This is a genomic window from Bhargavaea sp. GQ12, assembly GCF_059758705.1.
This window is the reverse complement of sequence record NZ_JCAXEU010000021.1, coordinates 1-47,280: the sequence shown is the minus strand read 5'-3', so window position 1 is coordinate 47,280 and position 47,280 is coordinate 1. Positions and strand designations below refer to the sequence as shown.

Here is a 47,280-nt window from a genome sequence, read left to right as displayed (position 1 = left end):
CCAAAAACGGCGATGCGTTTCTGCATCACCGTTTTTGCTTTCTTCTTCTTTTTATGTGAACCTACCTTCTACTCCACGTCTTCCTCGTAATCCTTAGGCTCCAGATCGTCAGGGTTCGGGTCGTACGGGTCTGGCGGCTGAGTATCATGCGGATCCTCGATGTAAGTACTCGGCCCGCCTGTCGGGTTGGCTACCTCATCCGGTGTGGTGCAGTCAGGGCAGCGGTCAGGTTCCGCAGACTGTCCGGGATCAAACTCTTTGCCGCATTCGATACAAACCGGAAGCGGTTTAGTCATGGCTGCTCGCCTCCATCAAAGTCGTTGGGCTTATTATGCGGATTCTGGACGCATTTAAACCGGCAGTTCACAAGAAAGCGGCACTCTGATGAGTACCGCCCGCCACTTGCATTTATACACTTTAAAAAGTTTCCGTCGTCATCCCGGCTTTTCTCCGGTATTTATCGGCGTACATACAACAATCCGCAGATCCGAGCATCTCGTCATAAGTCCTGCCGTCTTCAGGAAATTGTGCTGTGCCGACTGATGCACTGACTCGCAGACCTTTGATTTCCAGGTTTTCAGCTTGTTCGAATTCGGTCAAGACCCGCTCCCGGACAGTATGAAGTTGTTCAGCAGCAGTTACAATCAGTGCGAATTCATCTCCACCAAGCCGATACACCTGCGCAAGCGATCCGGCTGCACGATTAAGAGCGCCTGCCACTTCCCTGAGGAGCCGGTCCCCGGCAAGATGTCCGAAGGTGTCATTCACTTCCTTGAATTGGTCCAGGTCCAGATAGATGAGGCCATATGCATCGTCCTCCCCCAGCAGTTTTCCCATTCCTTCCCTGAATGCCCGGTAATTCATCAGGCCAGTCAGTTCATCTTTATAAACGAGCGTCCGAAGCCGTTTGAGCTCCTTTTCCTGCCGGATCAGCCGTTGTCCGCAAAACTCGCTTAAACCCTGTGTTCTCATTTCCATTCCCCACGTCCCCTTTTCGCTCTCCATTTCTTCTCTCTATATGCGCACCAGGGCAGAAAAAAAGACCGTTATGAAACGATCATTGTAATGCGCTGATTGCACGCTCCAGCAAGTCAATATCCTCGGAGATCTGCATTTTCATTTCAGCGTCCCGGCATTGTTCCAAATCTATATATAATCGTGAAAGCTCGTTGGAGAACATCTGATATTCGATAGAATGTTCCAAACTTGGCGTTACCTCCAAAGTGGTGCTTAATAACCATTCTATTCCCATGTTGGGAAGCGGCAAAACCAGATTTTTTATCGTCCTGCACATGCATTACCCGGATTTCGGGTATGCAGGATCATTCCGCAAAACAATACGTGCGCCTGAAAGGAGGCATGCCCTCCGAAGCTATAACCGGTTCAGCCGTCACAGACGTTTTACAGCGTCTCCGTTCCGCGATCACGCGGGCATATTCATTCGCGTTTTCACTTTCAAGCAGCGAACGCTTCACGCCTCCCAAGACTACGATAAAAAGTCCATCTGCTCTCCAACCCGTTTCGATGATTTTAAGCCCTTCCCACATTCCGGCATCTCTCCTGTACGACAAAGAAGAATATAAAACTATTAATATTCAATATAATGTAAATTTAATAAGTCTATTCTACCCCCATAACTAATACTAAACAATGATTTCTTTTAGACAAATTGCGACAATACTCACTGCCGGCAAAGCACGATAACGCTCAAAAACAAGATTTCAAAAATACCAGGAAACAACGGTGAACCGAGTCAGTGCCCCCGCCGGATGAATTGGCAAGAAACTGTTTATCCCTCATTAGGATTCCGGCCCGATTTGTAATGATCCCTAACGGCTCGGTAATCATTCACACATAAAAAGCAGGCAGGGATTTCGATTCCCCTGCCTGCTTTTTATCTTCTTAATACAACAAGTACCGCTTCCTTACGTCTTTGAATGCCTTCAGTTCCTCTTCCCATTCCGCTTTCATTTCTTCAACGCTCATGCCGTTTTCGATGCCTTCGCGAATCCAGCCGTTTCCGATCAGGTTGTCGAAGAAGCTGGTGAGCGTGACGTCTTCCGGATACAGGTCGTGGATCGTCTTGACTATGTGGAGTCCGGTTTCGACCGGCTTGTAGTCGTCACGGTCCGTGATGTGGACCTGGATGCCGTGGGACAGTGTGTCAGCATGCTTGGAGAACATCGGCGTGAACGACGCTGCGCGGAAGCTGACGCCCGGGAGTTCCAGTGCGTTCAGTTCGGCCGCAAGTTCGGTGCTGTTGATGAACGGTGCGCCGATGAGTTCGAACGGTTTGGTCGTGCCTCTCCCTTCGGAAACGTTCGTCCCTTCAATCAGTGCGGTGCCCGGATAGGCGAGGGCCGTTTCCAGTGTCGGCATGTTCGGGGACGGCAGGACGAATGGAAGTCCTGTTTCGTCAAAGTACGATTTGCGTTTCCATTTCTTCATTTCTACGACGGTCAGTTCCGCACCGATGCCGAATTCTGCATTAAACAGTTTGGCGAGTTCACCGACGGTCATTCCGTGGCGGAGCGGAATGGCGTACTGTCCGACAAAGGACGCGAATTCCGGATCAAGGACCGGCCCTTCAACTTTCTCCCCGCCGAGCGGGTTCGGACGGTCAAGCACGATAAAAGGTATGTCCTGTTCTTCAGCCGCTTCCATCGCGAGCGCCATCGTGTAGATGTACGTGTAGAAGCGGGTGCCGACGTCCTGGATGTCAAAGACGAGCACGTCGACATTCTCGAGCATTTCCGGTGTCGGCTTGCGTGTCTGGCCGTACAGGCTGTACACCGGGAGGCCCGTCACTTCATCGATGTAGTACTCAACATACTGTCCTGCCTGCGCGTCGCCGCGCACACCGTGCTCAGGGCCATACAGCGCCGTCAGTTCAACGTCCGGATCATTGTGGAGCAGGTCGACGATGCTGTTCAGGCCCTTATCGACGCCGGTCGGGTTCGTGATGAGTCCGACGCGCTTACCTTCAATCAGATGCTTTTGTTCGTCCAGCAGCACGTCCACTCCAAGTGAGATTTCGTGCCCTTTGCGGTGCTTGTTGTGATCCTGCGATTTCCCGTTGCCCTTGTCATGGTCGGCGAATGCGACCGTCAGTGTGGACAGAACGAGCATGGCAGTCAGCAGAGCAATCAGTCGTTTTTTCAATGAAACTCTCCCCCTCAGTAAGTCAATCCATGTCCGAATCCGTAAAGGACCCCTCCGTCAGCACCAGGAATAGTGATCGGCAGCGTTCCTGACGGCGCAACCTCGCCGAACAGGATGGAAGCGGTCGCCTTGAAGCTTGCTGTACGGAAGCCGTACTGCGCGAGATAAGCATTCGCATTCGGGTAAGCCATGATGTCGTACGGATTCCGGATGCCGACGCCGATCACCGGTGTGTCGGTTTCCGTAATCAGCTGGTTGACCATCCGCATCTGCGCGCTGGTTGCGGAGCGCTGGGAAACGGTGGATGTGACCGTTCCGGCGATGACTGCCTTCGCTTCCCTTACCTGTGCAAGCTGTTCGTCCGTCAGCGGTGCGCTGGCCTTGATCAGCACCGTGTTGTCATGTTTCGCCTTTACTGCATTGTACAGATCATCGATATACGTGTTGCCGACGATGATAATCCGGTCATCCGCATTTGGGGCGAGAGGTAGAACGCCTTCGTTTTTCACGAGTGTTACAGACTGTTCCGCTACTGCACGTTCCACAGCCTTATGTTCTTCAGATCCGACTACCTCAAGTGCGTTCGCAATCTTTTCTTCAACGGGCTTCGGGTTTTCTTCCTTGAGGATACCGCGTTCAAGCTTCAGCTTCAGGATCCGCCCGACGGATGCTTCGATGCGTTCTTCGGAAATGTCTCCGTCGCGGACCGCGTCATATACGCCGTTCGCGACGGTTTCAAGGCCAACCGGCATCAGTACGATATCGGTGCCCGCCTGGATTGCCTTGATGACAGCGTCAACCGGGCCGAAGTGGTCGGCGATCGCCTGCATGTTCAGCGCATCCGTGATGATAAGCCCGTCATAGCCCATTTCCTCTCTCATGAGCCCGGTCAGCACTTTGTGGGAAAGCGTGGCCGGAACATGGATCTCCTGCCCGTCTTTTTTCGAAATCACTTTCGTATCATCGATTTTCGGGAAGGTAACGTGAGCCGTCATGATGGCGTCGATGCCTTCATCCATCGCCCGCTGGAACGGGTACAGCTCGACTTCCATCAGCCGCTCCTTGTCATGCGGCACTTCAGGCAGACCGAGGTGGGAGTCGACCGCCGTGTCCCCGTGCCCCGGGAAGTGCTTGGCCGTCGCCGCCGTGCCGGTATCCTGGAGCCCCTTTACATAAGCGGTCCCGAGGTCCGCGACCAGTTCAGGATCTTCCCCGAACGAGCGGACGCCGATCACCGGATTGTCCGGGTTGTTGTTGATGTCGAGCACCGGTGCCAGGTCGAAGTTGATGCCGAGGGAAGCCAGTTCCTCGCCGATCACCCGTCCGGTGTCATAGGCCAGTTCCTCGGAACGGGTTGCACCAAGTGCCATGTTGCCCGGCATGTCAGTCCCCGACTGCAGTCGCGTCACGATGCCGCCTTCCTGGTCAATCGTCAGGAACATCCCGTACTTTTCGGAGGCTGCCTGGTAGGCGTGCGCCAGGCGGGTCGTCTGCTCGGTCGTCACGACGTTCTCGCGGAAGAGGATAACGCCACCGAGGTGGTAGTCCTTCACGAGTCGCTCGATCTCAGGGAGCATTTCCGTCACGTTTTCCCCGTTCCAGTTGCGGAAGTCCGGCATAAGCATCTGCCCGACTTTTTCCTCCATCGTCATCTGGCGGATCGCGTTGTCCACGATATTGTAGCGCTCGCCGGTTTCCTTGACGATCGTCACCTTTCCAGGCGGCTTGCCCTTGCCCGCTCTCGCTTTCGGATCCGGCTTTGCATGGATTGCGATCCGGTCGGAATTGGTTCCGTCCGTCACACTGATCCATGTTCTCCCCGGCTTTCCGGTTGCCGTTACCTTCCCTGCCGCATCCACTGATGCGACGTTTTGATTGGAAGAAGACCAAACTTGGCCGTCCGTTTTCTTGAAATGTCCGTCCTGGTACACATGGAGAGCTGTCAGCTGCAGCTCCCCGTTGTCCGCTTCATGACCGATCTCCGGCACGTTCTGGAGAATCACCACGTCTTTAATCTTCGGCTCTTCCGCAGCACCCGCAGTGCCCGCGCCCGTCATTATCGGTGTCGCGACCAGCACCGCGACCAAAAACGGCAGCAGCAACACCTTTCGCATCTTCGTCATGCTTCATTCCCCCTTAATGATCTCTTAAAGCCCAACCCTCGGTATGTCCGGCAGGCTCCAAGATTTCCCCATCCGCCATCACGTTCCCGACATACCAGCCCCGGCCGTTAACGGATGCGTCGGTGTCGTAGCGGAAGCGGACAAACTCGGTGCCTTCAGGCAGTTCTGCCGTCACCCGCTCCATATCCCCGCCGTTTCCGGTCAATGACGCGAGTTCCGTCCAGCTCACCCCGTCAGCCGAGACTTCCACCCGGCCAAAGTCAGATCCGTCTTCAAGGCGGTGCCAGGAATCAAATGAAAGCTCGGCTGCTTCATCGTTCAACTGGAACCCAAGCGTCCGGTCCAGCTGGTCCCCGTAGCCCGAGAACCACATATCATCATGCTTCGGGAGCGGCGCCGGAATGGCATCCGCCACATGACGGGCAACCGTCCGCCGGATCGTATTGAGTGAAATCGTATTTCGCGACGGATGCACCCGGTTCGTCAATAAGATGGCGATCGTCTGGTTTTTCTTGCTCACGGCGATGCTTGTCCCGGTATAGCCCGTATGTCCTGCCGTACCCGAATCAGCCAGTGCATCCATGTACCAGCCCTGGTTCAGTTCCCAGCCAAGACCGTGATCATTGCCAGGGAATCCCGGAATCTGGTTTTCTTCAAGAAGGCGGACCGTCTCCGGCTTCAGGATCCGCTTGCCGCCGTACCGGCCGTCATTCAGGAACATATGCGCGAACTTGGCAAGGTCCGTCGCCGTCGAGAACACACCGGCGTGCCCCGCCACTCCATCCAGCGACCAGGCGTTTTCATCATGGACACTTCCCCAGACGATGCCCCTGCCGAGTGCAGGCTGGTATTCGGTTGCTGCAATCCTGTGCTGCAGCTCTGCAGGCGGATTGTACATCGTATCCTTCATCCCGAGCGGCCCCGTGATTTCATCTTTGATGAACTCGTCCAGACGCTTTCCGGAAAGTCGCTCCACAAGGGAACCAAGTGTGATCATATTCAGGTCGCTGTACGTGTACTTCGTCCCAGGAGAATTGGCGAGCGGATAGCGGTGGGCGATGTCCAACCGGTCCTCCCGGGTATCACCCTGGCTATAAAGCGGCACCCACGCAGTAAATCCGGATGTATGGGTCATCAGTTGGCGGATCGTCACGTCCTCCTTGCCGTTGTCGGCAAACTCCGGGATGTACGCGGCGACCGGATCATCCAGCGAGAAAAGCCCCTGCTCATAAAGTTTCATTGCAGCGGTCGTCGTGAAGATCTTGCTGATGGAGGCCAGATCGAAAATCGTTTCCTCCGTCATGGCAACCGGCTCGTCCATCTCCGTAAACTGATCATCGGTATACAGCGCCGAATGTCCGTATGCCTCATGCTTTACGACATGGCCGTTCCTCGCCACGAACACCACCGCTCCCGGGAATGTCCTGTCCGCAATGCTTTGCCCGATTGCCCCGTCAATCGAATCCAGCGGTGCCTGGACCATTCCGGCACCTTTAACGGAACCCGGATGCAGGACCGGCGACATCGGGCCCGGCCGGTCCCAATGCTTGTTCACCGCTCCCCCTCCTGCTGTCACCGGCATTGCAAAGACGGTACCGAGTGCCATTGTGCCCGTCAATACGGCGGCAACCCTCGCTTTCTTCGTAACTTTCAGCATGCTTTCCCCTACTCCCCTTCTAAATTGACAGTACTTTCCCACAGTTTATCGAACTTAAGAAACGCCGCCTATCATACAGAAGTCGCCATTATGAAAGCGGTTACCGGGAATTTGATCCGTCCGCCCGATCCGATTGATACATTTGTCAGATTGAAGATGGTGCTATCTGATTATGAAGAAATGGCATCCATCCGGGATTGTAAATAAGTCCCTGTAACACAAAAAAAGATGGACAGCCATTGGGCTATCCATCGCTACTTCTGAAACCCATTCAAAAAACCACTGCAATCATCTCAATCTTCTCGTCATACGGGTTTTCGATGCCATGTCCCTGCCCCTGCCGAATCACACAGAACATGCCGAAGTGGATCGGGTCGATGCCGTACTGCATGGCGATCGGCATGAAGATCGGGCCAAGCAGGATGATCAGCGACGTCACTTCCGTCAGCATGCCGAGAATCAGCAGGATGACCGAGACGACCAGCAGGAACTGGAGCGGTGTGGAAGCGAACCCGAGGAAGAAGTCGGAGATCACTTCAGGCAGCCGGTTCACCGTCAGCACATAAGTGAAGACACTCGCAAAGGAAATAATGATTAGGCTAATGGCCGACGTCACAGCAGAATTCGCCATGATGTTCTTGAACTTCTTGACGTTCAGCTCCCCGTAGAACATCGCCAAAATGAATCCGTAGACGACCGCAATGCTCGCAGCCTCTGTCGCCGTGACCAGTCCGCTGAAAATCCCTCCAAGGATAAAGACCGGGGACAGCAGCGGAAGCAACGCCGACCTGACGATTGACCAGAATTCCTTCCCGCTCACATGTGCATTCTCAACGACGCCAAAGCCTTTTTTCTTCGACATCCACGACACATAGATGCAAAGTGCGACGGTCAGGATAATTCCTGGGATAAAGCCGGCAATAAACAGCTTGCCGATGGAAATGTTCGTGGTCACGCCGAGGATGACCATCGTGATGCTGGGCGGTATGATCAGGCCAAGAACCCCTGCAGGCCCGATGATGCTGGCGATAAACGAATTGCTGTATTTCTGCTCTTTCATCCGTGGGACAATCACCGATCCCACAGCGTATGTAGTGGCGACAGTCGACCCGGACACGGTGCCGAAGAACGCACTCGTGACGACTGCAGTCATCCCGAGGCCTCCGGAAAACCGTCCCACGATGGCATCGGCCAATGCCATCAGCCTCTTGGTCAGGCCGCCTTCACCCATGATATTCCCGGCAAGGATAAACAGCGGAATCGCCAGATAAGAAAAGTTGTTCACGCCTGCGAACAACCGCTGAATCACGACTTCAAGCGGAACACCGCTGACCACCAATACACCGATCGACACAAAGCCGATCGTAAATGCAATCGGCATCCCGAGGAACAGGAGGGCGAAGAAGGCAAGCAGGATCGAGACAATCATAAGCTCGCCTCCTTTTGTTCAGCCTGATTCGGATTCAAGATGTGCACAACGATGAAGTAAAGTGCGAACAGAGAACTGACCGGAATGGCCAGGTAGAAAACCGCCATCGGCAGCCGCATGGTCGCGGATGCTGTCGTCAGCGCAGTCATCGACAGACTGAAGCCGTAGAAGACCAGGACGGCCAGCAGCACGGCGACCAGAACATAAATCAATGTATCGATAATGCGCTGGTACCGCTCACTTGCCAGATTCACAAAATACCGGACATCCAAATGCATTTTTTCATGGATGGCCAAGGCTGATCCCAAAAACGTCAGCCACACAATCAGCAGCCTTGCCAGTTCTTCAGTGGCAGGAAGCGAGACATCGAAAAATCTCGAGACAACCTGGATCAACACGATGGCCGACAGTAAAGCCAATGCGATGATGCATAAGTAAGATAAGATCTTTGCCAAAATCGTAGCCAGCTTTTCCAAAAGTGTTCCTCCTATTGTTCCTGATGCAAAAAGCCATCGGTGCGGGATGCCGCCGGTCAGGCGGCCTGTTTATTCACCAGCCGGAAGCGGCACGGTACACGTCCATCAGTTCGCTTCCGAAATGTTCCTTCTCCCATTTGTCATAGACCGGCAGCATGGCTTCACGGAACGCTTCCGTATCGACATTGTCGTTGATTTCCATGCCCCGTTCCTCGAGCGTATCGAGGTATTCCTGTTCCATCCCGTCATTCCGCTCACGGATTTCATTCGAGATCCTGTCCGTCTCGGCCAAAATGATTTCCTGGTCTTCAGGGGAGATTGCTGCCCATGTCTCGTCATTCACGAAAAGCATGACCGTGTTATAAAAATGGCCGGTCAAAGACAGGTAGTCCTGCACCTCATCAAACTTTGGGGCGACGATATTCGCCAGCGGATTTTCCTGCGCATCCAGAACCCCCTGCTGGAGCGCCCACCAACGGGGCGAGCGAAGGAATCGACTCGACACTCCGCACTTTATTAAATGAAGGCGATGAGGTGATCCTTCCTGCCCCGATCTATTCCGGATATGAGCCGGTGATTCGTTTGGCCGGGGCAACACCTGTTTACCTGGATACATCCGAAACCGGTTTCCAACCGGATGCCGAGGCTTTGGAGGCGCTGATCACCTTCCGCACAAAAGCGGTGATCTTTAACTATCCTTCCAACCCGACAGGCGTCACCCTTACTCGCAAAGCGATGGATGGGCTGATCAGGGTCCTCAGCAAACACAAATTGTGGGTCGTCTCCGACGAAATCTACAGTGAAAACACCTACGGAGACGGCCATATTTCCTTTGCCTCCTACCCGGAGATCCGGGACAGGCTTATCCTGATCCACGGCCTGTCCAAATCACATGCCATGACCGGGTGGCGGATCGGATTTACGCTGGGATCTCGGGAGATCATGGAGCAGATCCTGAAAGTCCACCTTTCCAGCACAATCTGCGCTTCCCTGCCGGGCCAGTATGCCGCGATTGAAGCGCTCGATCACTGCAGGGATGCTCCGGGAGAGATGAACAAACAATATATCGAACGCAGAAACTATGTCATGGGCAGTCTCCGGCAGATGGGGCTCGAAACGGAACAACCCGACGGGGCTTTCTATCTGTTCCCATCGATTAAAGACACCGGCCTGACTTCATATGAATTCGCCGAACAGCTGCTGGACCGTCAACATGTCGCGGTCGTACCGGGCAGCTCGTTCACATCTTACGGCGAAGGCCATATCCGGATCTCCTATGCCAACTCCATGGAGAACCTGGTAAAAGCCATGGACCGGATGGAAGCTTTTGTCCGGGAACACTCGTTGTCCCCATTACATCATTCCGGGATGTAATTTCGTCATTCGTGACCGCAGTTTCGTCATTCAGACTCCCGGTTTCGTCATTCAGACTCCCAGTTTCGTCATTCGGCCTTTCCCCGGAAACGAATGACGAAATCAACCTCTCTTTTTTTAAATCAGAAAGCGGCACCGGATGGATTTCCGGTGCCGCTCTTCTGTCTCCATAATTGGCAGCGATTGTCACAACAAATGATTGAAAGCGCCTCCATTAAACACCACATGAAAGAACAGTTTTTTACAATAAAAAATCCGACATCTCTCCTAACCTCATGAACAGCAAGGTCTTTCATTACACTCAATAAATACAAATATACAAAATCCGATATATTTCTAAAAATTCTATTGACTATCCTTCCTTATTTTCTGTAGAATCAGTTCATTGAATAAGCCAACCCGGTTGGCGCAATGAATTTAGTTTGGAAAGAAGGACTCGTCATGTCAGAAATCATACATTCTCCACTAGTTGCCACTGTACTCGTTTTTGCACTGATCGCTTTCGGTGAGTGGCTCTCAATCGTATCGCGTGCCCGCGTTCCGATGCTGCTGACCGCCATGGTCGGCTTCATGATCCTTACCTGGACGGGCATCTTCCCGGAAAACATTCTGGAAAGCTCCCAGTTCGCAACGCTCGGTGCCATTCTGATCGGGCCGGCCATTGTTCATATGGGGACACTCATCCCGATGAAGGTCCTCAGGGAGCAATACCGTGCGGTCGTGATCTCGTTGGCCGGGGTTGTCGTTGCAGCCATCCTGATTTTCACAATCATTCCGTTTGTCTTTAACTTCGAGACAGCGGTAGCGGGCATGGGACCGATCAGCGGCGGCGTGGTGGCGATGATCATCACGACCGAAAAACTGCAGCAATTGGATCTTGGAACGGTTGCCCTGATCCCCGCACTGATCGTCGCATTCCAGGGCCTGATCGGCATGCCGCTTGCCCTGAACTTCATGCGTTCCTATGCTAAACGGCTGATCGGCAAGATTGACGATGGCACCTTTACGCCGATGAACGCCCAACTTGTAGAAGAACTGGAGGAAACCAAGAAACTCGGGCCGGTGCGCTCCAGTATGACAATCCGGCTGTTCCTCGTCTTCGTTGTCGGTGCGCTCGGCGTTGTCCTCGGTTCTATCACACCGATCAACTATAGTATCTGGTGCCTCGTGTTCGGTATCATCGGTGCAAAGATCGGCTTCCTCGAGCAGGAGTCCCTCGTGAAGGCAAACTCGTTCACACTGACATTGGTCGGCATCATGTTCGTCGTCATCGGTTCCATGGCAGGTGTCTCCCCTCAGGATGTCATGACACAGCTTCCGGCAGTTGCCGCGATCATCATCCTCGGAACGGCCGGAATCGCGCTCGGCGGATATGTAGGCGCGAAACTCGTCAAATGGGATCCGCTAAAAGGAATGCCGGTTGCACTCACCGCACTGTTCGGTTTCCCTGGGGATTACCTGCTGTGTGAAGAAGTCGCACGAAGCACGGCCCGGACAAAGGATGAGGAAAAGCTCATCTTCAACGAATTGCTGACCCCGATGCTGATTGGCGGATTTACGACGGTCACCGTTGCCTCGGTCTTCATCGCCGGCATACTCGTTTCATTCTTATAATTGGAGGAATTCTTAATGACTACGACCATCATCGAAAACGGACAAATCATCGACGGTACCGGAAGCGAGCCGCGCCAGGGAATCGTTGTCGTAAAAGACAACAAAATCGACTACATCGGGGACGCTTCGGGCTATACGAAAACCGGTGACGAGACAGTGGTCGATGCGGGAGGCAACACCGTCCTTCCCGGATTCATCGACACACACGTCCATATGATGTTTGAATATGCACCGCTCCAGCAGCGGCTGACGACGCCATTCAGCTACATGTTCTATCAGGCGATGGCGTACATGAAGAAGACACTCGATGCGGGCGTGACTTCTGTCCGTGATGCGCTCGGGACTGATCTCGGTGTAAAGCGCGCCATTGAAGACGGGCTGATCCAAGGACCGCGCGTCCAGGTCAGCATCAATGCCCTCACCATCACAGGCGGCCACGGCGACGGTATGCAGCTGAACGGCGATGTGTTCGACATCTCCCCTTCCGGCTACCGCGGCATGCCGAATGGAATCGCTGATGGCGTCGATGAAGTCCGCAAGAAAACACGTGAAATGCTGCGCGCCGGAGCGGAAGTCATCAAAGTGCACGCTACGGGCGGCGTCCTGAGCCCGACCGACCATCCCGAGTTCACTCAGTACTCGTTCGAAGAACTCTCGGCAATCGTCGAAGAAGCCCGTTTCCGCAATGGCGTCAAAGTGATGGCCCACGCCCAGGGCGCGGAAGGCATCAAGAACGCAGTCCGTGCGGGCGTCCACTCCATTGAACACGGCATCTATCTGGATGACGAAGCGATCGAACTGATGAAAGAAAACGGGACATATCTCGTACCGACCTTGCTGGCTCCGGTCGCCGTTCTGGAAACAGCGGAAGAAGTCGGCATGCCTCAGTCGGCAGTTGAACAATCCGCTGAAGTCATCGAACACCACAAAGCAAGCTTTGCAAAGGCCTACCAGGCAGGCGTGAACATCGCAATGGGCACCGATGCCGGCGTATTCAGGCACGGCACCAATCTGCGCGAACTCGGCCTCATGGTCGACTGCGGCATGACCCCGATGGACGCCATCGTCACCTCCACCAAGTCTGCTGCAGAATGCATGGGCTGGGAGGACAAAGTGGGTACGCTCGAAGAAGGCAAACTTGCAGACATCGTCATTGCAAAAGGCAACCCGCTGGAAGATATCAATTCCCTATCCAATCCCGACAACATCCTGACTGTCCTGAAAGACGGGGAATTGGTGAAGGGACAGTAAATTTTCGAATAGAAATACGCGCACCTCTCGGGAGATGCGCGTCCGGCTGCAGACAAGGCGAAGAAATTCGCTTTTTCTGCAGTTTTTTATTTAGTGTCCCACTTACAACCACGCGTTGCCCTCCCACTTCTTATCTTCCACTTCCCGGATTAATGTTATTTTCCCTTTGCCACAGTAATACTTCGACCAGATATAGACCTCCTGGTCGATGTGGCGATAGGCAAACTCATGGACGTGATCGGCATCCGGATCGCGCTCCCAGGAAATGATGAATTCGTGGCCGTCTTCCCGTTGATAGATGTTGAGATAACAGATTCTGTACAGCCACTTGGACTTGTCGCTGTCGATCCAGACCCAGTCTTCTTCCCAGTCATCTCCCTGGTTGACCCACTCGCCCATTTCACCACGCGGGTGCTGGCGGTAACTTCGGGAAAATTGTTCGATCACCTGTCCGATTTGCATCAGGAAACGGAAAATCGGATTGCGCCTCATGACCGGTCAACGTCTATATTCAACGAGGGGCGTATCGGACCGCAGTAATAGCGGGTGCTTGGGCATTCCGCTTTTCGTTGTCCCCAGGCAGTAGGAAGTTTTTCCGGCTTCCTGAATCATATCGAGGATCACCTGATCCCTGCCTTCCCTTCTGCCATACTGCCCCCACGCAACAATGACTAGCCGGGCGTTTCCGATCGCATCCGCCAAGTGCTGGTCATTCGGGGGATGATGGCGGTCACCCGTGCCAAAAAGCACTTGAGGACTTTTCGTCCTAATTGAATAGAGATTGACGACCTCAAGGGACCCGAAGCCGTGGTGCCTGGCAATGTTCATGCACTGATTCAGCGTCGCATCAGGCTTTCCCGCGTCTGCGGTGCTCGGATTCAGCATCACGAACAGGCACTCGGGCTTGCCTGTCTCCCAAGTCACACTTAGCCGGTATCGGTGTCTTCCCGTATGGTCAACCATTACAAGGACATTTTCATCTTTAGGCCAAACCCCCGACTCGATCCGCACATCCTCTTCTGTCCAGACGACCATCTCCATTCCCCTTTCCCCTATCAAAAAGAAGCAGCCATAGCAGCTGCTTCTCTAAGGTATATGATGTACTTTCTAATTTAATGAGAACGCATTCTTTCACTCTACGAAATGCTGATAGGCTATTTCGGCAATGCGGGCAATCATCGCTTCCCCGCTTTGGGTTGTCTCGTTTCCCGCTGAGAAAATGCTGATGATGAGCGGCCCTTTCCCGCCGGGCAGCTCGATCATGCCGGAATCATTCACAGCGGAAGCGATCGTGCCGGTTTTATGGGCGACACGCGTTCCTGAAGGAAGTCTGGCAGGGATTCTGTCATTCAGCTGCTGTCGGTAGAGAATGTCGAGGACCGCCTCAGAAACCGCTGGATTGATAAACGCCCCCTCTGCCAGTTTCACCAGCAAGCCCGTCATGGCATCGGGTGTGCACACGTTATTTTCCCGGTCCTTCCTCATCACCCAATTTTCCTGACCGGGATCCTCATCCACATCCATCTCCAACCGCTCCTTTAGCTTCTTCCAAGATTCCTCGCTGTAGGGAGCCGGCTCCATTCCGACCGCAAGGCTCAGCAGTTCCCAGCAAGAGTGCACGATCGAGATGTTTTCAGCATCCAGCCTTCTCATTGTATCCTGGACAGCATCCTTTCCGAGCATCCCAAGAAGGACATCGGTCGCCATGTTATCACTCACGATCGTCATGAGGGTCGCCAGGTCTTTGATCGTTACCGGCAGGCCGGGGTCGAGCTCCTGCAATATGCCCGAACCCGGCACCCGGTCCTCCTCTGTAAGTGCGATTCGCGTCGTTAGGTCGATCTGGCCTTCATGCACCTGCTCGAACAGCGCAAGCAGGATCGGCACTTTGAACACGCTCGCCATCTGGAACGGTTCATCCGCACGGATTCGCACTTCTTTCCCTGATTGTAGATGCTTGAGTGATACGCCGAAGGTGGCGTCTGTTCCTTCCAATATTCTCTCGACTTTCTCCTGCAGTTGCATGGTGCCTCTCCCCTTTTCAGAACAAAGGGCGCCCACCTGGACGCCCCTCTTTATCAGATTTTCACCAGCAGCTTCGCGAAAATCGCAGCGCGCTTCGGAATCTCACTGATGACAATATGTTCGTTCCGGGCATGGATGCCGACTCCGACTGCCCCGAGGCCGTCGATTGTTGGGATGCCCATCGCCGCAGTGAGGTTACCGTCGCTCACGCCGCCGACGGATGTTTCTTCGAGCGGCACGCCAATTTCCGCTCCGGCTTCCCTTGCCAGCCGGAACAGTTCCGCCGTCCCTTCCGTCCGCTCCATTGGCGGACGGGAAATACCACCGCCGGCCTCAAGTTTCGTCCTATCCATGAAAGGCTCAAGTCCATTGATGATTCCGTCGATGCGCTCCTGTTCCGCAATCGTCGATGCCCGTACGTCCACGCCAATTTCCGCCTGGTCGGAGACTACGTTCAGCTTGCCGCCTCCACGGATCATCCCGACGTTCAGTGTCGTTCCTTTATCGTAATCAGTCAGCGACTCCAAGTATTCCGTTGCCCGGGCCGCCGCGCGGATCGCGCTCGCCCCTTCATGATGGTTGTTCCCCGAATGTGCCGACTGTCCGGTAAAGCGGATCGTATAACGGGCCGATCCTTTCCGGGCCGTCTTCAGCGCGCCGCTCCCGACTTCCGGCGGTTCGGTGACGAGTACCGCACTGCTTCCTTCGGCTACGCGCCGGATCACATGACGGGACACCGGACTGCTGAGTTCCTCTTCGCTCGTGAACAGATGGACGACCTTTTTATTAAGAGGAAGGCCAAGCTCCTTCACCGCTTTCAGCGCCCACATCGCCTGGACGAGGCCGCCCTTCATATCAAGGATTCCGGGTCCATATGCAAGATCGTCCTCTACCCGGTATTCAAGCTCACCCGGATCCCACACCGTATCAAAGTGCGACAAGATGAGAATCGTCTCTTCCCCGTCCCCGTACTCGAACTTCAGATGATCTCCGTAATCTGGCTCCGGAATCACTTCCGCCCGCTTTCCGAAGTGTCTCTCCAGAAGCTCCTGAATCCTCTCCCCGCACCGGTCGCTCCGTTCCTTATCCAATGAAGGGGAATCCGCCTCCACCAGGTAACGGATGTCCTCCAGGATGTCTTCCCGGTGGTCTTCCATGAACTTCAGCACATCATCCATTCCGATCACTCCTTTTAAAATCGAACAGGGAGAACGAAGACCGTCCTCCCCAACTCCCTTATTGATAGCCCGTCATGACGGCAACTGCGACCATAATAATTCCGACGACCGTCCACATGAGAACGAGCGGCAGGACAAACTTGAACCATTTCGAATAGGGGACCTTACCGACGGCAAGGACCGCCATCAGGACACCCGAGGTCGGCGCGATGATGTTCGTCGTCCCGTCACCGAGTTTAAATGCGAGCACAGCCGTCTGGCGCGTAATATCGAGCATGTCCGCAAGCGGCACCATGAACGGCATGACGATTGCCGCCTGGCCGGTGCCGGATGTAATGATCAGGTTGAACAGCAGGTTGAAGATGAACATCGCTTCCGCAGCCAGGAACATCGGCAGCTGCGCCATCGGCTGGAAAGCCGCGTTGACGATCGTGTCGAGCACCTTCCCGTTTTCGAGGACCACGACCACCGCACGGGCAAGACCGATAACAAGCGCACCGTAGACAATGCCCTGGGCTCCCTTGATGAACACCTGAACATATTCATTCATGCGGATACCGCCGACAAGAGCAGCCGCTATTGACATCATGATGAAAATACCGGCGAGCTCATTCGTGCTCCATTCAAACTGGAACACCCCAAAGATGAAGGTTGCCATAAAGGCGAGCGCTGTCAGCAGGACGAGTTTATGCCGCCCCGTAAACGGCCCGAACTTCTCCTCGGATTCCTTCACCGGCTCCCCGGTCTCCTCAAACGACAACAGGCTCTTTGAGCGGTCCTTGTTGATGCGCTTCACATAAAGCAGGATGTAGGTCATCGTGACCGCCAGGAGAATAAAGAACGCGATCAGGCGGAGGTGCCAGCCGGAAAACAGCTCGAGCTCTGCAATCGACTGCGCAAGGCCGGTGATAACCGGGTCGAATGTACCTGTCGCCACACCGACATACTGTCCGAGGTACACCATCGCCACACCGACGATCGGATCGAGGTTAAGCGCACGCGCCAGCACGATGCCGATCGGGATAAATGCAATGATCGCATTGCCGCTGATGCCGACAAAGTCCAGTACGGCAAATATGGCGATAAACGCGGCGACGAGCAGATACTGCTGATTCTTTGTCCGGCTGATCAGGGCGTTGACTCCAGAATTGATCGCGCCGGTGTGCTCGATCACTCCGACCGCACCACCAATGATCAGAACCATGAAGATGATCGGAGCAGAATCAATCAGCCCCTGCTGGATCGAGGTAAATGTAGAAAGCAGAGAAGCAGGCTCATTCTCGATCTTTTCGTATGTACCTTCAATGACCACATTGCGGCCGTCCACTTCTTCCCGCTGAAATTCTCCCGCCGGCAAAATATACGTCATCAGCACTGCCAATACGAGAATCCCAAAGATGATGACAAAAGCATCCGGCATCTCAAAACGACGTTTCTTGTCTGTCGACACACTCTTTCCCCCATTCATATGTTGCAAGCTTTAAAGCGTACTAATGCTATTAAATCCCAATAGTTATCATGATTTTACCGACAAAATCCGACACAGGTCAACCGAATTTTCCGATACTGACTATTCTTATATGAAGTCAGATGTCAGATTCATGGAAAAAGAGACTTGGCAGGTTAGGCCAAGTCTCTTCTTCGTTCATTTTAATCATAAGTTAATACTCAAGGTTCTCAATGATCATGGAGACCCCTTGCCCGCCGCCGCAGCAAAGGCTCGCCAGTCCGTAGCGCTTTCCTTGCTCCCTCAGTTCGTACGCAAGAGTGAGCAGCAGTCTGGCACCGCTGGCCCCCACAGGATGTCCGAGTGCGATCGCTCCCCCATTGACATTCAGTCGATCCATTTCAAACCCGAGTTCCTTCTGGACGGCCAGTACCTGGACAGCAAACGCTTCATTAACTTCAATCAGGTCCACAGCCGACATTTCCAGACCGGCGCGCTTTAGTGCCTGCCAGGTCGCCGGAACAGGACCGATTCCCATTATTTTCAGATCCACTCCGCTGATTCCCCAGGAGACGACTTTTGCGAGAGGTTTTTTTTCATGCCGTTCAATAAAGGCATCATCCCCCATGATGAGTGCTGCGGCACCGTCATTGATTCCGCTGGATGTGGCTGCCGTTACACTGCCATCTTTTTTGAAAGCGGGCCGGAGTTTTTTCATCTTCTCCAGATTGGCATCAGGTTTAATATATTCATCTTCTGATAGAAGAACTTCGCCGTTCTGCCCACTGACCGGAATTATTTCTTTATTAAAACGCCCTTTTCTCTGTGCTTCAGTTGCCCGCTGCTGGCTCATCAGCGCAAACTCTTCTTGTTCACTGCGGCTGATCTCATACTTCTCTGCCAGATTTTCAGCAGTGATGCCCATGCCAAGACCGATGTAAGGGTCCGACAGTGTGCTGCTTAGTACGTCCTCAAAATGCGGGACGCCCATCTTGATCGTTTTAAAGCGAAGGTCCCTCACGACATGAGGCGTCATCGACATGTTCTCAGCGCCACCCGCAATCACCCCGCTTGCTTCATCCAGCCGAATGGCCTGTGATGCACTGATGGCCGCCTGGAGCCCCGAGCCGCACAGCCTGTTCACCGTCAGTGCCGGTGACTCTTGAGGCACGCCGGATTTCAGTGCTACATGGCGCGCCAGATACGGAGCATTCTCACTTGAATGAATGACGTTACCGAAAAAAGCCTGCTCCAGCTCCTCAGCCGGAATTCCTGAGCGCTTAATCGCCGCTGTAGCCGCCACCGCTCCCAGATTCGATACTTCGATGTCTTTCAGACTGCCCCCGAATGATCCGAAGGGTGTCCTCGCACCATCCAAAATATAAACATTTTTCAATGATAATTCCTCGCTTTTCATTTATATTCTTCAGCCTCAGAGATCTAGTTCTGTCGTCTCAAGAACCGGCTCATTTTGACCGAAGCTCTTGATGATCAGAAAGAGAATCTCAATAGATAGCAAAAGGAATCCGAGCGGGATAAAGTACAGGATCGGATAATAGGTGACAATCCCGCCCTTCATGCTGAAGCCCAGCTGTTCCCGCGTGCCGGCAAGGGCGTATTGCCATCCGTAAAAAGTCAGCAGACTGAAAAGAACAAGTTCAACCCCCATCATGAGAATGGAGATATTCCGCTGTGAAATCTGTTTAAGTCGTTTCGTGAACATCTCAAGCTTCGGCATGATTCCGGAGCCGTACGCGTAGGCCAGTGCCGGAAAGAACGCCAGCGGCATCAGAAAATACTGGGTGATTTCATAGCTTCCGAATACACTGGAGCCCATCAAGTTTCTGGTCACCACATCAATGACGATAAACGCCATCATGATGAATATCGTCGTTCCGCTAAGCAACAGCCCTGCATATTTCACATAATGAAAGGCACGATACGCCTGATCGACAGTGCGCATAATCTTCCTCCTCTTCTAACGTGGTCACATCAGATTAGGCAACCAGGTCACAATTGCCGGGAAGGCAATCATCAGGCTGCACACCACCAGTGCCAGAACAACTGCGAAGATCATCGATCTGCCAAACAGTCTTTCAATCGAAATCCCCGTTACCCCAGAGACTGCGAATACACTTAAGCCAACCGGAGGCGTAAGTAGTCCGATTGTACAGATAACGGAAACCAGAATGCCGAACCATAAAATGTCCACGTTGATCTCTTGAACAATCGGCAACAGCACAGGAGTCGCCATGATGATAACCGCACCGCCCTCGATGAACATAAAAAGGATAAAGTAAATCAGGGACAGCAAGGCCAAAATGAGAACTGGATATTCAATCATCGGTCCCAGCGCATTGATCAACTCTCTCGGCAGCTTGGATACCGTAATAAACCTGCCAAAAATCTGTGCGGTCACCATGATCAACAGCACCATTGATGTAATCTTGACGGTTTCCGTAATCGACTCGACATAAAACTTCTTATTGACCTTGCCCAGTACAAGCGCAGTGAGGAAGCCCAAAAATGCGCCGACTGCCCCGGCCTCGGTTGGAGTGAAGACCCCTGAGTAGATACCTCCGAAAATGACCGTAACAATTACGGCACCGACCAAGACGACAAACCCTGCACGCAACGGGGTCAGTGGCTGGATTTTCCCCGCCTCAATCTCCTCATCCACTTCAGGCAGCGGCTTTCCCTGGTCCGTCTTATGGAAATAGAGCATAACCCCGATAATCACGATCGTCATCATGATTCCAGGAACAATCGCTGCAATAAAGAGGGATCCGATCGGTGTCTCTGTCACAACACCGTATAGGATCAGAATGATGCTCGGCGGGATGATTCCCGAAAGTGACCCGGCAGCTGCAATCGTCGAGCCGGCCGTTACATCCCGGAAGCCGTGCCTCCGCAGTTCCGGTACTGCAACCTGGCCAAGCGCTGCCGATGAACCAGTCGTTGAGCCTGAGACGGCGCCGAGAAATGCCCCAATGATGACTGTGAGCGCCCCAAGAAATCCGGATTTCCCTTTTGAAAACTTATACACCAGGGCGTACATATCCCTGACGATACCCGACTGGACGATGAACTGCGCCATCAATACGAACAGCGGGATGGTTGTCAGTGTGTAACTGGCAACCACTTTATACGGGTTGCTCTGCAGAAACGATGTGATATAACCTGGCCCCTCCAGCATGATGATGCCAATAACCCCCATGCTCAACAGAACGGCATGAATATGCATTCCTGCGAACAGAAGCACAAGGAACAAAACCAGCATGATGATATAAAAAATCCCAAGGCTCATCTGAACACCTCTTTTCTATCTTGTTTAGGAAAAAAAGGGAGCACGGCTCCCCCAGATTCCCCCATACGAATGCTTATTCCAATTCCATGATGGCTTCAGGAACGGTCCCGCCCTGTTCGATTACCAAGTCCCTCCAGAGAATGGCCATTTCCTTGCCGGGCTGTCCATTCCCCTCCAACTCTTCAATCCACTCAATCCAAGTGTCTTCAATCCCCTGAACAAGCAATTGCTGTGTCTCTTCATCAACATCGTCCATTTTTTCAAAGACGGCTCCATTCGCTTCGGCTTCCGTACGGATTTTCTCTGCACGATCCATCCAGACCTGGGCGCCTTTCGGAATCTGTTCATACGATGCTTCTTCCATGATTTTCTGAATATCTTCAGGAATAGTGTTCCATGTTTCTTCGGTCATGGCCCACATACCGGCGAAGTGACCCAAATTCACACCTTCAAACGTATAATTGAAGACTTCCTGCATTCCGTACCCTGTCCAATCTGCAACACTGAAGAAGCTGCCGTGGAACGCTCCCCGGTTAATCGCGTCGAACATTTCAGTGGACGGCATCGAGATGGAGCTGATGCCGACATTGTTAGCAAAGATCTCATGTACGCGTGTCGGAGATCGCAGGGAGAGCTTCTTTAAATCTTCTGCTGTGTCCAAAGTGACATCTTTGGTGGAGATGACATATTCAGCAGTTGTCGGGGTCGCGAACACTTTCAGCCCACGGCTGCTGAACTCCATTTCATTGAAGGTTTGGCCGTCTGCCAGCTCATGATCGCTCTTGACCAGTTCGCCGTATGCCTTGGTTGCGATCATCGTATCGGATTCCAGCAATGGCAGCATCGTCACTTCGCTGAGCGGAAAACGTTGAGGGTCATACTGCGTCCAAAGAGGAGCGGCAATATCGATGGCCCCGTTCTCCAGCGCTTGCAGTTCTTCGTTGATCGGAATCAGTTCCTGGTTGGCATAGTGCTCGAATTCCACACGGCCGTCTGTCCGTTCCTCAACTTCCTCCATCCACGGCACGAAGTATCCTTCCCACCAGCCATTGGCCGTACTGAGCCCTGAAGATAATGTCAGGACAATTTTTTCATCACTTTCTGCTGAAGCGGAATCCGCCGAGTCCGCTCCGCCCGACTGTTCCACACAACCTGCAGCAACCAAAGAAAACATGAGGAGTACTCCCCCGAGTGACCACTTTTTCAAATTCTTCACGCCCCTTTTCATTAGTTAAGCGCTTACATTTAAAGTCAGACCATGACTTCCTTCAGTTTCGCTTTCATGATTTTCCCCGAGTTGGTCTTCGGGAACTCTTCAACCACCCTGAACTCCGAAGGCACTTTATAAGACGCCAGCCGCTCCCTGCAGAAGTGCTCCAGCTTTTCAACAACCGATTCATCATGACCGTCCCTGAGGGTCAGCACGGCGACCACTGTTTCCCCTTTTTCGGGATGCGGGGTTCCAATGACTGCAGCTTCGAGGATGGCCGCATGCATATACAGCACCTCTTCCACCTCACGCGGGTAAACGTTAAAACCTGAGCGGATGATCAGATCTTTTTTACGGTCGATGATATAGATATAGCCCTCGTCATCCTTCATGGCGACATCACCTGTTTTAAACCAGCCATCCCGGAACGCTTTCCGGTTTTCTTCTTCACGTTTGTAGTATCCTTTCATCACATTCGGCCCTTTGACGACAAGCTCACCTGGTGTCCCAGGAGGAGCTTCTTCAAACCCTTCACTCATGATCTTGACCTGAACGTCCTCGATCGGTAGCCCGACGCTTCTCAGCTTCTTTTTTCCGACCGCCGGATTCATGCAGACGACCGGTGATGTTTCCGTGAGTCCATACCCTTCAACAATTTCAAAGCCGAATCGCTCTGTCCACCGCTGAAAAATTTCTTCAGGCAACGGCGCAGCTCCGGTATAAGTCATCCTCAGCTTCAGGTCATAATCAGCCAGATCAGGTTCGTTCAAGATATAGGTAATCATCGTAGGCGGTCCAAAAAAGTAAGTTATGCGCTGTTTTTCCATTTTACCGAGTGTCTCGGCGGTTGACTTCCAGCGTTTTAGTAAGTAACAGTAGCCGCCGCTGATAAGTGTAGGATTGAGCAGATTGCTCTGGGCGGCGATATGAGTGAGCGGCGCCACAATCAGCGTCCTGTCCCGGTCAGTAAGTCCAAGGTTGCGTCCGAACACATCCGCATTGATATACAGATTGTCATGCGTCAGAACCGCTCCTTTGGGAACGCCTGTTGTTCCGGATGTATAGAGTATCGTGCAGTCTTCCTGATAACGGTTGCCCGGGGCTGCATCCCCCTGCTCGATATAGCGGTCAAAGTCCGGGCCGGTCACGATCAGTTCCACCGGCCAGTCAAGTCCGCTGTTTTTCACTTTCTCCACGATCTTGCTTTCCGTGATGATCAGCTTTGGCCTGCAGTCATTTAAGATGACGCCATACTCTCTGGAAGCAAGGGAAGGATTGACCGGTACATTAATGACGCCCGCCCGCATACTCGCGTAGTAGCTAATGACCAATTCAGGACTGTTCTCCAGGATGATGGCCACCTTGTCTCCCGGGCCGATCCCCCGCTCCGTGAACCGGTTGGCCAGCTTCTGTACACGTTCATTTAATTGCCGGTAGGTGAGCTCTCCGGAATCCCAGCCGAGTGCAGGGTTTTCCGGACGGCTTTCAGCTTGTTCCTGCAGTTTCAGATCCAGATTCACTTGCTTCACTCTCCTTATCCTTACCGGCCGGCAAAGCTCGGCTTACGTTTCTCGATAAAGGCCTGGACGCCTTCTTGCGCATCATCATTTTTGAACACATCCGAGAACAGTTCAATTTCATACCGGATCCCTTCCGCCAGAGGAAGGTTCTGGCCATGCACCACTGCTTTTTTGATCTTCTCGATTGCCGCTTTCGGCTTTGCGGCCAGTGTTTCGGCCCAGCGGATCGCTTCACCATCTGACTCCCCGGCCGGCACCACCCGGTTGACCAATCCTGCCTGCAGGGCATCGTCCGCACCGATGGAATCGCCGAACATCATAATTTCCATCGCCTTTGAACTTCCGACCAGCCTTGGCAGGCGCTGTGTGCCGCCCGCCCCCGGGAAGATGCCCAGGTTGACTTCCGGCAGCCCCAGCTTGGTGTTCTCATCACAGATTCTGAAGTCACAGGAAAGCGCCAGCTCCAGGCCTCCGCCCAGCACATGTCCCTTTAGCGCGGCGATAACCGGAATTGGAAGCTGGCTCAGCTTCTCAAATGTCTGATGAAAGGTCGCGGTCATCGATAAATCCCTCGAGCCGAGTTTTGGCACGAACTGCTGGATGTCCGCCCCAGCGGAAAATGCCTTCTCGCCAGACCCTTTGATCACCAGCGCACGAATCTCGTCATTACGGTAGATTTCATCCAGGTAACCCGACATGGCCTTGATCAATTCCGGATTCAGAGGGTTGTACGGCGGACGATTAATCTCTATCACCGCGATGTTCTGATGGACTTCAAACAACAACACGTTTTGCATCTTCTTTCACTCCCCCTTCATAGCTGTAGAAGCCTTTCCCGGTTTTCTTTCCAAGGTCCCCGGCTTCGACCATCTTCTTAAGTATCGGGCACGGTCGATATTTCGGATCACCGAACCCTTCATACAGGGACTCCAGTGCCCACAGGGTCGTATCAATCCCTGCCATATCAATCGTCCGGAGCGGCCCCATTTTGTGGCCGTATCCGTCGATAAAGCCCTGGTCAATCTCTTCCGCAGTTCCGACGCCTTCCATGAGTGCAAAGCAGGCTTCGTTGACCATCGGCAGCCAGATCCGGTTCATCAAAAAGCCCGGATAATCTTTCTCGGCGGTGATCAGCCGTTTGCCCAGCCCTTCGCCCAACTCCTTCGCTTTTTCATAAGTTTCTTCTGAGGTCTGATAGCCCTTGATCAGTTCCAGCAAAGCCATCATCGGGACTGGGCTAAAAAAGTGCATTCCGATCACTTTTTCAGGTCGAGAAGTGGCGCTGGCAATCGCCGTAATAGAGAGCGTTGACGTATTGGAGGCAAGAAGGCAATCCACTCCTGCAAGTTGGTCAAGCTTCTCAAACACCTGTTTTTTCAGCTCAAGCTTTTCCGGGACGGCCTCAATGACCGCATCCGCCTCTTCCACCGAAGCCCAATCCATCGCATACTTGATCCGGCTCAAGACTTCAGCCGCACTCTGAATCTTCTTTTTCGATTCGAATTTCTCCAATGACGCAGAAATGCTCGTTCTGGCTTTGTCCAGGCCTTCCTCAGAAACATCCACGATCGTGATGTCAAAGCCGGCCTGTGCCGCCACCTGCCCGATTCCAGAGCCCATGATGCCTCCACCGATCACCGTGACCTTCATATCGATCTCCCCTATCTGTTCAAGAATGTTGGTTAGTCAGCCAGAATCTGTTTGGCGATGATGATGCGCTGAATCTGATTGGTCCCTTCGTAGATCTGCGTGATCTTCGCATCCCGCATCATCCGTTCTACCGGATAGTCTTTGATGAACCCGTTTCCGCCCAACAGTTGGACAGCATCCGTCGTGACTTGCATCGCGGTATCCGATGCAAAGCACTTGGCCATGGACGAATAGGCGATGACATCCTCATCGTTCTGGTCGAGCATCATGGCAGCTTTCTGGACAAGCAGCCGGGACGCCTCCACTTTCATCGCCATATCTGCCAATGTGGACTGGACCATCTGGAAATGCTGGATCGGCTTTCCGAACTGTTTCCGTTCCTTGACGTATTCAAGGCAATATTCATAAGCGCCTTTAGCGATACCGGTAGCCTGCGCACCGACGACCGGCCGGGTGATGTTAAAGACATTCATCAGGATTTTGAACCCCTCGCCTTCACCGCCAAGCAAGTTCTCTTCAGGGACAAAAACGTCTTCGAGGAACAGCTCTCGGGTGACCGATCCGCGGATGCCCATCTTGTTCTCCTTTTTTCCGAAGGAGAATCCAGAGGTGCCCTTCTCCACAATGAACAGTGAAATCCCGTTTGTCCGTTCTTCTGATGTCCTGGCCACAATCACATAGATTTCTGAATCACCGGCATTGGTAATGAAAATCTTGTGCCCATTCAGCCGGTAGCCGTTGTCTTCTTTCACGGCCCTAGTTTGGATGCCGGACACATCAGATCCCGCTCCCGGCTCTGTGATCCCGAACGATCCCAATACTGCACCGGTCGCCAGGGGTACTACGTATTTCTTTTTCTGTTCTTCTGTTCCCGCCAATAGAAATGGCGTGATGGTGAGTGCCTGTGTCGACAGTGCGACAGAGGTGGATGCGCACGCTGCCGCAATTTCCTCTACCACCGACACATGGGCAGCCGTATCGGATCCAACGCCTCCATACTCCTCCGGAACATCGATGCCGAAGAATCCGTTTTCCGCCAACAGCCGAATATTCTCCCAAGGCGTCTCGCCCTTTTCATCAACCTCCTGAGCTCGTGGGGCAATTTTCTCTCGTGCAATTTTCCCTGCAATTTCTTTGATCATCTGAGACTGTTCGGTCATCAGCATGTTCTGCTTCCCCCTTTTAGGTGCTCATTTCTCGTCTTTCCTTGAATACCGGCTGCCGCTGTTCCAGGAACGCACCGATCCCCTCCAGGGAATCGGGATAATCAAACATCATTGAAAACGCTCTCATTTCTTGGTTGAGCATAGAACTGTCGTCTGCCTCAGTACGGCTAAATAACTGTTTGGCAACCGCAAAGGCCAAACTGCTCTTGTTGGCCAATGATTCGGCCAGGAGCAGCGCATCCTCAAGTGGCCGGTCACTCACATTTCTGACGAGGCCAATGGACCGGGCCTCCTCAGGCCGAAGCAGCTTTCCGGTATAGATCAGATCCGTTGCATGGGCTTTTCCCACCATCATCTGCAGTCTAGTGATGCCTCCTCCGCCGGGTATCAGTCCGAGATTGATTTCCGGCATTCCGTAAAGGGCATCCGGTCCTGAAATCCGGAAGTCGCAGGTCAGAATCAGTTCAAGGCCGCTTCCCAAACAGTATCCATTGACTACCGCGATATATGGCTTGCCTGATTGAATGATCAGATCCTGAAGGTCCTTTGCCTTTTCAGCAAACCCGTAGGCCTGAGAAACGGATAGTCCGCTGATTTCTTTCAGGTCCGCTCCTGCCAGAAAAGATTCCCCTTCCGCCTTCAAGATCACAGCCCTCACGGCAGGATCCTGGTTAAGTGTGAGAAATGCGGATGACAGCTCGGCAGTCAGGTCTGAATCCAGTACATTTGTATCGGCCGACTGCCTGATTGTCACCATACCTACATGCCGGTCCCGCTCAATGACCAGCTTTTCATAAACCTTCATGACTCCACCCCCTCTACATCCCAATCACCGCAGATTTGCCTGCTGCCCAGTATTATTGCAAGTTCCATGCCAACTTTTTAAAGCACGTCACAACTGCATTCTGCTATTTACCGGACTGACCGTGGTGAAATATTTCACAGAACCCGGTGATGTTTTTCACCAACCCAGCAAAACAAATAAAGACCGGTGAATTTTTTCACCGGCCTACATTCCATATTTTTTTATTTTCTTCACTAGTGTCGAATGGTCCACCCCGAGATGCCGCGCTGCTTCCCTTATCGTCTTGTAGCGGTCCAGCGCCAGCCGGATCATCCGTTTTTCGGTCTGCTCACGCAAATCCGGCAGCGGAATAATTTCATCCGAAAAATAGTCATCCGCTTGTTTCTTCAGAAGCTCACGCGGTAGATCCCTGGCGTCAATTTCCGGGCCCTCCGTCAGAATCACCAGTTGCTCCATCGTATTTTCCAGTTGCCTGACGTTTCCCGGCCAGGCATATTCAGAAAGGAGGCGGGAAGCACTGTCGGTCAGACGTTTATCCACCACATACTTCTTGTTGTACTTCTCCAGGAAGTGTCTGCAGAGAACCGGTATGTCTTCCTTCCGGTCGCGGAGCGGCGGAATCTTGATCGGGATGACATTCAGGCGGTAATACAAATCTTCTCTAAACCCGCCCTCCTGTACCAGTTGTTTCAGATCCCTGTTGGTGGCGGCAAGAAAACGGATATCCAGCTTTCTCGGTTTTGTACCGCCTACCCGGGTGACTTCGCGGGTCTGGATCACCCTGAGCAGCTTGACCTGGAGATGCAATGGGATTTCTCCGATTTCATCCAGAAGTACCGTTCCTTTGTCGGCTGCTTCCAGCAAGCCGGGCTTTGCACTCAGTGCGCCTGTGAATGCCCCCTTTTCATGCCCGAATAATTCTGCTTCCATCAACGTTTCGGGGATTGCCCCGCAGTTGATCTGGATAAACGGAAAATCGCGCCGATCGCTGAATTTATGGATCGTTTTGGAGACGACTTCCTTTCCGACCCCCGATTCTCCGATGATCAGGATATTTGCCTCGGTCTTTGCGACTTTCGCGACTTTCTCTTTTAGCTTTTTAGTCTCAAAGGATACGCCGATCCACTCATCTGTTTTCAGCATCTGGAGCCTGAGCTGTTGCAGCTCCGTATAATTGATGTCGACCTGGTTATGGTGCTCCCGGTACAGGTCATCGATCCTTGAAAAACGGTGGTAGTTGGCCACATAACAGATAATCTCGCCGTCTGCATCATAGACTGGTTTACTTGTGATGAAGACTTCGATTCCTGTCCGGAGCTTCTGAGAAATGGTCAGCGGGTCTTTCTTCAAGATTTTCATCGATTGACTGATGATGATTCCGTCTTCCTCCATGTCCTTCGGAGTTTTCCCCACGATTTCAGATGTAGGCACCCCCGAAATTTTCTCAACCGCTTTATTGGCATAGAAAATCTTTCCCCGCAGATCCGATAGCACGAAACCGTCAAAACTCTGATCGATGGCCTCCAGAAAAACCCGATCGATATTCAACATTGTTTGAAGACTCATCATCTCTTCCCCCTGTCACTAGCCGGGTCCTGCCATCCAGTTTTATCTATCATACCAAATTTTCAGACAATGGGTTGCCTATCAGATGGATATCACCCATAATTAATAGAACAAAGTTCCTTGCTTAATGAGGTGAAGCAATGTGCAGATTCAATTAACTCAACGTCAGGAACAACAGCTGATCATGACGACGGAGCTGAGGCAGTCCATCGAGCTCCTGCAGATGAACCAGATGGAGCTTACTGATTTTTTGCAGGAACAGGAGATGGAGAATCCGCTGATTGAACTTGAATATCCGGATACCCGGACGAGCCATTCAAAAAAGAATCACCCTGTGGGCGCCCAAGGTCCTGAATGGATTGAGCAGATTGGATCAGAACCTCAGTTGGACCGGCGCGAGTTATTGCTTAATCTAGAATTCACATTTCGGGATCCCGATAAAATCCGCTTTCTCGCTTACCTCATCGGACAACTTGATGACAACGGGTATTTGCAGCTTTCCTCTCATGATCAGATGGACGAAGAAGGACTGGGCCGGGGAATACGGCTTTTACAAGAAATTGGACCTCCCGGAATTGGTGCGCGGAACCTGCAAGAATGTCTGTTGCTTCAGCTGGAAAACCAAAACGAAGATGCCCTTGCTATGCGTCTGATCCGTGACCATTTCGAACTGCTCTCCCGCAGGAAATGGAATGATATTATGCGATCCATGGAAATTTCAATGGATGAATTGAAGGAGGCGGTTGACCGGATCCGTTCTTTGAATCCGAGACCCTGTGAACTGGATGCTGCACCGCCACCTCACTACATCATTCCGGACGTATGGATCATCCTGAATCAAAATGGAGACCTGAACTACCGGCTCAACGGCCAAGCCCTCCCCCAGATCAAACTGAACACTGACTACCTGCCGCTGATGCATCAGTCAAACGACGTTGGCCATTATCTTCAGGATCGTCATAAGCAGTACAACTGGCTGATCAAAAGCCTGGAACAGCGGCAACAAACACTTTCAAAGATTACAGCCTTCCTTATCGATCATCAATCCGCATTTTTCCGAAAGGGCGAGCTGTTTTTGAAACCGCTTACGATGGCTACTGTTGCTGATGCCCTGGACATTCACGAATCGACCGTCAGCCGTTCTGTGAAAAACAAGACCATGCAAACACCGATCGGCCTCATCAATATGAACGACCTGTTTTCCTCGGCACTGGATTCTTCGGAGTCGCCGGCTGCTTCAAGCACACAAGTCAAATCCCTGTTGAAAGACTATGTGCTAAATGAGAATAAATCTAAGCCCCTGTCGGACCAGAAGCTCGTCAACCTGATAAAAGATGAACACGGCATTACTGTCTCCCGGAGGACGATAGCAAAGTATCGGGATGAGCTGAACATCCCGGGTTCGAGCGGGAGGAAGGAGATTGGGTGATGCTTTTATACAAAAAGAGACGTTGCGGACAGCCATGTCTACAACGTCTTGTTGTCTTATTTAATCCTTTTGCTCTGCAGGCTCCCCTGCTTTCACCAGATCCTGACTCCGCCCCATCAGGACAGCCAGCACAATGATCAGAACACCTGTCCCGAGAAGCAGCCATTCGATCCGGACCACGTCTGCCAGCGGCCCGAAGACCAGCATGCCGAGTGGCATCATCGAGGTGGAGATCATGCCCAGCACGCCGAACACCCTGCCAAGATAATCTTCTTCAACCTTTTCCTGCAACAGCGTCATGGCCGGTGTGTTGAAGATTGGCATGGCGATTCCGAAAAGTGCCATGAAGGCGAGATAGATCCAGAAGACCGGCACAATGCCGAGACCCAGTGTGCAGATGCCCATGATGACGCTGGCAAAACCAAGCGTCCTAATCCGGTTCCGGAATCCGCCCCACGAAGCAATAATGCCCCCGCCTGCCATCATGCCGACGGAAAAGGCAATTTCAATGGCGGTCAGACGCCAGATATCATCCCCGAAGCTTCTCGTGACCTGAAGAGGTGTCAGAAACGCCGCTGGTGCCATCAGGACGAAGAAGACCGCGAAAAAGAAGAAGAACTTTTTCAGGAATGCATGTTCACCGATGTAGCGGAGTCCTTCCTTGAAATCGCTGAGGTAGCTCGTCTCCTGCTTGCTGGCAGCCTTTTCATGTACGGCCACTTTTACGAAGAGCAGCAGCGTGAGAATCGCGATCGCCGCAGTCACCACATCGACGAAGAAGATGACTTCGATTGAGGCCATCGCTAGGAGAGCGGCACTGACCATCGGTGAGACAAACATAATGACCGCCTGAATACTGCCGTTAATACCATTCACCTGTGTCAGCTTCTCTTTCGGAACGATCTGCGGAAGGATTGCACCGACAGCAGGCGTTTGGATACCTGTACCCAAAGCCCGGATTGCTGCCATAAGGAACAGCAGCCAGATCGCGTCATAGCCCATCAGGAAGAGAATCGCCAGAATCAGCGTCGACAACGCAATCAGCCCATCCGCCAAGATAATCAGGATCTTCCGGTTATATCGGTCCGCCCAAACCCCTGCCACAGGGGACAGAAGGAACGTCGGGATAAATCCGCAAATGATGTATAGCGTCATCATCATCCCTGATTTCGTCTCCAGCGTGATATGCCACATGATCGCATACTGCACGAGTGACGAGCCGAACAGTGAGATCGTCTGGCTGCTCAAGAAAAGCACAATATTTCTCAGCCAGTTTTCCTTGCCCAAATTTCGATCAATATTCATCGTTTCCCACTCATTTCTTTTCAATTTTGTTGGGAAGTCCGATTTTGAAAACACAAAAAAGAGGCGGTATTCGCCCCCTCTTTGCTTAAACCTCTATCAGGTTTCCAAAAGACAGACCAATCCCGTTACCCCGCGCTGGAGCAGGGTATCCATTATATTCAGTTGAATGGAAAACGGAATCGCAATTTCATCGACGCGGTCATCATGGAAACCTCCTGTACGTGTAGTTTTATTAGAATAACTGATGAGAGCGGGTTAGGCAAATAGTTTTGAAATAAAAAAGGGGCACTATTGAAAGTGCTCCTAGAAGGGTCTCATCCGAGGTAACCATCCAATTCCCCAAGGTAACCACTCACCCTATCCCCCTACCAATACCAAACCGCCGCCACAATCGAGATCACTGTAAACAGCCCGCTAAATACCGCCCCGATCACATACTGCTCCCGTTTTTCAATTACTTTCGTTTCAAAAGCCAAATATGTCGGTATGGAGTGGATCGGCAGGACGAGCATGCTGCCGACGATCAGGATGACCAGGAATGCGAGCTGCACCGGTTCGATGCCGATGAGTTCGGAGTACGAGATGACGATTGGGAAAATGACGACCAAGGCACCTGATGGGATGATAAAGAAGAATCGCAGGGTGAAGACGATCAGGGCGATGACCGAAACTTTCACCGCAACGCCTGCATCCTCCAGAATCAGTCCGGTCAGCAGACCGGCGAGCGCATCGGCGGTACCGTTTTCCGCCAGGATCAGTCCCAGTGAAAACGCCGCTCCGAGCATGAGAAAGGTTTCCCAGTCGTACTGGCGCACCGTCTGATTGGTGATCAGGCCCATTTTCGGCAGGGCGAACAGCGCAATCAAAATGATCGGCGGGACGATGAGGGGCACTTTCCCTTCATCGAGAAACATCCATGCAAGGATCATCAAAATGAATCCGGCAATGACGATCCAGAACCGGGCGCCAAGCGGTTTCCGCTCTTCTTCCAAAAGCTCAGCACTTGCTTCATCCAGCACCACAAGCCCGGCTTCGGGGAAACTCCGTTTCAAGTACTGCCACATAAACAGCACCATCGCGACCGCTCCGATCCAGAGCGGCGGGGCGACTTTGGCGAACCATTCCAGCCAGGTGAGTTCGGCGACGCCGTAGTCTTTCAGCAGCTGATGCGCCAATATCGGAAATCCTCCCCCGGTGAAGACGATCATCGTGGCGTTCTGATTCACCATGCCGATCAGGAACAGGCTGTATTTATGGAAAAGGCTCCTGTGCGGATAGCCGTACAGACTGTTGATGCGGGCCATGAGCGGTTCCATGATTTTATAGCGGGCGGCGGCGGACGGCAGGAAGATCGGCAACGCCAGGATAAATGCCGGGAGTCCCGCGATGATTGCAGCCGGTCCGCCCTTACTCAGCTTAATCAGGATTTTCGCGATGACCTGGTCGACCTCTGCCGTGACCAGAGCCTTGCTAAGAAGCGACAGCACAAGCACGAAATACAGTGCAGGTGACAAAAAACCGCGCAGGGTTTCTTCGACCGTTTCCGCCAGCCCGAACAGAAACATCAGTGCCAAAAGCAACAGGCTCGCCGCCCCGCTCGGGATCGGTGCCGCAATCCAGAAATACACTGCGATGATCAAAAGAAGGAGCGTCATCTGCTGTTCTCCGCTGAACCCGCTCAAAAAAACGGGCTGAATGATTCCCGTAAAGAGGATCATCAGCCCGATGGCGAGCAGCAGCGCCGCCCTTCTGTTCAATAATGCGTTCACGCTTCCGTCGCTTTGTTTTTGTTTTTGCGAAGCTGTTTAACGAGCGGGAAGACAAACGACAGCAGTGCAAGGAAAAGCAGGCTGAGGGCAATCTTGTCGTCCAGGAAGATGGACAGGCTGCCGTTCGAAATCGTCAACGCCTGCCGCAGCGACTGTTCGAGCATCCCGCCCAGGATAAATGCCAGGATAAACGGCGGTGCCGGGAACGAGAAGAGCCTCATCAGGAACCCGATCACACCGAACAAGAGCAGCATGTACAGGTCAAATGTGTTGAAGCTGATTGCGTACACACCGATCATACTGAAGACAATAACGAGTGAAATCAGCAGCGGACGCGGGATCTTGAGGATCTTCGCGAAGTACGGGATCAGCGGCAGGTTGATGATCAGCAGGAAGATGTTTCCGATGTACATCGATGCGATGACACCCCAGAAAATCTCCGGCCGGTCAGTCATGAGCATCGGGCCCGGCTGGACGCCGAGGACGAGGAACGCACCAAGCATGACAGCTGTCGTCCCGGACCCCGGAATCCCGAGGCTCAGGAGTGGAACAAAGGCACCGCTTGTCGCGGCGTTGTTCGCCGTTTCCGGAGCGGCCAGCCCTTTGACGGAGCCCTTCCCGAATTCATCAGGATTTTTCGAAAGCCGCTTTTCAAAGATATAGGAGATAAACGATGCGATGGTCGCACCTGCACCAGGGAGCACCCCAAGGATAAAGCCGAGGAACGAGTGGCGCGTCATCGGTCCGCTCATATCCTTCAGGTCTTTTTTATCCAGCTTCAGGCTGCCGATGTTATGTGTGTCGCTGACCGACTTGTCTTTCCGGTTCAAAACAAGTGAACATACTTCTGCAATCGCAAACAGACCGAGCGCGATGACAAGGAAGTCGAGCCCTTCAAGCAAGTTCATGTTGCCGAATGTGTAGCGTTGTGTCCCTGTCTGGGCATCGATGCCGATCGTGACGACCATGAAGCCGGCAACAGCTGAGATTAGTGCCTTGATCGTCGAACCTTCAGACAGGCTGGCAATAGCGGTGAGACCGAGCAGCATCAGTGCGAAGTATGCGGCGGGTCCGAACGAAACAGCCACACTCGACAGCGCCGGTGCCAGAAGCATGAGCAGGACGACCGAAACCGTACCGCCGGTGAACGAAGCGATCGCCGCAATGGCAAGTGCCTTTCCGGCCTTTCCCTGCTGGGCCATCGGATAACCGTCAAACGATGTTGCGACTGCACCGGATACACCCGGTGCATTCAGGAGAATCGACGAGGTAGACCCCCCGAAGATAGCGCCGTAGTAGACACCCGCCATCATGATAAGCGCAGTCGCCGGTTCCATCCCGAATGTCATCGGGATCATGACGGCGATGGCACTGATCGGGCCAAGACCCGGTAGCATCCCGATGATCGTCCCGACAAAAACCCCCAGGATGACGAACAGGATCGCCTCAAGACTGAACGCAGTCTGAAAGCCTGTGATGATTCCATCTAAAGAACCCATAGTAACCTCCTAATTAGAACGGCAGAACCCCGCTCGGCAGTGTGATGCTGAGCAGCTCCGTGAACATAAAGTAAAGGACGAGCGGGAATACGACTGCGGTGATGCCGCTTGCGACGTGATTCCTGTACCCGAGGAAGAACGAACAGAAGAAGATGAACAGCGCCGTCGTGAGGACAAAGCCGATCACTTCAAGAAGCAGGATGTACGCCAAGATCAATCCGGCGACACCGAGGAGCATGCCGATCTCTTTTTTCGGAATGTCGCGCCTCTTTTTCTGCTCTTCCGTTTCGGAATCTTTTGCGAAGAACAGGAAAATCGAAAGGACAATCAGCAGTACGCCCAGCGTTTTGGGCAGGACGTCAGCATCGACGATCGCGTATGGATAGCTGGGGATGCGGAACGCACCGAACAGATACAGCGCACCGATTGCGACAAGGACGAGGCTGACTTTCTGATTCATCGTTTTAAGCATGGGAACATCTCCTGTGATGCTGTATTGATGGTTCGTCATTTTTCGCGCCCAAGATGGATGGAACCCCCCGCCTCTTTTCAGAAGCCGGGGGTTCCGGAATCTTGAACTTTTCGGAAGACGGGCGGAGCCGGTCATTCCAGGATAATTCGTCAGACAGCCTGCTTACTTCGCAAGGCCGAGCTCGTCGAGGAGTGTCTGGATCTCTTCGCGCTGCTCATCGAGGAACGTTTTATACTCTTTGCTGTCCAGGTACATTTCGTTCCAGCCAAACTGCTCGCGGATTTCCCCGAATGCTTCGGAGTCGCTGAGTTCCTTGAATTTCTCTTCGTAGTACTCGATTGCAGCCGGTTCCATGCCTGCAGGACCGAAGAAGCCTCTCCAGTTGATGAACGTTTCATCGATGCCCTGTTCCTTGGCAGTCGGGAAGTCTTCGAGGACTTCGCCTTCCAGGCGCTCTTCGGATGTGACGCCGAGTACGCGGACCTTGCCGGCCTTGACCTGCTCGACTGTTTCGGCAACACCTGTAGAGTAGACATCCACGCTGCCGTTCAGCAGCTGGGTCATGCCGCCCGCATCCTGTGCGGAAACGTACTTGATCTTCGTAATGTCAACGCCTGCAGCTTTGGCGATCTGGACAAATTGCATATGGTCCATCGAGCCGGGGGACGACGTGCCGACAACGGTTACGCTTGCCGGGTCTTTCTTCATGTCTTCAAACAGTTCGTTCAGGTCCTGCCACTTTGCGTCTTCGCGCACCGCGAATGCCGCATAGTCCGCGATGACGTTCGCGATCGGTGTGAAGTCTTCGTGGTCATATTCGGACTGCCCGTTCAGCGGGATGAAGATCATCGGAGGCGAAGTGACAAACAGCTTGTGCGGGTTGCCTTCATAGTTGGCGATGTACGACCAGCCGACAGCGCCTCCGCCGCCTTCTTTGTTCGTGACGCCGATTTTGCCGTCAATGATTTCTTCTTCCTGAAGGACTTTCGCCGCCATACGGGCAGTTGTGTCCCAGCCGCCGCCTGCGCCTGCAGGAGCGACAATCTCGATGGATTCTGATGGTGTGAATTCTCCGCCGTCTCCGGCATTGGCGGTTTCGGACGCACCGTCATTGCTTCCGCAAGCGGCCAGCATCATGGACAAGCCCAGTGCAGCGGGCAGTAGGAATTTCTTCAATGGTGGTTCCCCCTTCGTTTATACGAATTTCTTCAATGACATAGTTTTCAGTTTAGTAGCCCAATTGCGTACTGTAAACGTTTGCAATTTAATGGGCGTTTTGTTCATTGTGTTCACGAGGTTAAGTACAGTTCAAACCTAGGAGCCCATATTCGTACCCTAGTGGTAACCACTCCATGCGCCGGGGTAACCACTCGCCCGCCCGATGTAATCACTCATCAAAAAAACGCCGCTCCGGGGCGGCGTTTAGCTGTTTTTGTTGATGAAGTATTTCCGTTCGGGTCTTCCTACGGCTCCGTATTCCAGGTCGGCGATGGCTTCGCTTTCGGAGATGAGGTATTCCAGATAGCGGCGAGCGGTGGTGCGGGAGGCACCGATCTGTTCGCCCATTTCTTCTGCGGTGATGCCGGCGTCCAGTTGCTGAAGGGTATCCCGGACCTTGTCCAACGTAAGGGGATCGATGCCTTTTGGAGTCTGGGCCTGGGCCGGCTGTTCCGCCTCAACGGACACACCGAGCAGCCGGTCGAGCAGGGCCTGGTCAAAGTCACTGACGCCACCGATCCGCTCCCTCTTCATCTTATATCGGGCGACCGCCTCGATAAACCGCTCCTTTTTCACCGGCTTGATGATGTAGTCGGTGACGCCTTGGTTGAGAAGTCGGCTGACGATGTCGTGCTCGACCGCTGCTGAAATGATGATGAAGTCGAGTTCAGGACGGATCATTCTCAGCTTCGGGATCAGTTCGACGCCGGTGGTGTCCGGCATAAAGACATCCAGAAGCACCAGATCGACTTCCTTTTCCTCCACCGCCTTCACCGCGTCACGGCCTGTCAGTACTTTCCCGACCACTTCCACCTCCGGTATCTCTCCCAGAAACCCTTCGTGGATGCCGGCAATCCTGAAATCATCTTCTACAATCAGTACACGGATCATCCAACTCCTCCTTCCTGCTTTGGTATGAATACGGTGAACACCGCTCCGCTCCCGGGGCTGTTATGCGCTTCGATATAGCCGCCGAGTTCATCCACCACCTCGCGCACGAGCGGAAGGCCATACCCTCTTCCGGCTGATGCCTTCGTGGAATATCCCCGTTCATAAAGCCGGTCCAGTTCCTCTTCAGGCAGGCCGCCTCCGCTGTCTGCGACTTCAAAGATGATTTCCTGACCAATGTCCGTCGCAAAAAACGTAACTTCCTGGCGTTCTGCGCTCCGCACTTCTTCCATGGCGTTGTCGAGAAGATTCCCGAGGATCGTGACAATCTGGGCGATGCCTATGTGCCCGGGAAGCGGGCCGAGCTCGCTGTTGTCATCGATATTGAACTGGATTTTGTTTTCCGATGCCTTGCCGAGCTTGCCCATGAGGATCGCCTGTACGGTCGGGTCCTGGATCTGTGTGAACAATATCCGGTTCTGGCTGCGGGCGGTGTCGAGCTCGTCCGAGATCAGTTCAATGGCTTCATTATAGTTCCCCAGCTGCATGAGTCCTGAGATGACATAAAGCTTGTTCGTGTATTCATGGGTCTGGGCCCTCAGATATTCCGAGTACTCGCGCACCTCCGACAGCGTGTCGACCAGTTCCTTCAGCTCGGTCTTGTCCCGGAAGCTGAATACTGCACCCGCAGGCTGGCCTTCCCGCTCGACCGGCACCGCATTCACGATTACATGCCGGTCGTTGATGACCGCTTCCTCATTCGACAGGCGGGCATCCGGCCGGAGAAATCGTCGGGCTTCCAAGTCCGGATGCACCTCGTCCAGCCGGCTGATGTCCTGTTTTTCCGAAAGTCCGAGCAGTCGCCGCGCCGAACCATTCAGCATCGTGACCTCCCCCGCCTTGTCCACCGCGATGATGCCCTCATGGACCGAAGACAAAATCGCTGTCCGCTCGGTGTAAAGGGATGCGATTTCCGCCGGCTCCAGCCCCATCGTATCCTTCCGGATGCTGTCTGCGAGCCGGATGCCGCCGATCACGCCAACGACAATGATAAGCAGGGCAAGTGCAATGATCTTGCCGAGCCGTTCATAGATAACGGAGCGGATATCTTCGACCATGAACCCCACCGAGACAACCCCGACAATATTATCCTCATAATCCAGAATCGGCGCCTTCCCCCGGACCGAGGGACCGAGACTGCCGACCGCCTCAGAGATGTACGACTCGCCACCGTGCAAAGCACGGTCATTATCCCCCCCGACCATCTTCTTCCCGATCTTGTCCGGATCCGGGTGCGCATACCGGATGCTGTCCGCGTTCCCGATGACGACATATTCCGCCCCGGACAAAATCCGCACCTCCGTCGCGATCGGCTGCAGGATCACTTCGGGATGCGCCTCATTAAACGCGTTGCGCACAGACGGCATCTTCGCCACCACCTGCGCCATCTGCAGCCCCCTCTCCCCCATCTCCTGTTCAATCCGCTGGTACTCCATAACAGAATAAAAGATGGTCAGGAGAAGCGAGACGAACAAGATCAGGCCGGTGACCAGGCCGAGTATTTTGGTTTGCATGGAGACATTGGGAAACATAAGGAGTGCTCCTTTAATAGGTCAATCGGTTCAGATCTTATTGCCTCTATCATAAAGGTTATTTAGGGTTGGATGAATAGTTGTGAGAAAGTTTCTATTTAATTCTTTAGAAAAAGTAAAAAGCAGCACGCCCGAATTGCCGGACGTGCTGCTCTCTCTATCTTAGTCACTTCTCACTTTTTATACTTCAACAAAGCCTCCAGCATGATTTCCGCCGCATTTCCGATATACGCCCAATCCGAGTCTTCTTCCGGATTGTGACTGATTCCTTTGATGCTCGGGACAAAGAGCATGCCGACTTCAGTATGACGGGTAAGTGTGTTGGCGTCATGGTTGGCGCCGCTGACCAGTTCCATCACGGGAAGATTAAGCTCACTTGCCGCTTCTTTAAGAACTCCTCTGACACTCTCCGAAAGCTTGCTCGCCTTTTTCTTTACGCCCGGGATAATTTCCACATGATAATTTGCCCTTACCCATTCCAGAATTTCTTTTTCGAACGAATCAATGCTTTCCTGATTTCCCGATCGGACTTCGAATGTGAGTTCCACTTCGCCCGGGATGACGGTAGCGAGATTGGGCATCACATTCAGTTGTCCGACGGTAGCGACAGTCCCATCTGTGTACTTCTTCACCGCTTGATGTATATGAAGGACAATTTCACTGGCATGGACGAGTGCATCATCCCGTGAGTTCATCGGCATCGTTCCTGAATGGCCCGGGGTGCCCAGCACTTTGATATTTGACCTGGAGATTCCCGCGATATTAGTGACGATTCCCGTCTTATTGTCATTCTCTTCAAGGACAGTACCCTGCTCGATATGAAGCTCAAGGAATGCCTTGTACTCGGGCAAGGTTCCGACTGCACGCCGGATCTCTTCTTTTGTCACACCGAGAGAATCCAACAAGGAATCATCAAACTCATCGGGGTCCACCTGGCCGGTCACGACGCGGCTACCGAATGTGCCGCCCAGAGGATTTCCTTCCTCTCCTTTAAAGATAACAAGTTCAAAAGCTACTTCCGCATTGTCCATCTGATCTCTCAGTACCCGGATGCACTCAAGTCCTACAAAGACGCCCAGCGCTCCGTCGAAAAGACCCCCGTTTTTCACGGTATCCACATGGGATCCGAAGGCGATCACCGGAGCATTATCGGGTCCAATTGTTCCATACAAGTTTCCTACGCTGTCTGTTCTCACTCTGGCGCCATAGGTCTCCAATTCCTGTGCAACCCACTCAATGACCTGGTCCTCTTCTTTTGAGAAAGCGAGTCGTGTGTATCCTTTTTCACCGCTATTATATCGATTCGCAACTGTTTCCAATTGGTGTTTGATCCGCTCAACGTCAAGCTTCACTTTAGACAAGTTGCTCCCCCCATCAGTTGATTCGTCCGCAACCACTCTTTAAAGGTGGTGCATTTTCTTAGATCCAGCAAATGTTCTTTTAATACATTCACGAAGCTGTGCGGATAATGGCCGGCCAGCATGTTTTCGTATTTCTTCCACATTTCCAGTTCACTGAATCTGTGAGTGTATTCACCTTGGGCATTTTCGATCGTATGACTAAGAATCGAGCCTTCTTTCAAGACGATTTCCACCCTTGCGGCACGCTTGCTCGGAAGGAGACCCGTCAGTTCCTCTGATTCTTTCACAACGATTTCGTCAGCCAGGCTTTCTACCTTTGACAAGTTGTCCCGGTAGTCTCCATACAGATCGACACCCATCAATGTACAAGCGACCGCATATGGGATTGAAAACTTCGACTGCAACTTCGTTTCCGGGTTACTCGTATCGCATCTGGCCGCCAGACTGTACGTTTCCACTGTCACTTTATCGATGTCTTCAATCTTCAGTTCCCCTCCGGAGATCAGAACCTGTGCCGCATCAATGGCGGCATGAGTAAACCTGCACGCCGGGTGGACCTTAAAATAGTTTTGGATAATCAATGGCGGATCCATCAATGATTCTGTCATCCGCTCCGCATTCACACCGTTCCCCATGATTGTTGCCCATAGGTTTTCAGCGACCTCCACATTCGACCGGAACCCGTATTCTTGGAAGCTGACACTCTCGTAGGCAAGGAAACTCCCTACCCCGGTATACAGATTTCTGACAGACTGCCCTTTTTCTGCTGACAGCCAGGATGTACCGAGCGGCAAGGTCAAGCAGATCAACACAATTTCACGGATCGCTTCCTTGTCTTTCCCTTCAATCAAGGCGCGGGCCACCGCTCCGCCGACATTGCCCCACGTACCGTGAGGATGCATATCATCCCGCATACTGCTTGCGTAGGACAACCTTGCGGAGATTTCATATGCTCTTATATATGCGTCTATTACTTGGCCGATAGTCGCATCATTCTCATAGGCGCTGACCATCAGTGCGGGCAGGATATGGGCACTTGGATGACCTTTGGCGAAGGTGTTACCCTCATCCAATTCATTCGAGACAACTGCAGTACCGTGAATGATCAGATTGTCTTTACGGTCCGTTAGCAGATCCGTGCCGAGAACTGGAAAACGGTGTTCCCCTTCTGCAGAAGACCTTGCCTTATCCTTAAGGTAAGCGAGAATTTCCTTCTCGGACTTCAGTCCATAAAGGGCAGCGACCACCGTATCAGCAATCACCCATTCCGCCTGTCTTTTGACGTCTTCCGAAAACTCTCCATGACCCAAAACGGTATTCAGCAGTTCATCAAAATGGGTTTGCATCGATTATTCCGACTCCAATGCCGCTGGACCCTTGATAAACGTTCCATAACCCGGCTCCACGGTGACTTTTTCACCGTCGAACACAGTGGTTCCCCTTACGATAGTTTCCGCTACTTTACCTTTGATCGTATAATCGCGGAACGGAAGCAATTCAGGGTTGGTTTCAAGGTTATCGGTATTCATCTGCCATTCTTTATTTGGATCGATCACCACGAAGTCTGCGTCATAGCCTTTCTCGATCTTGCCTTTATTGCGGATGCCGAACCGCTCTGCGGCGTTTGTAGACATCATTTTAGCGAAGTCGTTCGGTGAGTAACCGCGGCGGCTGACCATTCCATCGAAGATCAGCGGGACGATGACTTCCAGTCCAGGCAGGCCGGATGGGGCCTTGAAGATGTTTCCATACCCTTTTTCCTTGTCCTCCTGCTTCCAGACGACGTGGTCCGAGGAGATGAGGTCGATGTTCCCGTCCTTCATATGCTTCCACATAGCTTCCACTTCCTCTTTCGAGCGGAGGGGCGGGTTCATTTTGGCAGCCGGGCCGTATTTCTCAAGGTCATCCGTATTCAGCAACAGGTACGTATAGCAAGTTTCAGCGGATACATCCGTGCCCATCTCTTTGAAGATCTTGATCAGGTCAAATGTCCTCGGATGGCTGGCATGGACAATATGGATCTTGGCGCCTGTCCAATAAGCGAACTCCATAAGCTGCAGAACGGCCGACGTTTCCGTGTATGCCGGGCGGGATTCGGCATGTGCCAGGTTGTAGTGCTTGCCGCCGGTCTGGTACTCTTCCACCATTGCTTTGACGATTTCGTCGTCTTCCGCGTGGAACGCGACCAGCACTCCTTTTTCTGCGAGAATTTTCATCGCTTTGATGATTTCATTGTTTGGCACTTTCGGGAACCGGTACTCATCTGTTTCGAATGTCGACAGCTTGAATGATGTCGCACCCGCTTCAACAAGCGGCTCAATCTGAGAAGTCCCTTCCCGTTTGGCGACGGTTCCCCATAGGGCAATGTCGACCAACGCATTTTTCTCAAGGTCTTCCACCTTTGCATTGAATGCATCAATGTTGTTGACCGGATTCGGAAGGTCGTAAGGCATATCCACAAATGTGGTCACGCCGCCCCTGGCCGACAGACGGGTGGTCGTCTCGAAACCTTCTTCCGGGTTGCTGAAGCTATGTACGTGAACATCGATGGCACCCGGGAAAACTAACTGCTCACCAAAATCCTTTACTTCATTCCCCTGCAGCTCTTCACTCGAAATCTCTTCAATCTTTCCGTTATTGATCCCGACCGAACCTTGGATGACTTCATTTTCCAAAACAATGTTCCCTTTGATGACAAGTTCAAAATTCATGATTCATTCTCCTATTCTGTCTGTACTTTAAGATGGTTTGTGTGACGTTTTAGAACAACAAGTTTGGAAGCCACAGCGAGAGGACCGGGAAGGCGATCAGGAGGAACAAGATCAGTATGTCGATGATGACGAAAGGTGTGACCCCTTTGAAGATATCGACAATCGAGATGTCCTTGGTTACGACCCCTTTAAGCGCAAATACGTTCAGCCCCACCGGTGGAGTAACCGCGCCGATCTCAGTCAGCTTCATCGCGACCACCCCGAACCAAATCAGGTCATAGCCGAGCCCCGAAACAATCGGTGCCACAATCGGTAAAAGCAGTGCATAGATGCCGATTGGAACCATGATCATCCCGAGCACGAAGAAGATGGCACAGATGATAAGAATGATGACAATAGACGGCACTTCAAGGTTGACGAAGAACGTAGTCACCTTTGTCGGCAAATGGCTCAGTGCCAGTACTTTCGCATAATACAGAGCACCGATATTAATGAGAAAAATCATCGATGTCGTGTTTGCAGACTCCCTCAGAGCGCTGGAAAATGTGCTGTACTTACGGAAGCTTCCCTGCAGGAAGCCAATAACAACAATGAGGACACATCCGACTGCCGCAGATTCAGTAGGCGTGAAAATTCCCGAGTAAATCCCTCCGAGCAGGACGAATGCGACGAGCAGGATCGGCCAGGCTTCAGAACCGATGCTGACTCTTTCTTTCACAGAGAGTTTCGGCTGCTTTCTTTGTCTCTCCATCATTTCAGGATCCCGCTTACATTTAAGATAGATATAAATGGAGAAAATCACTGCGGTTAACAATCCCGGAATGATCCCTGCGAAAAACAGACCGGCTACTGATGTATTCGTAAACAATGCATAAATGATAAACATCATGCTCGGCGGGATCATCGATGAGAAGGTACCGGCGGATGCAATAATCCCAGAGGCAAACCCCTTACTGTATCCAAGCTTCCTCATCTCGGGCATTGCCATTTTCCCGAAAATCGATGTTGCCGCTATGGATGCGCCCGAAATCGCACCGAACCCTGCAGCACCGAGGCAAGTCGCGATTCCGACAGATCCCGGAAGACCGGATGCCAGGGCATCCGCACTCCGGAACGCTTTCGTGGCCAGCCCGGATTGAACGGCCAGCCCGCCCAGCAAGATAAATAGCGGGATGGCTACCCAACTGGGTGCTGCTATCGAGCTGTGTGCGGAACTGATCAGCAGTGCAACCGCCCTGGCTCCGTCCAGGATGAGAAATGTACTGATCAGCCCACTTGTGATAAACGAAATTCCGACCGGAACACCAATCCCGATAAAAACGAGCAATAGAACGATACAGATAATCCCGATATAGGTGACGTCTAGCATGTCTTACCTCCTCTCTAGATGTTTGCCGTCAAATCTTTTGATGGATCATGGTTTTCATCATCAGCATAATGGGGATCAAAGATTGCTCTCAGCAGATTCACAAGAATCTGAAGCGCAAAGAAGAACAATCCGATCAAAAGAGCCAGTTTCGAAGGCCAGATTGGAATATGAACGACATCCGCAAAACCTTCACCAGTTTCAATCGAGAAAAAGAAATTCCCGATTGAGGCATAGAAGAAGATGACCACTGTGATGAGTTTGATAAGGTTAATGAAAATATCCATGCGCCTCTTCGACTTTTTGGATAACTTACTGTCCAAAAGTTCAACCGCCGCATGTTGCTTATGTTGCTCTGTTGTAGAAAGCCCCAGATAAACAACAGATATGAGCACCAGCACAGAGAGGTTCGACAGCCCTTCAACCGGGTAACCGACTTCCCTGGAAACGGTGTTGACCATCAGAAGAACAATGATGATAAACAGTAGGAAGCCACATAGCTCAGACAGCCGTCGGTTGATCACATTCAAAACATGACTTGCTTTATTTAGAGACTTCATGGTCTGCTCCTTTCATTACTCCTGGGATTCCTCCAGCACGTCATTAATGATGCGTTCCATTTCCTCAACATATTGATCAGCATCTTCAATTCCATGCTTTTCTTTGGCCTCATTGGCCCAGACTTCTCTTAGCTGAGCAAACAACTCTTCATCGTTGAACAGTGCAATATCTTCTTCATCTGCGATTTTTACGACCGCGCCTGCTTCTTCCTGTTCCTTGATGGCCTGCTGCAATTCTTCCTGATAAACTTTCGCGAATTTCTTCTGCGCAGTTTCAGTCGCTCTCAAAATTCCATCCTGAATATCAACGGGAAGACTATTCCAGGCATCTAGATTGATCGTATGAATGAATGGGGCAGACCACCAAAGCTTGGTTCCGACAATAATGTTCGGAGCAGCTTCATAAAAGTTCATCATGTGGAACCCATCGTAGTTCGTCATCACACCATCGATCACGTTAGTTTCGAGGGACATATAGACATCACTAAACGGAACACTGACCGGATTGCCGCCCATATTTTTGACGGTCTCCAGATACCATCTGCTCGATGCCCGCCATTCTCCTCCGTTTACGTCAGCCAGGCTGTCCAGCTCCCCGGAAGAAGCAAAGACAATCGGCAGACCGACGGTTATCAGCAGCGGCTTCTGGTTATTCCGCTCGAGGTCTTCTGTAAAACGGGGCATTTCCTCCATGGCCCGCTCAAAGATTGTGTAGATGCCCTCAAAATCTTCCGGGGCTTCCGGGAACAGCTTGAACAACTCATAGCTGAACATCCGCTGCGGGTAATTATCCGGATAAATAAGACCCATGTCGGCAACCCGCTCCCTGACTCCATCAAGCGCTTCACTAGAGCTCAGCAGGCCGCCCCCATAAATGGCATTGATATTCACCTTTCCATCCGTCTCCTTCTCTATCTCAGGAAACCAATACTCCTCGATAAAGCTGGTACGCATCCCGTTTGGCGGATCATGATCCGTATAGTTGAGGGTAATTTCATACTCTTCAGTACTGTGACCGCTTTCATTAACGGCCGCCTGTTCCAGGCCGCATCCCGAAAGAATCACGGCCATCAGCAACAGGAACACACTCCCCTTTTTTAAACACTTCATCCCAATTCTCTCCTTCCCCCATGTTTGAATCTTCGTGTAATCGCTTGCAAGCTTCACAAAAATGATTCGATCTTCGCAACCTCTTCCTTGAATCTGCTTATAAGAAGGCTTTTCTCCTTGGCTTCCATCCGTTGTTCAGTTCCGACGATAGCCAGGGATGCAAACACCTGCCCTTTAGAATTTCGGATCGGAAAACCGTACGACACGACCCCTTCATCCACTTCACTGTTTGAAGTGGCGTATCCTCGCTCCCGGATCTGCTTCATGTCTTCCAAAATGTCTTCCTTCCCGGTCAATGTGTATTCGGTGTATTGTCTGATCTGCCCACTTTCGATGATCTGGTCAAGCAACGCCTCGTCCTGGAACGCCAAAATGGATTTGGATGAAGCACCGCAATAAAGCGGCATGATCTTCCCTTCCTCCGAAGACACTTTGATTGTCTGGTTCGGAGTTGACGTAGCAAGACAAACTGCGTTGATTTCCGACAAGACGCTAAGGATAGTCGTCTCACTGAACTCCAGGGTCAATCCATCCATCATCGGACGGGCAATTTCCGTAATGTTGATATCCGAACGGACGATGTTCGCGTACTCCAGAAATTTATAACCGAGCTTGTATCGTCCCGTGGAATGTTCCATCAGGAGACCATGATCTTTCAATGTCCGGACAAACCGATAGACGCTGCTCTTCGGCAGATCGAGGAGATCCGCCATTTCATCGACTGTCAGCACTTTCCGGTCCATGCTGAACAGATTTAAAACCGCCAATACCTTGCCTGCTGTCATATGAACCTCCAAAATTATCACTATTTGATAATCGTTTATTTAATATTGATAATTATTAATTCACATCATACTGAGCCATTAAGTCTAAGTCAACAGAATATTTTATTTTTCAAACTTATTTTTATCTCTTTCAGAAAGTTAACACTTAAGTTTGAAGGATCGTCCAGTTAATAAAAAAGAGCGTATCCCTTTATAAATGTGGGGATACGACATTGTTTGATATAGAGATATATTTTGATGAAGCTTGTCTTGAAC

The 47,280-nt window shown here is 52.3% G+C and carries 41 protein-coding genes; 4 read left to right on the top strand and 37 right to left on the bottom strand.

The features are described 5' to 3' along the window. Positions 1-68: 68 nt before the first annotated feature. From AC6CHQ_RS14605 to dctP (AC6CHQ_RS14570), 8 genes are all read right to left on the bottom strand, one after another. Positions 69-296: a hypothetical protein gene (locus tag AC6CHQ_RS14605; protein ID WP_092049886.1), complete on the bottom strand. Its 228-nt coding sequence runs from the start codon at positions 294-296 to the stop codon at positions 69-71. Between the two features lie 121 nt (positions 297-417). Then, positions 418-978 carry a GGDEF domain-containing protein gene (locus AC6CHQ_RS14600; protein ID WP_498081945.1) on the bottom strand — a complete coding sequence of 187 codons (561 nt, stop codon included), beginning with the start codon at positions 976-978 and terminating at the stop codon, positions 418-420. A gap of 924 nt (positions 979-1,902) precedes the next feature. Then, a complete protein-coding gene (locus tag AC6CHQ_RS14595; RefSeq protein ID WP_092049892.1) occupies positions 1,903-3,162 on the bottom strand; it encodes an exo-beta-N-acetylmuramidase NamZ family protein in 1,260 nt (419 codons plus the stop codon). Between the two features lie 14 nt (positions 3,163-3,176). Then, the gene (locus tag AC6CHQ_RS14590; RefSeq protein WP_498081944.1) at positions 3,177-5,285 is read right to left on the bottom strand and encodes a glycoside hydrolase family 3 N-terminal domain-containing protein; all 2,109 of its coding nucleotides are present in this window, start codon (positions 5,283-5,285) and stop codon (positions 3,177-3,179) included. Positions 5,286-5,298: 13 nt separating this feature from the next. Next, on the bottom strand, positions 5,299-6,942 hold the full coding sequence (locus AC6CHQ_RS14585; RefSeq protein WP_498081943.1) for a serine hydrolase domain-containing protein: 1,644 nt from the start codon (positions 6,940-6,942) through the stop codon (positions 5,299-5,301). A 271-nt stretch (positions 6,943-7,213) separates the two neighbouring features. Further along, positions 7,214-8,371, bottom strand: a complete 1,158-nt coding sequence (locus AC6CHQ_RS14580) for a TRAP transporter large permease (RefSeq protein ID WP_498081942.1) — start codon at positions 8,369-8,371, stop codon at positions 7,214-7,216. Beyond that, positions 8,368-8,847, bottom strand: a complete 480-nt coding sequence (locus tag AC6CHQ_RS14575; protein ID WP_498081941.1) for a TRAP transporter small permease — start codon at positions 8,845-8,847, stop codon at positions 8,368-8,370. Before AC6CHQ_RS14575 ends, AC6CHQ_RS14580 begins: the two co-directional genes overlap by 4 nt. A gap of 73 nt (positions 8,848-8,920) precedes the next feature. Further along, positions 8,921-9,352 (bottom strand): TRAP transporter substrate-binding protein DctP, encoded by a 432-nt coding sequence (gene dctP, locus AC6CHQ_RS14570; RefSeq protein WP_498081940.1) that lies wholly within the window; start codon positions 9,350-9,352, stop codon positions 8,921-8,923. Between dctP (AC6CHQ_RS14570) and AC6CHQ_RS14565 the strand changes: the two genes are divergently transcribed. The 3 genes from AC6CHQ_RS14565 (at position 9,256) to AC6CHQ_RS14555 (ending at position 13,086) form a co-directional block, all read left to right on the top strand. Continuing rightward, on the top strand, positions 9,256-10,221 hold the full coding sequence (locus AC6CHQ_RS14565; protein WP_498081939.1) for an aminotransferase class I/II-fold pyridoxal phosphate-dependent enzyme: 966 nt from the start codon (positions 9,256-9,258) through the stop codon (positions 10,219-10,221). The genes dctP (AC6CHQ_RS14570) and AC6CHQ_RS14565 overlap by 97 nt on opposite strands. 441 nt (positions 10,222-10,662) lie before the next feature. Beyond that, positions 10,663-11,835 (top strand): hypothetical protein, encoded by a 1,173-nt coding sequence (locus AC6CHQ_RS14560; RefSeq protein WP_498081938.1) that lies wholly within the window; start codon positions 10,663-10,665, stop codon positions 11,833-11,835. A 15-nt stretch (positions 11,836-11,850) separates the two neighbouring features. Beyond that, positions 11,851-13,086 (top strand): metal-dependent hydrolase family protein, encoded by a 1,236-nt coding sequence (locus AC6CHQ_RS14555; protein ID WP_498081937.1) that lies wholly within the window; start codon positions 11,851-11,853, stop codon positions 13,084-13,086. Between the two features lie 102 nt (positions 13,087-13,188). Here the strand turns inward: AC6CHQ_RS14555 and AC6CHQ_RS14550 are convergent, their stop codons facing one another. From AC6CHQ_RS14550 to AC6CHQ_RS14480, 15 genes are all read right to left on the bottom strand, one after another. Next, positions 13,189-13,578: a hypothetical protein gene (locus tag AC6CHQ_RS14550; RefSeq protein ID WP_498081936.1), complete on the bottom strand. Its 390-nt coding sequence runs from the start codon at positions 13,576-13,578 to the stop codon at positions 13,189-13,191. Between the two features lie 6 nt (positions 13,579-13,584). Then, positions 13,585-14,127, bottom strand: a complete 543-nt coding sequence (locus AC6CHQ_RS14545; RefSeq protein ID WP_498081935.1) for a DUF1643 domain-containing protein — start codon at positions 14,125-14,127, stop codon at positions 13,585-13,587. Between the two features lie 90 nt (positions 14,128-14,217). Beyond that, positions 14,218-15,111 carry a serine hydrolase gene (locus AC6CHQ_RS14540; RefSeq protein ID WP_498081934.1) on the bottom strand — a complete coding sequence of 298 codons (894 nt, stop codon included), beginning with the start codon at positions 15,109-15,111 and terminating at the stop codon, positions 14,218-14,220. Between the two features lie 53 nt (positions 15,112-15,164). After that, positions 15,165-16,289: a M20 family metallopeptidase gene (locus AC6CHQ_RS14535; RefSeq protein WP_498081933.1), complete on the bottom strand. Its 1,125-nt coding sequence runs from the start codon at positions 16,287-16,289 to the stop codon at positions 15,165-15,167. Positions 16,290-16,347: 58 nt separating this feature from the next. Further along, the gene (locus AC6CHQ_RS14530; protein WP_498081932.1) at positions 16,348-17,739 is read right to left on the bottom strand and encodes a YfcC family protein; all 1,392 of its coding nucleotides are present in this window, start codon (positions 17,737-17,739) and stop codon (positions 16,348-16,350) included. A gap of 211 nt (positions 17,740-17,950) precedes the next feature. Next, on the bottom strand, positions 17,951-19,132 hold the full coding sequence (locus tag AC6CHQ_RS14525) for a thiolase family protein (protein WP_498081931.1): 1,182 nt from the start codon (positions 19,130-19,132) through the stop codon (positions 17,951-17,953). Positions 19,133-19,168: 36 nt separating this feature from the next. Continuing rightward, positions 19,169-19,699 carry a TRAP transporter small permease gene (locus AC6CHQ_RS14520; RefSeq protein ID WP_498081930.1) on the bottom strand — a complete coding sequence of 177 codons (531 nt, stop codon included), beginning with the start codon at positions 19,697-19,699 and terminating at the stop codon, positions 19,169-19,171. Between the two features lie 24 nt (positions 19,700-19,723). Continuing rightward, entirely contained in the window at positions 19,724-21,043 is a 1,320-nt protein-coding gene (locus AC6CHQ_RS14515; RefSeq protein WP_498081929.1) for a TRAP transporter large permease, read from the bottom strand. A gap of 73 nt (positions 21,044-21,116) precedes the next feature. Next, the gene (dctP, locus tag AC6CHQ_RS14510; RefSeq protein ID WP_498081928.1) at positions 21,117-22,217 is read right to left on the bottom strand and encodes a TRAP transporter substrate-binding protein DctP; all 1,101 of its coding nucleotides are present in this window, start codon (positions 22,215-22,217) and stop codon (positions 21,117-21,119) included. A 77-nt stretch (positions 22,218-22,294) separates the two neighbouring features. Then, positions 22,295-23,773: a class I adenylate-forming enzyme family protein gene (locus AC6CHQ_RS14505; protein WP_498081927.1), complete on the bottom strand. Its 1,479-nt coding sequence runs from the start codon at positions 23,771-23,773 to the stop codon at positions 22,295-22,297. A gap of 20 nt (positions 23,774-23,793) precedes the next feature. After that, positions 23,794-24,570 carry an enoyl-CoA hydratase/isomerase family protein gene (locus AC6CHQ_RS14500; RefSeq protein WP_498081926.1) on the bottom strand — a complete coding sequence of 259 codons (777 nt, stop codon included), beginning with the start codon at positions 24,568-24,570 and terminating at the stop codon, positions 23,794-23,796. Next, a complete protein-coding gene (locus AC6CHQ_RS14495) occupies positions 24,548-25,423 on the bottom strand; it encodes a 3-hydroxyacyl-CoA dehydrogenase family protein (RefSeq protein WP_498081925.1) in 876 nt (291 codons plus the stop codon). The genes AC6CHQ_RS14500 and AC6CHQ_RS14495 overlap by 23 nt, the downstream gene beginning before the upstream one ends. 32 nt (positions 25,424-25,455) lie before the next feature. Further along, positions 25,456-26,589, bottom strand: coding sequence for an acyl-CoA dehydrogenase family protein (locus tag AC6CHQ_RS14490; RefSeq protein WP_498081924.1), 1,134 nt, complete (start codon positions 26,587-26,589; stop codon positions 25,456-25,458). A 16-nt stretch (positions 26,590-26,605) separates the two neighbouring features. After that, the gene (locus AC6CHQ_RS14485; protein WP_498081923.1) at positions 26,606-27,394 is read right to left on the bottom strand and encodes an enoyl-CoA hydratase/isomerase family protein; all 789 of its coding nucleotides are present in this window, start codon (positions 27,392-27,394) and stop codon (positions 26,606-26,608) included. Between the two features lie 204 nt (positions 27,395-27,598). Beyond that, the gene (locus AC6CHQ_RS14480) at positions 27,599-28,960 is read right to left on the bottom strand and encodes a sigma-54 interaction domain-containing protein (protein WP_498081922.1); all 1,362 of its coding nucleotides are present in this window, start codon (positions 28,958-28,960) and stop codon (positions 27,599-27,601) included. A gap of 142 nt (positions 28,961-29,102) precedes the next feature. On the opposite strand from AC6CHQ_RS14480, the gene rpoN reads away from it, so the two are divergent. After that, a complete protein-coding gene (gene rpoN, locus AC6CHQ_RS14475) occupies positions 29,103-30,389 on the top strand; it encodes an RNA polymerase factor sigma-54 (RefSeq protein WP_498081921.1) in 1,287 nt (428 codons plus the stop codon). 60 nt (positions 30,390-30,449) lie between these two features. Here rpoN and AC6CHQ_RS14470 read toward each other — a convergent pair whose 3' ends face one another. The 14 genes from AC6CHQ_RS14470 to AC6CHQ_RS14405 all read right to left on the bottom strand — a co-directional run bounded on the left by AC6CHQ_RS14470 (position 30,450) and on the right by AC6CHQ_RS14405 (position 47,025). After that, a complete protein-coding gene (locus AC6CHQ_RS14470; RefSeq protein WP_498081920.1) occupies positions 30,450-31,694 on the bottom strand; it encodes an MFS transporter in 1,245 nt (414 codons plus the stop codon). Positions 31,695-32,059: 365 nt separating this feature from the next. Beyond that, positions 32,060-33,463: an SLC13 family permease gene (locus tag AC6CHQ_RS14465; RefSeq protein WP_498081919.1), complete on the bottom strand. Its 1,404-nt coding sequence runs from the start codon at positions 33,461-33,463 to the stop codon at positions 32,060-32,062. Further along, entirely contained in the window at positions 33,460-34,962 is a 1,503-nt protein-coding gene (locus AC6CHQ_RS14460) for a tripartite tricarboxylate transporter permease (protein ID WP_498081918.1), read from the bottom strand. Before AC6CHQ_RS14460 ends, AC6CHQ_RS14465 begins: the two co-directional genes overlap by 4 nt. A gap of 13 nt (positions 34,963-34,975) precedes the next feature. Next, positions 34,976-35,434: a tripartite tricarboxylate transporter TctB family protein gene (locus AC6CHQ_RS14455; RefSeq protein WP_092049939.1), complete on the bottom strand. Its 459-nt coding sequence runs from the start codon at positions 35,432-35,434 to the stop codon at positions 34,976-34,978. A gap of 162 nt (positions 35,435-35,596) precedes the next feature. Further along, positions 35,597-36,610 carry a tripartite tricarboxylate transporter substrate binding protein gene (locus AC6CHQ_RS14450; RefSeq protein ID WP_498081917.1) on the bottom strand — a complete coding sequence of 338 codons (1,014 nt, stop codon included), beginning with the start codon at positions 36,608-36,610 and terminating at the stop codon, positions 35,597-35,599. Between the two features lie 246 nt (positions 36,611-36,856). Further along, entirely contained in the window at positions 36,857-37,543 is a 687-nt protein-coding gene (locus AC6CHQ_RS14445) for a response regulator (protein ID WP_498081916.1), read from the bottom strand. Continuing rightward, positions 37,540-39,132, bottom strand: a complete 1,593-nt coding sequence (locus tag AC6CHQ_RS14440; RefSeq protein ID WP_498081915.1) for an ATP-binding protein — start codon at positions 39,130-39,132, stop codon at positions 37,540-37,542. Before AC6CHQ_RS14440 ends, AC6CHQ_RS14445 begins: the two co-directional genes overlap by 4 nt. A 173-nt stretch (positions 39,133-39,305) precedes the next feature. Further along, the gene (locus AC6CHQ_RS14435; protein WP_498081946.1) at positions 39,306-40,484 is read right to left on the bottom strand and encodes a Zn-dependent hydrolase; all 1,179 of its coding nucleotides are present in this window, start codon (positions 40,482-40,484) and stop codon (positions 39,306-39,308) included. Further along, the gene (locus tag AC6CHQ_RS14430) at positions 40,481-41,839 is read right to left on the bottom strand and encodes an MmgE/PrpD family protein (RefSeq protein ID WP_498081914.1); all 1,359 of its coding nucleotides are present in this window, start codon (positions 41,837-41,839) and stop codon (positions 40,481-40,483) included. Before AC6CHQ_RS14430 ends, AC6CHQ_RS14435 begins: the two co-directional genes overlap by 4 nt. A gap of 3 nt (positions 41,840-41,842) precedes the next feature. After that, entirely contained in the window at positions 41,843-43,204 is a 1,362-nt protein-coding gene (locus AC6CHQ_RS14425; RefSeq protein WP_498081913.1) for a hydantoin-5-propionate amidohydrolase, read from the bottom strand. A 49-nt stretch (positions 43,205-43,253) separates the two neighbouring features. Beyond that, on the bottom strand, positions 43,254-44,573 hold the full coding sequence (locus AC6CHQ_RS14420) for a TRAP transporter large permease (protein WP_498081912.1): 1,320 nt from the start codon (positions 44,571-44,573) through the stop codon (positions 43,254-43,256). Positions 44,574-44,587: 14 nt separating this feature from the next. Beyond that, on the bottom strand, positions 44,588-45,130 hold the full coding sequence (locus AC6CHQ_RS14415) for a TRAP transporter small permease subunit (RefSeq protein WP_498081911.1): 543 nt from the start codon (positions 45,128-45,130) through the stop codon (positions 44,588-44,590). Positions 45,131-45,145: 15 nt separating this feature from the next. Further along, positions 45,146-46,240: a TRAP transporter substrate-binding protein DctP gene (gene dctP / locus AC6CHQ_RS14410; RefSeq protein ID WP_498081910.1), complete on the bottom strand. Its 1,095-nt coding sequence runs from the start codon at positions 46,238-46,240 to the stop codon at positions 45,146-45,148. Positions 46,241-46,293: 53 nt separating this feature from the next. Continuing rightward, entirely contained in the window at positions 46,294-47,025 is a 732-nt protein-coding gene (locus tag AC6CHQ_RS14405) for an IclR family transcriptional regulator (RefSeq protein WP_498081909.1), read from the bottom strand. Between the last annotated feature and the right edge of the window lie 255 nt (positions 47,026-47,280).

What these genes read in the sequence shown, in the direction of transcription:
- AC6CHQ_RS14605 (WP_092049886.1), bottom strand. Translation starts at nt 296, where the DNA reads ATGACTAAACCGCTTCCGGTTTGTATCGAATGCGGCAAAGAGTTTGAT.
- AC6CHQ_RS14600 (WP_498081945.1), bottom strand. Translation starts at nt 978, where the DNA reads ATGGAAATGAGAACACAGGGTTTAAGCGAGTTTTGCGGACAACGGCTG.
- AC6CHQ_RS14590 (WP_498081944.1), bottom strand. Translation starts at nt 5,285, where the DNA reads ATGACGAAGATGCGAAAGGTGTTGCTGCTGCCGTTTTTGGTCGCGGTG.
- AC6CHQ_RS14585 (WP_498081943.1), bottom strand. Translation starts at nt 6,942, where the DNA reads ATGCTGAAAGTTACGAAGAAAGCGAGGGTTGCCGCCGTATTGACGGGC.
- AC6CHQ_RS14580 (WP_498081942.1), bottom strand. Translation starts at nt 8,371, where the DNA reads ATGATTGTCTCGATCCTGCTTGCCTTCTTCGCCCTCCTGTTCCTCGGG.
- AC6CHQ_RS14560 (WP_498081938.1), top strand. Translation starts at nt 10,663, where the DNA reads ATGTCAGAAATCATACATTCTCCACTAGTTGCCACTGTACTCGTTTTT.
- AC6CHQ_RS14555 (WP_498081937.1), top strand. Translation starts at nt 11,851, where the DNA reads ATGACTACGACCATCATCGAAAACGGACAAATCATCGACGGTACCGGA.
- AC6CHQ_RS14550 (WP_498081936.1), bottom strand. Translation starts at nt 13,578, where the DNA reads ATGAGGCGCAATCCGATTTTCCGTTTCCTGATGCAAATCGGACAGGTG.
- AC6CHQ_RS14545 (WP_498081935.1), bottom strand. Translation starts at nt 14,127, where the DNA reads ATGGAGATGGTCGTCTGGACAGAAGAGGATGTGCGGATCGAGTCGGGG.
- AC6CHQ_RS14540 (WP_498081934.1), bottom strand. Translation starts at nt 15,111, where the DNA reads ATGCAACTGCAGGAGAAAGTCGAGAGAATATTGGAAGGAACAGACGCC.
- AC6CHQ_RS14535 (WP_498081933.1), bottom strand. Translation starts at nt 16,289, where the DNA reads ATGGATGATGTGCTGAAGTTCATGGAAGACCACCGGGAAGACATCCTG.
- AC6CHQ_RS14520 (WP_498081930.1), bottom strand. Translation starts at nt 19,699, where the DNA reads ATGCGCACTGTCGATCAGGCGTATCGTGCCTTTCATTATGTGAAATAT.
- AC6CHQ_RS14515 (WP_498081929.1), bottom strand. Translation starts at nt 21,043, where the DNA reads ATGAGCCTTGGGATTTTTTATATCATCATGCTGGTTTTGTTCCTTGTG.
- dctP (WP_498081928.1), bottom strand. Translation starts at nt 22,217, where the DNA reads ATGTTTTCTTTGGTTGCTGCAGGTTGTGTGGAACAGTCGGGCGGAGCG.
- AC6CHQ_RS14500 (WP_498081926.1), bottom strand. Translation starts at nt 24,570, where the DNA reads ATGCAAAACGTGTTGTTGTTTGAAGTCCATCAGAACATCGCGGTGATA.
- AC6CHQ_RS14495 (WP_498081925.1), bottom strand. Translation starts at nt 25,423, where the DNA reads ATGAAGGTCACGGTGATCGGTGGAGGCATCATGGGCTCTGGAATCGGG.
- AC6CHQ_RS14490 (WP_498081924.1), bottom strand. Translation starts at nt 26,589, where the DNA reads ATGCTGATGACCGAACAGTCTCAGATGATCAAAGAAATTGCAGGGAAA.
- AC6CHQ_RS14485 (WP_498081923.1), bottom strand. Translation starts at nt 27,394, where the DNA reads ATGAAGGTTTATGAAAAGCTGGTCATTGAGCGGGACCGGCATGTAGGT.
- AC6CHQ_RS14480 (WP_498081922.1), bottom strand. Translation starts at nt 28,960, where the DNA reads ATGAGTCTTCAAACAATGTTGAATATCGATCGGGTTTTTCTGGAGGCC.
- AC6CHQ_RS14470 (WP_498081920.1), bottom strand. Translation starts at nt 31,694, where the DNA reads ATGAATATTGATCGAAATTTGGGCAAGGAAAACTGGCTGAGAAATATT.
- AC6CHQ_RS14460 (WP_498081918.1), bottom strand. Translation starts at nt 34,962, where the DNA reads ATGGGTTCTTTAGATGGAATCATCACAGGCTTTCAGACTGCGTTCAGT.
- AC6CHQ_RS14455 (WP_092049939.1), bottom strand. Translation starts at nt 35,434, where the DNA reads ATGCTTAAAACGATGAATCAGAAAGTCAGCCTCGTCCTTGTCGCAATC.
- AC6CHQ_RS14445 (WP_498081916.1), bottom strand. Translation starts at nt 37,543, where the DNA reads ATGATCCGTGTACTGATTGTAGAAGATGATTTCAGGATTGCCGGCATC.
- AC6CHQ_RS14440 (WP_498081915.1), bottom strand. Translation starts at nt 39,132, where the DNA reads ATGTTTCCCAATGTCTCCATGCAAACCAAAATACTCGGCCTGGTCACC.
- AC6CHQ_RS14430 (WP_498081914.1), bottom strand. Translation starts at nt 41,839, where the DNA reads ATGCAAACCCATTTTGATGAACTGCTGAATACCGTTTTGGGTCATGGA.
- AC6CHQ_RS14425 (WP_498081913.1), bottom strand. Translation starts at nt 43,204, where the DNA reads ATGAATTTTGAACTTGTCATCAAAGGGAACATTGTTTTGGAAAATGAA.
- AC6CHQ_RS14420 (WP_498081912.1), bottom strand. Translation starts at nt 44,573, where the DNA reads ATGCTAGACGTCACCTATATCGGGATTATCTGTATCGTTCTATTGCTC.
- AC6CHQ_RS14415 (WP_498081911.1), bottom strand. Translation starts at nt 45,130, where the DNA reads ATGAAGTCTCTAAATAAAGCAAGTCATGTTTTGAATGTGATCAACCGA.
- dctP (WP_498081910.1), bottom strand. Translation starts at nt 46,240, where the DNA reads ATGAAGTGTTTAAAAAAGGGGAGTGTGTTCCTGTTGCTGATGGCCGTG.
- AC6CHQ_RS14405 (WP_498081909.1), bottom strand. Translation starts at nt 47,025, where the DNA reads ATGACAGCAGGCAAGGTATTGGCGGTTTTAAATCTGTTCAGCATGGAC.